We start from the raw sequence: 56,915 nt of genomic DNA, 5'->3' as shown, positions 1-56,915 counted from the left end.
TGCGCCCCGGCCGGAGTAGCCGGATAGCCAAAAACGTTTGGGAATCCCAGCGCCTGGGTGAGGGTGCCCAGGCCATAGATAAGGTTCTGTGCCTGAGTGGCCGAGGTGCTCAGCATCAGGGCACTAGCAACAAGAAGCAGGAGCCGGCGCCACGCCGGCAGCTGAAGTAAGTTTGTGTTCATAGGGAAAGGTGGGAATTAGAATTACAGGATGAAATCGTTTAGGTACGCTGTTCCCATGTCGCAAATGCCCTGTAGACTACGGGCTGGCGGACATTGGTAAATATAGGTTCCAATGTTGGTTTATTTCTGGAGTACCAGCGGCCTTACTGCACCACCAGGCGCCGGGCTACCAGGCCCACGGCCGTGTGCGCCACCACCGCATAAATGCCCGGCGCAAGCCCCATCAGGGGCAGCTCCAACGTTTCGGCGGCGCCGGCGGCCAAGGTGCGGGTCAGCACCGTGCGTCCCAGGTTGTCGACCACCGCCACCGGGGTAGCCAGCGTGCCGCGCAGGGCCCGGGGCAACAGCAGCGTAGCCACGCCGTGGGCGGGGTTGGGGTACACGGTGGCCAGCTGCGCCAGGGCGGCCGGGGCCGTGGCCAGCAGGCCCTGGCCGCTCAGGTTGAGCACGTAGGGATTGTCGGCCTGGCTGTTGTTGGCAATGCGGAGCGAGCCCGTGTTGGCGCCCGTGGCCGAAGGCGTGAAAGTGACGGCAAAAGTGGCCGTGCCGCCCGGCACCACACTCACAGGTGCCACGCCACTCAGCGTAAACGGCCCGCTGAACGTGAAGGTCCCCAGCGTCAGAAAATCGGTGGCGCTGGTGTTGCTGATGCTGAACGTGACCGGCGCCGACGTAGCGCCCTGGCCCGTCGGGGCAAAGCCGGAGAATGCGCCCCCGTTAGGAATTACGGTGCTGCCCTGCCGCACCACCGGCAGCGGGTTGGCCGCAGTAGTGCTGAAGGTGAGAGTGCCCGAGCCGGACGTATTGCCGGTGCTACAGTTGCTCACGATGCTGACTGTGTAGCTCGTGCCCGGCAGCAGGCCACTCAAGCTGGCTGTGGTGGCCGTGCCCGCCAGGGTCTGGGTAGTCGTGGCCGGCACCGTGGTCAGCGTGTAGCTGCTGGCCGTGTTGGTACCCGTGAAGCGGACGGTAGCCGCGGTGCTGCTCACGTTGCTCACCACCAGGCCGGCGGGGGCGCCGCAGGCCGGGGGCACCGAGCCTACCGTGAAAACCGCCGGCGCCGAGGGCGTACCCTGCGTGTTCGGACTGTCGGGGTTGGTGACGGTGACGGGGAAGGTGCCGATTACGGCTAAGTCGGCCGCGGTCAGCGTGGCCGTTAGCTGCGAGGCCGAGGTATAGGTCGTGGTGCGCACATTGCCGTTGTACTGCACCTGGGAGCCGGGCACAAAGCCCGCACCGTTCACGGTCAGTGTCAGGCCATTGGTGCCCACCTGGGCGTAGTTGGGGGCCAGGCTGCTGATGGTTGGCGTGGGGGCAATCGCAATATCCAGGACATTGAAAGGGAAGGCGTACAGGGCCGGCACCAAGTTCCGCTTGTTGGTGGCATCGCCGGGGTTGCTGGTCAGGTTCAGGTCATAGAGGTTGCTGCTCGAATAACCATAACTCGGGCGAGTTGGGTCGGTGCCGGGCGGGGTGAGCTCCAGCAGGAGGCCCACGTTCGTGGTGCCATTATAGAAAATGTCGGGGTTGATAGATGCATCGGGCAAAATGCCGTAGCCTTCCAGTTTTACCTGCCCCAGCGTATTGAGGGTGCCCGAGTTCGGTGGAATTTGCGCCGAGAAAATACCGAAGGGCGCGCTCGGGTCGGGCCGCACATCAATGTCGTAGAGCGTGGTGCTGGTGCTGCCCGGGTAGGCGTTAGAATAGGCAATGCCGCCCACGCGCGGGTTCACAGCCGCGTTGGGGTCCGATGCGCCATACGCCAGCGGCCCATCGGGGGCCACCACCAGGCCGGTGCTGGGGCTGAGGCGGTAGTTCTGGTCGTTGGTGCTCACCACCCGGGCCAGGTCGGCCACGGGGTTGAAGTCGAACCCAATGCGTTCGGTGGCCCCGCCCAGGGCCAACGTAATGGGCGCCGCGCTCACGGGCGTGGCCGCACCCGTGGCCACATTCAGGGTATAAAGCTGGGCGTTGGCGGTGCTGGCGCCGGTGTCGTAGCCCAGTGCGTAAAGCTGGCCGGTGCTGGCGCGGTAGTCGATGGCCACCAGCCGCTGGCCGGCCGTGAGGCCCGACACAAGGATGACCTGGAAACGGGGCCGGCCCGAAGCCACATCGAAGCCCGCCAGCCCCTGCGAGCCGGCCGGCGCGCCGGGCGCATACAAGGGGTCGCCGGGTTGCAGCGTGCGCGTGAGGGTGCCCAACCCGTAAACCACTACCTGGGCTCGCCCTGGCACAAAAAACAGGGCGGCCAGCACTACGGTAACCAGAAGCCGGGTCCAGCCCCGGCCAGCCGCCAAGCGAGAAAGTAGGCGTGCGTACATAGTTGATTAAGGATTAAATCAAATGAAAACAGGACGGAGCCCAGACGGCTTTCCAAAGAGAATTACTAACTTAACCGAATACGGAAATACACCCAATTTAGGCTGGCACGGCGGATTAATTGGCTGTCTCCATAAGGCAGTAAACGGAAGTCAGCAGCGCTACTTTATGGCGCTGCCCAAGCATAAGTGCGCTATTCCACCACCCGCACCGCATCACCCACCCGAATAACGCCGCCCTGGGCAATGTGGGCCGTGAGGCCGCCGTGGCCGCGCATGGCGTTGTAGCCGCCGGGCCCCAGTTCTTCCTCCATGCGCGAGCAGGGGTGGCACTCGCCGGTGATGTCGAGAATGACCTCGTCGCCGATTTGAATCCGGCGGTTTTTCAGGGCCAGCAGGTTGAGTCCGCTCACCACTAGGTTGCGGCGCAGGCGGGCCGGGTCTACCGCTTCGGGCAGGCCCAGGTAGCCGGCCACGGCCGCCAGGTGCTCGTGCTGAATGAGGGTGACCTGGCGCTTGCCGCCGGCCTTTGGCCGGGCGTGGTCGCCGAGCAGGTGCGAGTCGGTTTTCAGCACCGCTTCCGGCACCGCCACCAGCGGTTCGCGCCGCACGGGGCGCTGGCCAATCCACTCCAGGCGGCCGGTTTGGGGCAGGGTGGCCAGCAGGCGGGCCACGGTCGATTTATCGTCGCCGAAGAAGGGAAATGGCATGCGCCCGGTACGGCGCGGGCGGGGGAGGGTTACAATTCGTCGGGCGTGCCAAAACCTTCCCGAATTTCGGTGTGCCGAATGAGGCCGCCCAAGCTGCCGGCCCGCGCCAGCAACCCGAAGCTGAGCCCCGCCGCCGCCAGCGCGGCCCAGGCCAGCAGGCGGGCTCTGGGCGAGGCATTTTTCAGCAGCAGCAGGCCGAATAGCGCCAGCGACGCCGCGCCCTCCAGCACCCAGAAACCCAGCTCGGCCGCCGCTGCGTGCGTCTGGATGAGGGCCCGGCTCACGCGGGGTAAATCCTGGACGATGGCCGCCGCGCCTTCGCCCGTGAGCTGCGCGGGCAGGCACAACAGGCCCGCCGCCAGCACCGCCACCAGCCCCGCCCGCGTCAGGGAAGCGTTGCGCTGCAACAGGCCAGCGCCCAGCAGCACGGCGGCAAACAGGCTGCCCACTATTGGCAAGTGGTTGACAAGGAGGTGAAGGTGAGCCTGATTCATGAAGCAAGGAATGCGTGAGCGGCCCCGCCGGCTGGCGGGGCCTGGCAAAGCTACAGCCGTGCCTGCCGCGCCGCCTCCAACGCAACCATAGGGCCCGCCGCGCGACTCTTATTAATTGAACTGCCACGGTCGCGAAATCGTTATTCTAACAGCCCCCGATAGGCAGTGCGAACCGGCGTTTGGCCGGGCGTTCTGCAATGAAAAACCGGCCCTTCCCGTTGTAACAAAAACAAGGCGCGTGGGCTGCTGCGGGCCGCTGTTTGAGCTCGCAGTGGCACATTTCTGGCATCACACTTGCCTAAGGTTTAGCTACTAGTCATTCACTTTTTCGATTGCCTGCTATGACTTTCTTCCCACGTCTTTTCAGCCGGCTGGCCGCTCCGCTGCTGGCGCTCCCCTTGGCGCTGATGGCGCCGGCCGCGCAGGCCCAAACCGCCCCGGCGCCCACCGATGTTATCCGCGAAATCACGGATGCCGTCGGCCTCAAAGCCCGCTTCGAGCTGCGCTCCACGCGGGAGGTCGACAACGCCGCCGCCGTGGTGTACGACGGCAAGCGCTACCTGCTTTACAACCCCGATTTTCTGAACGAAATCAACCGCGCCGGCCACACCGACTGGGCCGGTATCAGCATCCTGGCCCACGAAATGGGCCACCACCTCAACGGCCACACCCTGCGCGGCGGCGGCTCGCAGCCGGCCGACGAGTTGGAGGCCGACGAGTTTTCGGGCTTCGTGCTGCGCAAGCTGGGCGCCAGCCTGGCCCAGGCGCAGGCTGCCATGGCCACCGTGCCCGACGATGGCGGCTCGGCCACGCACCCCGGCCGGGCGCCGCGCCTGGTGGCCATCGGCCAGGGCTGGCAGCGCGCCAACGGCCAGATTGTGGCCAGTGCCCAGGCCAAAGCACCCTCGGCCGCGCCGGCCGTGGTAGCGGCCAGCCAGCCGCAACCAACGGCCCGGCCCAGCTACGACAGCAACGCGGTGCGCCTGTTTCCCACCGTGCAAACCGATAGCAACGACTCGCGCGAAATGGTAGCCGTCAACCAAATCAGCGGCGACGCCGTGCGCCTCGTGGCCCAACTCACGTTCCGCAACGACCCCAGCCGCCGGTATTACCTCACCAATGGCCTGAAAGTGGTGCGCGTGGACGATGAAGACAACGCCGAAGTGGTAGGCCGCGTCAGCCGCACCACCAGCGAGACTTTTCCCTATGTGCTGACGGATACCCAGCAGCGCCGCCTGTTCATCACCGCCCGCGGCGATGTGTATGACAAAGCCGGCCAGCGCGTAGCCAAAATGCACGACAACATCTAAGATATCTTGAGTCGTTATTGAAAAGCCGGCCCGCCGAACAGCGAGCCGGCATTTTTTTGTGCTCATCAGGTTTGGTTGCGACGTGCGGTTGTTCCTTCGTGGCTGGTTTCCGACCTCACCTCACTATTCTCTTTTTATTATGGCTCCGCTGCCTTTTCTGCTGGTCGATGCGTTCACCACCGAGCCGCTACGCGGCAATCCCTGCGCCGTGGTGCTCGATGCCGACGACTTCGACCCCGCCCTGCGCCAGCGCTTGGCGCGCGAGTTCAACCAGTCAGAAACGGCTTTTGTGAACCGGGCCGCGCCCGGCAGCACGGAATTTACGGTGCGCTTTTTCACCCCGGTCGAGGAAATTCCGCTGGCCGGCCACCCCACCATTGCCACCGTCACGGCGCTGCTGCACGCGGGCCGGGTGACGCTGCCGGCTTCCGGCGCGGCCCTCACGCTCACGCTGCACCTGCTGCACGGCCCCATTCGCGTGGATGTGCTGCCCGGTGCGGCCGGCGCGCCCGCCATGGTTTGGATGACGCAGCGGCCGCCCGAGTTTGGGGCCACGCACGCGCCGGAAACCGTGCTGCCGCTTTTCGGCCTCACGCCCGACGACCTGTTACCCGGCGCGCCCATTCAAACGGTGAGCACCGGCACCCCGCAGTTGATGGTCCTGCTGCGCGACCACGCTGCCCTGCGCCGTGCCCAAGTAGCCGATGCCGCCGGCCTGGGCCGCTACCGCGCCGGCAGCGACTTCTTCAGTCCGCACCTGTTTTGCTTGGGCGGTGCCACGCCGGCCGGCCACACCTTCGCCCGCCACTTCGGCACCCCGCCCGACGTGGCGGAAGACCCCGTGACCGGCTCGGCCACCGGCGGCATGGCGGCGTATCTGTGGCACCACGGCTACCTCAGCTCGCCGGAATTCGTGGCCGAGCAGGGCCACGACATGGGCCGCGCCGGCACCGTGCAGGTGCGCATCAGTGGCCCGCGCGAGGCCATCGAAATCGTGCAGATTGGCGGCACCGGCGTGGTGGTGCTGGAAGGCGGGCTGCGGGCAGATTTGTAGGCGGTAGAGGCAACTCAGTTGATGGTTGGGATGTTGAATAGATTGAAAAGCACGTCATGCTGAGCGCAGCCGAAGCATCTCTACCGCAGTTGTAAGCAAGTACATTGGATTGCGTTGCGCGGTAGAGATGCTTCGGCTGCGCTCAGCATGACGTGCCACTAAATTCAGCCTTCCACTCCCAACCCTCCGCCCGTGCCCGAATTACCCGAAGTCGAAACCTACCGCCGATTCATTGACGAGCTGGCCGTGGGCCAAACCATCGCCGCCGTGCAGGTGAACGATGCTCATGTGCTGGCCACGCCCGAAGCCGAGTTGCGCGCCGGCCTCCTGGGCCGCACCATCACGGGCACGAGCCGGCTGGGTAAAAACTGCTTTCTGGAACTCGACAATGGCAAAGTCCTGGTACTGCACTTCGGCATGACCGGCGACGTGGGTGCCTACCGCGACGAGCCCGACGCCCCGCGCTTCACCCGCGTGGCCCTGCACCTGGCCGATTCCGGCCTGCGCCTGGCCTTCATCGACCCGCGCAAGTTCGGCCGCATTCGCCTGGCCGATAGTGCCGCCGCGCATCAGAAGGCCAAGAAAATCGGCCCCGACGCGCTGGCCATCACCGCCGCCGAGCTGCACCAGAAACTAAGCCGCCGCAAAACGCTGCTCAAGCCACTGCTCCTCGACCAGGGCATCACCGCCGGCCTCGGCAACTGGATTGTGGACGAGGTGCTGTTTCAGGCCAAAATCCATCCCGAGCGGCTGGGCTCCTCGCTCAGCGAGAAGGAAACCAAAGCCCTGCACGATGCAGTGCAATTGGTGCTGAATACGGCAATCAACCAGGAAGCCAACTATCGGCATTTTCCGGCCAGTTTCCTCATCCATGCTCGTGAGTGGGATACCTCGGCTACGCCTGCCAGCGACGACGCCCACACTTTCTGCCCGCGGCACCCGAAGGTGAAAATCGACAAATACTATGTGGGCGGCCGGGCTACTTATGTGTGCCCCAAGTGCCAGCCCGCACCAGCCTCAATGCATGTTGCCGAGGCTGCCCGCGACAATAAAAATGCCTGAGCAAGCCCCAAACCCAACGATGAGTACCAGCAGCATACTCGCAAAATAGGGGGCCGCGCCCACATCCTCGGGGCCCCGGCCCAGGTGCGTGAAAGCCACAATCAGGTTGTAAAATGCCTGGCCCAGGTAAAAGGCGCCAAACAGAAAAATGGCGCCTTCGCTGACGAATTTTTCGGCCAGCCCCAGCACGACGGCCGCGGCCAATACAACCAATAGGTTGTTGCGAACGATGCTGCCGAAGGTGGCGGGCTTTTTCATGAAATTAACGTCAGCAATTAAAAATAACCGTTTTTGCTTCCTCTCATGGTTGGGCCCAGCTGCACAAGCCGAACCCGACCAGCAGCACCATTAGTATACTCAAGCCGAAAGACCTTTTCAACGCTGCGGGCTCCAGAAAAGCCGCCCCGCAAGCATTGAAAACCAGCAGCACGAAAATGCCAAATGCCATCGGCAGAGAGAAATCAAGCAGTTCGTAATTGCCGGCCGACTGCGCGCGGCAATAGGCCGTTAAACCCAAAAGCAGAAAGAAATTAATTCCGGCAATCAACCCGAGTGGCGGCTTCATACCACAAACCGCTCGGCCCGCAATTCCGCCAGCCGCGCCAGCTTTTCCGGGTCGCGATAAAAGATATTCATTGTTTCAAACGGAATGATTTTCGAGTCCTTGCTCACGATGTGCACGCAGGATTTTTTCACGGCCCGCACGTCGAAATTATGCGCGTCCATGAACTGCAGAATGATGATGCGGAACAGGTTTTCGTAGCCCAGATTGGGCGCTGAAACCTGCGGCAGGCAGCACAATAATTGGTTGATTTCGGGCACTACCGTATCCACCGTATTGGCCGTGCTGAAGAGCTTGAGCATGTGCTGGCGCAGGCGCGGGTCGCGCTCATACACAATGGTATTGCCGCCGCTCTGGAGCAGTTCGGCGGGGTCGACGTAGCGGGTGAGGGGGAAAACTTCGCCGTCGAGTTTTAGCGCATAAGCCATGGCCAGCGCGTCGGGGTTGCAGGGCACAGGCAGCAGGTCGTCGGCCGTGAAAACCGGGCTTTGGGCTATAATGCCCTGGCGCACTTCGGTGAGCGAAAACGAGTCGGTTTCGGGGTTGAAATTATCGAGCCGCCCGGCCGCCTGTGTGGGTTGAAACGTGACGCCGCGAATACATTTCTGCTTCAGCGCGTAGTCGATAATGTCGCCCATTTCGTCATCATTGAGGCCCTTTTGCAGCGTCACCACCAGTGTGGTGCTGAGGTTGTATTTATTGAGGTGTTCGACGGCCTTCTGGCGCACCTCGCGCAGGTCGCGGCCGCGCATGGTCAGCAGCACGTTTTCACGGAAGGAATCGAACTGCAGGTACACCTCGAACGCGCCCGCGTAGGTGGCCAGCCGCGCCACGAAAGCTTCGTCCTTAGCCAGGCGCACGCCGTTGGTATTCACCATCAGGTGCTTGATAGGCTTGCGTTTGCACATGTCCAGGATTTCCCAGAACTGCGGGTGCAGCGTGGGCTCGCCGCCGGATATCTGCACCACGTCGGGCTCGCCTTCGTTGGCCACCACCAGGTCCACCATGGCTTCCACTTCTTCCAGGGTGCGGTGCCGGCCGTGGGTGGGGCTGCTTTCGGCGTAGCAGGTGGGGCAGGTGAGGTTGCAACGGTCGGTTATCTCGATGACGGTGAGGCAGCTGTGCTGCTCGTGGTCGGTGCAGAGGCCGCAGTCGTAGGGGCAGCCAAAATGCGTGGCCATGTTGAAGCGGCGCGGCGTTTCGCTGGGCTTCACGTAGTTGCGGATGCTCTTGTAGTACTCGATGTCGGTGGCAATGCGCACCTTCTGCCGCCCGTGCTCAGGGCAACGCTTGAGCATGAACACATTGCCGTCCTCGAAGACGATTTTGGCTTCAATGCGGCGCAGGCACTGCGGGCACAGGCTCAAGGTAAAGTCGTAGTAGGTATAAGGCCGTTCGGGCATGGCGCAGAAGGAAAGGAAGAAAACCGATGGCGGAAGATATAAGCAAAACTTTCATTCCGCCTATCATCCTGAGTGCTGCGAAGGACTCTCTCATGTCGACACAATTGGTGCTGATGGGAGAAGGCCCGTCGCTGCGCTCATGATGACAGCCGAGATTTATTTTCCCACCTCCCGCAAGGCCTGTCTCACTTCGTATTCCGTGATTTGCTCCGGGTAGTTGGCGTAGAAAATATTGTCTTCATTCAACCGGTAGCCGCCAATCAGGGCGCGTTGCGCGGCTTCCAGATGCTGTTGGGCCAGCGCCGCTTGGCCCTGCGCCCGGTAGTTGAGGGCGAGGTAATAATTGGCCTCCGGGTGCTGCGGATAGGCTTTGAGGCATTGCTGCAGGTACATCTCAGCCTGCGCATACTGCTTCAGCCGGGCCGCCGCCAGGCCCGCATACCACAGCGTGTTGAAATGCACGGCGCCCTGTCCATCGGCGCCGCGCTGCAAGGCCATGTCGGTGGCAAACGCCTTTTCGGCCAACTTGTAATGGCCCAGTTCCAACTCGCAGGCACCCTCAAAAAACGCGTAGGTGTGGTCCATCTCGCGGCCGTTGGGCTTGAGCCGTGCCACGCGTTGGAAATCAGCAATGGCCCCGCTGTAATCCTTCGTGAAAATGCATTTCAGAAAGCCCCGGTAGGCCAGCCAGCGGTTTTCATCGAGCGCCACGGCCTTGTCTATCAGTGGCATGGATTTGGCGTAGTCACCGTATTTAATCAGGGGCATGGCCTTTTGCTGGTAGGCGTAGGCAATGTTGGGACAGGCCGCAATCAGGCTGTCGCAGTACTGCCCCCAGCGCGGGTCGAGGTAGCTGATGCGGTGCGCGCCCCGGTCCAGGTAGCGGGCCACGAGCGTGTCTTGGTAGGCTTTGCTTCTGCAGTCGCCGGCTGTGGGTAGGCGCGCCGTGGGCTGGGCATAGCCGCCGGCCGGGGCTAGCAGGCTAAGGAATAACGGCCACCACTTTTCCATTGGTCAGCTTAAAGGTTAAATAGGTGAAGTAGCTGAAGGCTTGGCCCCGGTACGTGGCCGCCCGCCAGTCTTTCAGCGTTTTCAAAAAAGCATACAGCTCGCTCACCAGCTCCGGGCGGAAGTGCGTGGGCACGTAGTTGGCATCGGTTTGCAGCACCTGCGTCATCGGTTGCCTAAACCCCGCACAATCAATCATAAACCGAAACGTGACGTAGCCGCTGCCGCTGAATTTGCGGCTTCCACGCTGCAAAAAGGCCGATGCCTCTCGAACCAGCGTAGCCGAGCTGCGCGGGTATTTCCCATCTACGTTGAAATAATATGCAGTTGGTGCCTTAACGCAAGCAGGGTTGCGGACGGTGGTGGTGTCGAGGTATTCGCCGCCGTGGAATGGGAGGTATTGGGCGTGGGCGGTGAGGCTGGCGGCAAGTAGAAGCAAGCAGAGCGGGAGCAGGTGTTTCATGCAAAAAATGCGGATGTCTGATACGGCATACACCACAGGCCCTGGTTCGGCGCAACGCTGCAGCAGGGTAAGAGGCAATTCAGACAGTCAGGTGGCTGTCTAGAAAACTTTTTTCTATTGCGGTAAGCTGGTTTACCAGTAAGTATACCGTTCCGGTCGCTTTGATTTCAAGCATGTAATAACTTGGCCGACGCAAGATGCTGCTAAAGGCGGCGAACTGCACACTCGATTCCACCCCGGCAAGTTGCCAGTTCACGCCTTGGTCATTCACCACTACCTCAAAAGTGACGGTTTGAAAAGCCGCCGGCCGCAAAGCAATAATGAGAAAAGGCTTTAGCGTAAAATAGAGACCGTATAAAAAGCAAAATCCCCCGTACGCAATGGCCCATTTATCTGCCTTTTGATAGAACTGGACACCGCTTCCGGTTACCAACGGCCCGCCTATGAGCCGCACGCCATTGCGGGCCACCGAATGCCCGAGATAATATTCTCGCAAAAACAGCTTGATTTTATCTGACTTCTTAATAATTTGTTGGGACACAGTAGCTGATTTTGTGAAAGATAATTGGGCATAAACCATGCGTAGAATTCATTAAAATGAAATACCAATTACCGAGGTAATTCAACTCGGTAATTGGTATTTCATTTTAATGAGTTTTTTTTCCTGCAGCCACATCCAAACATAATACCCCAGCCCCGCCACGCACGCCCATTGTATTGCCGTGAGCCCCAACCCCGGCAGGGCCGCCGTAGGCTTGATAAATTCCACCAGCAGCCGAAACAGCAGATAGCCGCTCAGAAACAGCTGAAACCGCCGACCATCGGCCAAGGGGCCGCGCCACCGCTCCAGCCCCCACAGCAGCAGCCCCAGCGCCCCCAGAAACAGGATTTCATACAGGTTGGTGGGGTGGCGGCGCACGCCGTCGCCGAAATTGATGGCCCAGGGTAGGGTGGTAGCCGTGCCGTAGGTGCCATCCTCCAGCCCACTGAAGAAGCAGCCAAGGCGGCCGATGGCGAGGCCCAGGATGATGGGAAACACCATGAGGTCGCCGCTGCTGGCCGTCACGCCGAGGCGCTTTTTGGTGAGTTCCACGCCGATGAGCCCGCCCAGGAAGCCGCCCACGATGGTTTTGTTGGTGAAGTAGTAAAGCCAGCCGCCGGGTGGGTGCGCCAGTAGCTCGGGGTGTTCCAACAGGCCCAGCAGGCGCGAGCCAAGCAGGGCCCCGGCGGCGGCGCCCACAAAAATCCATTGCCGGTGGGCGTCGCTAATTTGGTCGGCGTGGCCGGCACGCAGACGCTGGTAGAGGCGGTAGCCCAGGGAGTAGGCCAGCACCTCGCACAGCAGATGCACGGGCAGACGCGCGGGACCGATGGCTAGCTCGACAGGGAAATGCATGGCGCAAGATGCAACGCGACATGCATTGGCGACGTGCCGGGGTTTATTGCATTATTCGCACGAGAAAAAAAGGAGCTTTTTTTGCACTTCGGAAACAATTAATAATTGCGACGGACGTTTCAATCAATTTTTTTCAAATTTTTTTGAAGACAACATCGATAATTCAGATTTGAGAATATGTCAGGTGAAGAACTGGTTGATAGTTAAGTTGATAATTATAAATGAATGACTTCGGGATGAGAGAATAAGTTGCGGGATTTGGACGAGTGAATTGCCTATTTGGTCGATTGCTTTAGCGGCAGCGGCAATATTTCTGCCGCGGGGCGGGTTAGTACACCAGAAGCGACATGCTGCAGATGGGCGCTTCTGGTTGCCCGGATTATTCTTTTTATTCTCTAATCCCATTCCTATGTTCCGCAACGTTCTTGTGCTTGTTGGCCTGCTGAGCTTATTGACCACCGCCAATGTTCCCGCTGCTTCTGCCAGCGTTTCCCGCAATCCCAATCGTAAAATAATGCCCGGCAATCACCGCCCGATTTACCGGCGCTACGGGCACCACGGCCTGTTCCACAACGGCTTCCTGGGCATTCACAGCAAGCGCCAAACCAAGATTTCGGGTGCTAAAGTGGGCGGTAGCAGCAAGCGCCGCGGCACGCTGTAAAACCTCAAAGGCCCCGATTTAGACAATCGGGGCCTTTGGGCTTTATCTTACTTAACACGCGCGCTACACCTCGTTGTTCTTCGCCGCCGCTTTGCGGTTGAGGGCGGTGAGCGGCGAGCGGGTGAGGTCCGATTCGCTTTCAAAGCCGGTGCGGCGCACGTTGGCGGCCGGGCTTTCGCCGGTGGCAGGCAGGGCGCGGTTCATCCAGCTCAGGATGTCGGTGGTGGTGCCGGGCAGCAAGCCATGGAAGGCGGCCAGGAACTTGGCCGGCAGCGAGAGAATGATTTCGCCGTCGCCGCGGCGGCAGGCGTTCCAGATTTGGCGGGCGGCCTGCTCGGCGCTGAGCGTGAAGCCGGGCAGCGAATCGGCGATGCTGAACCAGGCAAATTCCTTTTCGTGCTGGCCCTTCACCATGGCGTGGTCGGCGCTGCCGGTGCGCAGCAGGCCGGGGCACACCGTCGTCACGGACACGCCGTGCTGCCGCAACTCGGCTCGGAAGCCTTCGGAAAGGCCCACCAGCGCGAATTTGCTGGCGCTGTAGGGCGCCATGTGCGGCAGGGCCACTTTGCCGCCCAGTGAGGAGATGTTGACAATGCGGCCCACGCCCCGGCGGCGCATGCTGGGCAACACGGCCTGCATGGCGTGCAGCGGCGCCCAGAAATGCACGGCCATCGAGTCTTCAAAGTCGCGCACGTCCATGTTGTCGAGCGGGCCGGCCGTGATGATGCCGGCGTTGTTGATGAGCACATCGACCGGGCCGAGGCGGGTTTCGACTTCGGCCACCATGGTGCGCACTTCCACTTCGTTGGTGATGTCGCGGGCCAGAGTGAGGACGTCGGCTTCGGCAGCCCCGGCCATGAGCAAATCCTGGCGGGCGCGGGCCAGCTCGGCTTCGTCGCGGGCGCAGATGGCCACACGGGCGCCTTCGGCCACGGCCTGGCGGGCCAGCACCAGGCCCAGCCCGCGCGAGCCGCCGGTGATGAGCACCACGCGCCGGCTGAGGTCGTAGGAGCCGCGGCGGTTGCCCCAGAGAGTGGCGCCCAGGGCCGCCACGCCGAGCCCGGCGGCCAGCAGCCAGTTCTTCGAAGAAGTACGCTTGTTCTGTTTCATGGCGGTTGTATGCCAAACCGGGCCGAAAGGTTGCACAGACGCGGAACCGGAGCCCGATTTTCGGGCAGCTCTGGCACGAAACATGGTTGGCGAGGTGTTAAAGGCTGAAAGAGCGGGCTTTTTCGCCGATATTTACTCCGCCTTAGCGCCCCTTTTTCTGTGCCCGTGTTTCCACCCAAGTTTCCCATGAAAGTTATTTTGCTCTCGTCGCTGCTGGCCGTGGCCGCTGCGCCGGCCGTGCTGGCCCAGGCGCCGGCCCACTCCGTGGTGAAAGCCAAAACCAAAACCGCCGGCCAGCCCAGCCTTAAAACCAAAACGCGCACCCCCGCCCGCCCGGCCGAGGACGAAGCCCCCGCGCCCGTGGCCGACGCGGCCGTGGTCGACGCCAAAACCAATGCCCTCACGGCCAACATGCAGAAAAACCTGGGCCTCAACCCCCAGCAAACCGAAAAAGTCAGGGCCATCAACCGCCGCAGCATCGACGCCGTGGAATCGGCGCACCTGCGCTACAAGGCCGACCCGCGCAAGCTGGCCGGCGTGGTCGAAACGGTGAGCAGTTCCCGCCTCGCGGCTATCAAAGATGTGCTGACCCCGGCCCAGTTCGACAAATACCAGCGCAAGCGCGAGGAGAAAATGGGCGTGCCCAGCGTGCAGGGCGTGCAGGGCACCCCGCCCCCCGGCCTGGGCGGTGGCGGCGCCGGCGACCAGTAAGAGTACTGTGATGGAACGTCTGTCATCCTGAGCGCAGCGAAGGACCTTATCACGTTAGCGCCGATGGAAATACTACCATTGTTCTGACGTGATAAGGTCCTTCGCTGCGCTCAGGATGACAGGCATCTAAATAAGTCAACTTCCGCAAACAAAAAGCGCCGGCCGCCAAGCCCGGCGCTTTTTCATGCCCCACGCTTCCGGTTTCGGCCACCAAAGCGCCCGCAGGCGTATGCTAAGGCATGAATCAACCTTCTGCTCCCAGCCGTTTGGTGGCTTTATTATCCCGCGCCGGCCTCGATTGGTTTTTGCTGGCGCTTATTGGCGTGGTGGCGCTGGCCTACTTCCAGCCCGGCCTGGGCAGCAAGGCCAGCCCGGTGCCGTGGCACACCATTACCACGGTGGGCGTGGCACTGGTTTTCTTTTTCTATGGCCTGAAACTGAGCGTGGAAAAGATGCGCGCCGGCATGCGCAACTGGCGGCTGCACGTGCTGGTGCAGGTGGCCACGTTTGTGCTGTTTCCGGTGCTGGCGCTGCTGGTGCGCCCGTTTTTTAGCAGCGAAAGCGGGGTTTTGCTGTGGCAAAGCATCTTCTTTCTGTGCGCGCTGCCCAGCACCGTTTCCACGTCGGTGGTGATGGTGAGCATTGCGGGCGGCAACCTGCCGGCCGCCATTTTCAACGCTAGCCTTTCCAGCTTGCTGGGCATCTTGCTCACGCCGTTGCTCACAAGCTTGTTTTTGCATACCGGCACAGGGGGCGGGCAGCTGTGGGGACTGGCCATGCAGCTGCTGTGGCAGGTGGTGCTGCCGGTGGGGGCGGGGGTGCTGCTGCATTCCCGTTTCAATGCGTTTGTGGAGCAGCGCAAAGCCGGCCTGCGCGTGTTCGACCAGGTAACCATCCTGCTCATCGTTTTCACCGCTTTCTGCGATTCCTTCGCCGAAGGCATCTTCAGCCGCTTTGGCCTGGCCGATATTGTGAAGCTCAGCGCGGGCATGGTGGCGCTTTATATAGCGGCGTTCGGCATTATCTGGGGCCTGAGCCGGGCCTTGCACTTCCCGCGCGCCGACCAGATTGTGGCCGTATTCTGCGGGTCGAAGAAGTCATTGGTGCACGGCAGCGTGATGGCCAGTCTGCTCTTTCCCGCCAGCGCGGCTACCGGACTTATTCTCTTGCCACTGATGCTGTATCATGCCCTGCAAATCATTCTGGCCAGCAGCATGGCGCAGTACATGGGGCGGCAAACGGCAGCAAAGGAGGCAGCTGTTGCGGCCTGAAGCGGGTTGTCGACTGCAAAAAAGAACGTCCTGCTGAGCGCCGCCGAAGCATCTCTACTGCGCAAGTAATTATTTGCTATTGCGGTAGAGATGCTTCGGCGACGCTCAGCAGGACGCTTCCTCTGTTGAGAATAACCGAAACCTACGCCCCCAGCTTCTCCTTGAAAAAGGCCAGCGTCAGCGCCCAGGCTTCGGCGGCGGCTTGCGGATGGTAGCTCGGCCGCTCGTCGCAGTTGAAGCCGTGGTCGGCGTAGGAGATGACGGTGTTGATGTAGGGCTTGCCAACTGCTTCCACGGCGTCCGTAACTTCGGCAATGTGCTCTTTTTTGATGTGTGCATCGAGGCCGCCCCAGAAGAAGAGGTGCGGCGCGTGCAGGTCGGCAGCGCGGTCTTTGAGCAGATGGGTGCCGCCACCGTAGTAGGAGATGCCGGCCGCCAGCGGCAGCACCGCGTTGGCCAGAAACGACACGCGCCCGCCCAGGCAAAAGCCGATGCTGCCGATTTTATCGGCCATCACCAGCGGCTGGCTGGTGAGCCAGGCGTGGGCGGCCTGCAGGTCGGCGGTCAGGCCCTCCACCGTGATGGCCTGAAAGTGCGGCGCGGCCACGGTGTTGAAATCCGAATAGGCGATTTCCAGCCCCGGCGCGGCCGTGCGGTGGAACAGCTCGGGGGCGACGACGGCGTAGCCGGCGGCGGCCAGGCGGTCGGCCACGTTGCGGATGTGCTGGTTCACGCCAAAGGCTTCCTGCAACAGCAGGATGCCCGGCACCGGGCCCGTGTTGCTGGGGAAAGCCGAGTAGGCGTGCATCTCGGTGCCATCGGCCACGGGGATGATGACGTTGTTCTGGTCGCTCATTATAAAAAGGGAGTGGATAAAAGGTCGGGTGCGTAACAGCCAAAGCGGCAAATGTTCATCCTGCGCGCGGCCGGGCATGCCGCCGGCCGGCCTCGAACCGGATAACCCCGTAAGTGGTTTGTGCAGCCTGTATCCTCTCCATCCTATGACTACCTCCCCCAAACTTCGCCTCAACGTGCTCGACCAGTCGCCCATCCGGCCGGGCGCCACGCCGCGCCAGGCCCTGCTCGAAACCGTAGAGCTGGCCAAACTGGCCGACCGCCTCGGCTACACCCGCTTCTGGGTGAGCGAGCACCACAACACCAACACCCTGGCCGGCTCGACGCCCGAAGTGCTGCTGGCCCACCTCGGCAACCATACGCAGCACCTGCGGCTGGGCTCGGGGGGCATCATGCTGCCGCACTACAGCGCCCTGAAAGTGGCCGAAAACTTCCGCATGCTCGAAAGCCTGTTTCCGGGCCGCATCGACCTGGGCATGGGCCGCGCGCCCGGCGCCGACCGCCTCACGGCCTACGCCCTCAATCCCAATAACCAGTTCAACGAGAAGGACTTCGTAGAGCAGCTCATGGACCTGCAGGCCTACCTGCGTGACGAGAAAGTGCCCGATACCATCCACGAACGGGTGATGGCCATTCCGCAGTCGGCCACCGCGCCGGAACTCTGGATTCTGAGCTCCAGCGGCCAAAGCGGGTTGTTTGCGGCGCACCTGGGCATGGCGTTTTCCTTCGCCCAGTTCATCAACGGCACGGGCGGCCCGCAGGCCGTGCGCACCTACCGCGAACGGTTCCGCCCCTCGGCGGAGCTGGCCGAGCCGCTGGCCAACGTGGCCGTCTTCACCCTCTGCGCCGACACCGAGGAGAAAGCCCAGGAGTTGCGCAAGGCCTTGGACATGCAGCTTATTCGCTTCAACCGGGGCGAATTCCGCTCGTTTCCGTCGGTGGAGGAAGTACGCCGCTACCAGTTCACCGCCGAAGACCAGGCCCACCTGCTGCACAACCGCGCCCGGGTGGTGAGCGGCACGCCCGCGCAGGTGCATGCCCAGTTCACCCAGCTGGCCGCCGACTACGGTGTGGATGAGATAACCGCCGTCACCATCACCGCTGATTTTGAGGACCGCCGCCGCTCCTACGAGTTGCTGGCCGAGGCGTTCGAACTCACGCCCACCGTCGCCAAGAAAGAGGTTGAACTCGTTTAGTGGCCGCTTCTGAAGCTCCTAATACGGCCAGTAGCCAAGACGTTCAAGCAAGATTCATCGAAAAAGAGCCAGCTGTATAGCTGGCTCTTTTTGCTGATAGGCAACAGGTTATAGAGGTAGCGGCTTGGAATCGGGCAAGTCAAAGAAAATTCTCGACATTCTTATTTGGAACAATTCTAAATAGCGACCACCTTTGTGTCATATTTTGAATCTGTCTAAATAAGCTATGCGCTCAGCACCCTTACTTCTTCTGTTGATTGGCTCTCTGCTGCCAGTGGTTTCCCAGGCTCAAACCGGTGCCCCGCACCACCCACACGAAAAGCGGCACGGCCGGATGGGAGAGGTGACGGGCCGCATTGAGCTGGCTGATGGGCAGGCGGCCGAGCAGGTTTCGGTGCGAGTGAAGGGCACCGACCTGGGCGTGAGCTCCAGCCCCGACGGCAGCTACCGGCTGCTGGCGCCCGCCGGCTGGCAGGTGCTCACCATCAGCTGCCTGGGCTGCACGCCGCAGGAAGTGACCGTGGAAGTGAAGCCCGGCCAAAGCGTGGCGGCCCAGCCCGTGCGCCTGGCTGCCGGCGAGCAGCAGCTGCGCGAAGTGACCGTGACCGGCGCCAAAAGCCTGAACCAGCGCGTGGTGAGCGCCGGCAAAATGCCCATCGCGCCCCTCGACAACCCGCAGAGCACCGTTACCATTGAGCGCGCCGTGCTGGAACAGCAGCAGGCCCTGCGCCTGAGCGACGTGCTGGCCAACGTGAGCGGGGTGTATGTGATGGGCACCACCGGCGGCACCCAGGAGGAAATTGCCAGCCGCGGCTTCGCCTTTTCCAGCAACAATACCTTTAAAAACGGCGTGCGTTTCAACAACGGCATCATGCCCGAAGTAAGCTCCCTGGAGCGCATGGAGGTGCTGAAAGGCAGCGCGGCCATCCTGTATGGCAACGTGGCGGCCGGCGGCATTCTGAACCTCGTCACCAAGAAGCCGCAGTTTGAGCGCGGCGGCTCGGTGGGGCTGCGCGTGGGCAGCTACGGTTTCGTGAAGCCGCAGTTCGACGTGTACGGCGCCGTGGGGCAGAGCCAGACCGTGGCCTTCCGCCTGAACGGCACCTACGAGCGCGGCGACAGCTACCGCGACGGCGTGAAAAGCGACCGCGTGTATGTGAACCCCTCGCTGCTGTTCAAGCTCACGCCCAAAACCGACCTGATTATTGAGGGCGACTATCTGCGCGATAACCGCACGCCGGACTACGGCATTGGGGCGGTGAACTACCAGATTTTTGACTCGCGCAGCCGTTTCCTCAATACTTCTGACGCCACCAACGCCACCACCCAAACCAGCGCCACCGCCACCCTCACCTCGCGCCTGAACGACACCTGGCAGGTGCGGGCCGTGGGTTCGTTCCAGCGCTACGACAACGAGCTGAAAAGCGCCGCCCGCCCCACGGCCAACGTCATCAAGCCCGGCCGCAACTACGGCAACTGGCTGCGCAACCTGCAGCGCACTCAAACCGCCGAGAACTACTTCCTGGCCCAAATCGACCTGACGGGCACACTCCGCACCGGCCGCATCGGCCACACGGTGCTGGTGGGCGCCGACGCCGACCAGTACAACACCAACGCCGTATCGTTCATCAACCAAGCTTACGACTCGGTCAACATCCTGAACCCAAGCCGCGTGTTGGGCCAGCCCAAAGGTGCCGTGAGCGGCTACGACGCCTTGCGCTACAACACCCGCACGCTGGGCAACACCCGCCGCGCCGGCTTCTACGCCCAAGACCTCATCAGCATCTTCGACCACGTGAAGGTGCTGGCCGGCGTGCGCTGGAGCTACCAGGAAACCCCCACCGACGTGTACACCTACCCGGCCCTGACGCTGCCCGCCACCAACGCCGCCACCGTAGTGGAAAACCGCCGATACGACAACGCCTTCTCGCCGCGTCTGGGCCTGGTGTACCAGCCCCTCAAAACCACTTCGCTGTTTGCGTCCTACTCCAACTCCTTCACGCCCAATACCGGCTTCGACGAGCAGGGCGCGGCGCTGGCCCCTTCGCTCATCGACCAGTACGAGGTGGGCATCAAGAACGAGCTGTTCAAGGGCGCGCTATCGGCCAACGTGACCGGCTACCGCATCATCAACAGCAACCAGGCCCAGTCCATTCTGCCCACCGACCCGCGCTTTCTGACCAGCAAAGTGGCCGCCCCGCAGGAACTGGCCGGCGAAGTCACGAGTCAGGGCGTGGAGGTGGACGTGCAGAGCCGCCCCATCAACGGTATCTCGCTCATTGCCGGCTACAGCTATAACACTACCACTTACACCAAGAGCAACATTTACGAAGACGGCAGCCGCCTGCGCTACAACCCCGCCCACACGGCCAACGCCAGCCTGTTCTACAGCTTCGCCAACGTATTTGCCAACAACGCCACCCTGCGCGGCCTCAGCGCCGGCTTCACGGCCTACTACGTGGGCGACCGGGTAGGCGGCCGCAACACCCGCCTGCTCGACCCCACCACCGGCCGCCCCTGGGCCACGGGCGCCGACGCCTTCCAGCTGATTGCGGTGCCCAACTACTTCCTCTTCGATGCCTCGCTGGGCTATTCGTACGACCGGTTTTCGCTGCGCTTCAAAATGGCCAACCTGCTCAACGAACTGAGCTACAACCTGCACGACGACAACAGCATCAACCCCATCGCGCCCCGCACGTTCTCGGCCACCTTGGGCTACAAGCTATAATAAAATAGTAGGGGCGGGGCCTGCTCCCGCCCCTGTGCTGGGCAACGAATTACGTGCCGTGAAACCTCTTTCTCCCTCATTCAACCCACTTTCTGCAAGCCGATGACTCCGCTTAAATCTGCCTTCCGAACCATCCATTTGTGGCTGGGGCTTGCCTCGGGCCTGGTCATCGTTTGGGTGTGCCTCACCGGCTGCGTGCTGGCGTTTGAAAAGGAATTGGAGCAGTCCTGGCATTCCGAGCGCTACTTCGTGGCCCCGGCTGGCACGCCGCGCCTCGCGCTGGCGCAAGTGGCCGAGGCCGTGCGCGCCCACAAGCCCAAAGCCAAAATCAGCGGCCTGAAAGTATACGCCGACCCCACCCGCACCGTGGAAGTGAGCCTCGCCGGGGCCCCCGAAGGTGGTAAAGGCGGTGAAGGCCGCCGCGCGGGTGCTGAGCCAGAAGGCGGTGCGAAGCGCGTGCCCGGCGAAGGCCCCGGCAAGGACGGAAAAGGCGGCAAAGGCCGCGGCGAAGGCGGTGGCCCCCGCGTGTTTGTGAACCCCTACACCGCCGCCATCACCGGTGAGCTGAACCCGCGCGACAACTTTTTCAAGACTGTGGAGCAGCTACACCGCGGGCTGGTGGCCGGCAAAATTGGCAAGTTGGTAACGGGGATTAGCGCGTCCATGTTCCTGTTTATCCTGGCCACGGGCATCGTGCTGTGGTGGCCGGCGGCCCGCAAGGCCTTCAGCGCCCGCCTGAAGGTGAAGTGGGGCAGCGGCTGGAAGCGCCTCAACCACGACTTCCACATCGTGCTGGGCTTCTACGCGTCGGTTTTCCTGTTCGTCATTGCCCTCACCGGTGTGGGCATGTCGTTCGATTGGGTGGGGGAGGGCATCAACCGGCTCACCCACTCGCCCACCAAGCGCCCCGAAGCGCCAGAGTCGGCGGCGCCCGCCGGCGCCGCGCCCTTCGCCGCCGATGCCGTGCTGGCCCTGGCCCGCCAGCAGGCCCCCGACGCCGAATCTTACGCCCTCCAGCTACCCAAAGACGCCAAAGGCAGCATCCGGGTGGCCGTGCTGCGTCCCGGCGCCATCACCGACAACGCCACCGATGAAGTGTACCTCGACCAATATTCCGGCCAGGTCATCAGTGGGCAAACATATGCCCAGCGGCCGGTGGGGCAGCGCATTCGCGGCTTGTTCAAGCCTGTGCATACCGGCGCCATATTTGGCTGGCCCACCAAAGTGCTGGCCCTGCTGATGACGCTGCTTGGCGCCACTTTCCCCGTTACGGGAACCATTATGTGGCTCAATCGGTGGCGCAAGCAGCAGCGTAAGCGGAGGCCGCTGGAGGCGGTGGCCAGCTAAGGAAATAGCCGCAGCAACATCAAGCGGGGTTGCGCCAATTATTCTTACAAATTGACGCAACCCCGCTTGATGTTGCTGCGTAGGAGCAAAAAGCGAGAAAAGATTTATTCTGTATTTTGTGCAATTTGAAAAATAAATTGATTTATTTGCCGAATAAGTGAATTTGCTTATTAATTAGTTGATAAATGGTGATAAAGATACTGCGAATGCTGTTTTATAGCTGTGTTTTGCTCTTGTTTATTCCCATTTTGGGTTGCGTATTCCCAGATTAGTTCAATTAAGCGCAACTGCTAGTTGGTCAAAAAACTGGGCGTTAAGTGCTTGGTTGCGTTCGGGATTTTTGGCAAAAATGTTGTTTTAGCGGGAGAGTATCAATTTTAGCTCTCCTTATATGCGGTTATTTTACTTATCCATTCAAGTTGCCCTTCTGGGTATTTTCTTCATTGGTGCCACTGCCTTTTCGGGCGTAGCACAGCCGTGGCAGTATGCCTCCACGGTGTATTCTGCATCGAATGCGTCCAATGAGCCGTTGGCGGTGGATGGGTCGCTGGCCACGGCGGCCCGGATTGAGGCGCCGGCCCTGCTCGGCGCGGCGCGTTTGCGGATAGCCTTCCCATCGACGGTACGCAGCGGTGGCCGGGCCGGCTTGGTCATCCAGATGGGCTCGAACGTGGACCTGGGCGTGTTAAATGGCACCAGCATCCGCACCTACATGAACGGCAGCTCGGGCTACGAGCAGAACATATCGGTGGCCTCGCTGCTCGACCTGAACGTAACCGGCAGCAACAAAGTAGCGGTCGAGTTTCCGGTAACCAGCGACTTCAATCAAATAGAAGTACGCACCGCGGGCCTTATCAATGCCAGTGTTAGCGTCGATATTTTCGCGGCTTACGGCACCATTACGCCGCTGCCGGTCGAGCTGGTGACCTTCCAGGGCAAAGCCTCCACTGCGGGCGTTTCCCTGACCTGGAACACGGCCTCGGAGCGCAACAACGACCATTTCGTGGTGGAGCGGACCAACGGCGCATCGGATGTATTTTACGCCATTGGCCAGGTGAAAGGCGCTGGCAGCAGCAATCAATCGCACCAGTATCGGTTTGTTGATGCCGCACCGAAACCCATGAGCTATTATCGTCTGCGCCAGGTTGATGCCGACGGCAAAGAAACCTTCAGCCCCATTGTGGTGGTGAAAAGCGACATCAAAACCACCGAACTAGCGGCCTACCCCAGCCCGGCGGCCGAAATGCTGACGGTGGCCGGCGCGGCCGGCACTTCCTTCGGCGTGTTCAACCAGTTTGGCCAGAAAGTGCAGGAGGCGAAAGTAACCCTGGAGCTGGGCCAACAGCTGGACGTGCGCAGCCTGCCCAATGGCGTGTATTTCCTGCGGGACATGGCCACCGGCCAAAGCACCCGCTTTGTGAAAGCTGCCGCCACGCGCTAGCGTTTCATTCGTTCTGCTGAAGAAAAATAGGCCCTACCGCAGGGCCTGTTTTTTTATGTGAATGTCTCCCAGCCCAGCTTTAGAATGAAAGCCCCGACCACCACCAGAAAAAGCACCCGCACGAAGCCTGTGCCCTGGCGCAGCGCCATGCGCGCGCCCAGCGTCGAGCCCAGCATGTTGCAAATGGCCATGGGAATAGCCACGCGGTAGAGAACATGCCCGGTGGAGATGAAAAAGATGAGCCCGGCAATGTTGGTAGCCACGTTCACGAACTTGGCCGACGCCGACGCAGCCAGAAAATCGTACCCAAACAGCCCCACAAAGGCGAACAGCAGCAAACTGCCCGTGCCCGGCCCAAAAAATCCGTCGTAGAATCCGATGGCCAGGCCCAGCCCCACGCCCGTAATAATCTCGCGGCGGCCGTGTAGGCGTGGGGCGTGCAGGCTGCCGAAATCCTTGCGCCAGAGCGTGTACACGGCCATGGCCGTGAGCAATGCCAGTACCAGCGGCCGCACCGCTTCCTTGTGCAGGCTGCTGGCGGCCCGGGCGCCCAGCAGCGCAAACCCACCCGCCACCAGCGCCGTGATGGCCACGGTGCGCCAGCGCAGCGGCACGGCATCGGGGCCGCCCAGGTACCGGCGCAGGGCTGCGGCCGTGCCCGCCAGGCTGGCCACTTTGCCCGTCCCCAGCACCGTAGCGTAAGGCACCTCGGGCAGCAGCAGCACCATGGCCGGCAGCTGAATCAGCCCACCGCCGCCCACCTGCGCATCAATAAAACCGGCCAGCGCGGCGAAAAAGTAGAGGTAGAGCAGTTCAAGAGTCATCCGGTTAATAGCAGGCGGTGCAATAAAATTTCGCGCAAGGTTACGCAAAGTGAAAAGAGGTTTCGCAAAGTTGACGTCCTGTCAAACCTTGCGAAACCTCTTTTTACCTTGCGAAACCTTGCGCTTTAGAAGGGCGGTTCCTCGTGGCTGAAATTGCTCTTCGGGAAGGGCACCGGCGACTCGTTAATTTTGGAGCCCAGGCGAATGGTGTTGGGTGCAAACGGGCTGGGCTCGCTGTCGAAGTTGCTGGCGGGCAAGGCCATGGGCTGGTAGCCGCCGCCATCGAAGCCGCCGCCCATGCCGTCGAGGTCGGCAAACTTGGTGAACTTGCCGATGAATTTGAGCTGCACGGTTTCGAGGGAGCCGTTTCGGTGCTTGGCGATGATGACTTCGCCCACGCCCTGCGTCGAGTTGCCTTCGGCGTCCTGGTCGAGGCCGTAGTATTCGGGGCGATAGAGGAAGATAACCATGTCGGCATCCTGCTCGATGGAGCCCGATTCGCGAAGGTCACTCAGCTGGGGCTTCTTGTCGCCGCCGCGGGTTTCTACCGAGCGCGAGAGCTGCGACAGGGCCAGCACGGGCACGTTCAGCTCCTTGGCAATGCCCTTGAGGGCCCGCGAGATACTGGCGATTTCCTGCTCACGGTTGCCGCCGCGGCCGTCGGTGTTGCCGCTCATTAGCTGCAGGTAGTCGACGATAATCATCTGCACGTCCTTCTGCGAGCGCAGGCGGCGGCACTTCGTGCGCAGCTCGCGGATGCTCAGGCCGGGCGTGTCGTCGATGTAAATCGGGGCGGCCGAGAGGGCCGTGATTTTGTGGTTAAGCTGCTGCCACTCGTGGTCGGCGAGGCTGCCTTTTTTGATTTTCTCGGAATCCAGCTCCGCTTCGGCCGAAATCAGACGGTTGACGAGCTGCAGCGAGGACATTTCGAGCGAGAAAATGGCCACGGCTTTCTTAAAATCGACCGCTGCGTTGCGCATGGCCGAGACCACGAAGGCTGTGTTGTGCGTCACGGTCATGTCCTGAAGCAGGAACAGACGGTTGCCGTCAATCTCGAAGCCGTAGTAGTCATCGACTTTATCGAACTCCACCGAAATGCCGGTCTGCCGCCAATCGACAGGCGAAGCCCAGGGCTGGGCCTTCTTGCGGGCCACGCGCACCGGCACACGATTGATGTCGCCGTAGAGGCGTACGCGCCACACTTCGCTCTCGTAGCCGATGCTGGAAATGGCGGCGCGCTTCTTCGTGAGCGAGGTGCGGAAGCCCAGCGAGTCGCCCAGAAACTTGATTTGCCGGGCCAGGCGGTGGTTTTTCTGGGTGATTTCGTAGCCGTTGGAAACCGGGTCAAGGTGGCCGTCGCTGTCAATCAGGCCGGCCAGCAGGCGCAGGCGGTTCTCGGTCGAGTTGATGGCGTAAGCGCGCGGGATATGCTTGTTATCGAGCACTCCCAACTGCCGCAGCTCGTCCTGCAAGGAATATTCGGCAATGTTGCCGCCCTGTCGGCCCTTGGTGATGCCGTAGCTGTTGCAGCGGTTTTCAACCAGGCCCACGGTCACCTGCATGTTTAGCGTGGCGGCGTATTCGTGCAGGTAGTCAATGATTTCGGGGTCCTGACCGGTGATACGGCAGTTGCTGCTGGCGCCGTCGCCCAGCCACACGCCCAGGAAATACGGGTCCACGGGTAGTTCCTGCGCTTCAAATTCTACGGGCACTTTATAGCCTTTGTAGTTCGAGCGAAACTTCGGACCCTTCGCCAGGTAGTCCTTCACGGTGATGTTGAGGACGTCACCGTGGCGGTGCGGGCCTTCGTTGCGCGAGCGTTTGAGGGAGAGGATGTGGCTCTCGTTCACGCGGTAGTCGTCGCCTTTATTCTGGCGCACCCAATACATGTTTTCGCGGCCCCGGGCAATGCTCAGCACCCGGCGCGGGGTCGAGTCGTCGCCCATCAGCAGGTCGCCGGGCAGCACGTCTTCCACGTTGCGCAGGTCGCCGTCGAACATCAGCACCTTCGTGCCTTTGCCCAAACACTTACCCATGCCCGGCCGGGCCGCAATAATCACAAGGTCAGACGGTTGCCAGCCGCTCGTCACGCGGTCCAGGGCCGAGAAGCCGGTGGGCACGCCGGTGAGGCCGTCGGCCTGGTTTTTCTTTTCTTCGAGCTCCTTGATGGCCTTGCCCATCAGGCTCCGCATATCATCAAAGTTCTTGCGGATGTTCGATTCCGACACCTCAAATAAGGCCGATTCGGTATCGTCGAGCAGCTTGAACACGTCGGTGGTGTCCTCAAACGCATCGCGCTGAATTTCGCTGGAAATGCGAATCAGCTCGCGCTTGATGGCGGTTTCGGTGATGATGCGGGCGTGGTATTCCACGTTGGCGGCCGAGTTCACCTTCATGGTGAGGTTGGCCACGCCGAAGGCGCCGCCGGCGGCTTCGAGCGCGCCCATTTCGCGCAGCTCTTGCACCACCGTAATCTGGTCGATGGGCTCCGACTTGTCAAAGAGCCGGATAACGGCTTCGTAAATCAGCTTGTGCGCGGGCTTGTAGAAACTCTCGGGCTTGAGCAGGTCGATGACCGAAGTGAGGGCATCTTTTTCCAGCATCAGGGCGCCGAGCACAGCCATTTCGAGCTCCGGCGCCTGGGGCGGGAGCTTGCCGGCGGCGCTGGCATTGGCGGGGACCACCGTGCCGCCCCGGTTGCCCCAGGCCGCTTTGGCTCGGGCAGCGGATTGTTTCAGGCGGTCGTCCATTTGGTCAGGCATCGGTTGGGGAAGGGATTGGAGCGGCGAGTGAAAAGTGGGCGACCCGATGAATAAAAACCATCGGACACGCCATCTACACAAAGCTAACCCCGAAGCCGGGGAAAAGTGCCGGTGGAAAATTCGATTCTTTTGGCTATGCGCCGGGCCCGGCGGCCGGGCTTTCGTACTTTCGCGCCCCGGCTTTTTGGTTGTCAGTTGGTCGTTGTCCGTTGTCAGTTTGGGCATCTTCGACGGCAGTTGTCATGCTTTGCTGTGGCATTCCCTGACTAACAACGAGCAACGGACAACTAACCACTACCTGACTTGGCTTCCGACACCCTTTCTCCGCAATCCGCTGCGCCGCAGCGCGTCCACCTCATCGCCGTGGGCGGGAGCATCATGCACAACCTGGCCCTGGCCCTGCACCGCCAGGGCGCCCGCGTGACGGGCTCCGACGACGAAATTTTTGAGCCCGCCCTCGGCCGCCTCGCTGCCGCCGGCCTGCTGCCCGCCCAGGAAGGCTGGGACGCCGCCCGCATCACGCCCGACCTCGACGCCGTGATTGTGGGCATGCACGCCCGCCCCGACAACCCCGAGCTGGCCCGCGCCCAGGAGCTGGGCCTGAAGGTGTATTCCTTTCCCGAGTACATCTACGAGGCCAGCCGCGACAAGCAGCGCATCGTCATCGGCGGCTCGCACGGCAAAACCAGCATCACGGCCTGCATTCTGCACGTGCTGCGCTACCACGGCCGGCAGTTCGACTACGCCGTGGGCGCCCAGCTGGCCGGTTTTGATTTGATGGTGCAGCTCACCGACGCACCCATCATCATCATCGAAGGCGACGAATACCTGTCCTCGCCGGTGGACCGGCGGCCCAAGTTTCACCTCTACCAGCACCACATTGGCGTGATTTCGGGCATCAGCTGGGACCACATCAACGTGTTTCCGACCGAGGAAATCTACCGCGAGCAGTTCCGCATCTTCGCCGATATGACGCCCAAGGCCGGCGTGCTCATCTACGACCGCGACGACGAGCAGGTGCAGCTGGTGAGCATGCCCACCAACCCCGACGTGACCTACATCGGCTACGGCCCGCACGAGCACGTCATCCGCGACGGCAAAACCTTCCTCATCAACAAGAAGGACGAGGAAGTGCCCATCCAGGTGTTTGGCGAGCATAACCTGCGCAACATCTCAGCGGCGAAAGAGGTGTGTAAGCAGCTGGGCATCAAAGGCAAGGACTTCTTTAAGGCCGTGGCTTCGTTCCCCGGCGCCGCGCGGCGCTTGGAGTTGGTGAAGGAAGGCGCTACCTCGGTGGTGTACAAGGACTTCGCCCATGCGCCCAGCAAGCTCAAAGCCACCGCCACGGCCCTGAAAAAGCAGTTCCCGCAGCGGCGCCTGGTGGCCTGCCTGGAGCTGCACACCTTCAGCAGCCTCAACCCCGATTTTCTGCCGCAGTACGCGCACTGTTTCGACGCGCCCGACGTGGCCGTGGTGTACTTCAACCCCCACGTGCTGGAGCACAAGCGCCTGCCGCCGCTGGCCGCCGCCACCGTGGCCGAAGCCTTTCAGCGCCCCGACATCAAGGTGATAACCGACAGCGCCGAGCTGGCCGCTTTCCTGCGCGCGCAGCAATGGGCCAATGCCAACCTGCTGCTCATGTCGTCGGGCACGTTCGATAGGCTGGATTTGGCGGCGCTGGCTGCGGAAATCGTGGGATAAACTTTCGCCTGCCCCACCAAAAAAGCCCGCTAGTCAGCGGGCTTTTTTGGCGTTTGAGAAGGCTTGATTCGGGGCCGGTCGGTGGTGATGAGCACGGCCAGGGCGGTGAGGGCGGCGCGGAGCAGCCATTTGCCGGTGGTACTCATTTGTTGGCGAACAGTTCGTTGGTGGCTTCTACTTTCAGGTCGCAATGGCTACCGGGGTAGCTTTCGGTGCAGCTGGTGCCCACGATGCGGCCGTTTTCGAAGTTGAAGAAGCACGCCGGGCAGCCCACGCTGGTGAGGGTGTAGCGCTCGGCGGCCGGGCGGAGGTAGTAAGTATTGTCGCCGCTGCTGGTGAGGGGCAGGGCCATGGCCCGAAACGTGCCCCCGCGCAAGCCCATGCCGATGAGGTAGTAGGTGACCGGGGCGCCGTCGTTGCCGGGGGCTTTGCGTACCTGAATCTTGTCGACCACCGTGCCGTCGTTGAATTGCCGGATAAAGGCCCGGGCCAGCTCGCTGCGGGTCGTTTTGTACTCGGTGGTGGTGTCGGTGAAGTGCACGATTTGCCGGCTCTCGGGCTTGGCAATCGCCTCGCCTTTAATGCGGTTGGGGCTGCCAAACTCGTTGGTGCCGGTTTTGGCCGTTTCGCACGACATAACCAGCAGCATCACCAGCAGGCTCAACAACCCCAAACCAAGCAGACGAGGGAGGAATTTCATAGCGGGAATTTGTGATAGATAAGGTGCAATGTAAACGTCATGCTGAGCGCAGCCAAAGCATCTCTACCGCAGTAGCAAACCACTGCTTTTCGCGGTAGAAATGCTTTGGCTGCGCTCAGCATGACGGGCTTGCCGACGTTTCGCTACTTAACTGACTTAGCGGGCGGTGTAGTATTTGCGTGCCTCCGGCAGCTCGCGCTGAATGTCGGCGATGCGGGTGCCGTTGGAGGGGTGAGTGGAGAGAAATTCGGGCGGCGAAGCCTGGTTTTCGCGGGCATCCATGCGCTGCCAGAACGCAATGGCACCGTCGGGATTGTAGCCGGCCATGGCCATAAAAATCAGGCCCAGGTGGTCGGCTTCCGACTCCTGGTTGCGGCCGTATTTCAGCAAGCCCACGCTGGAACCCACGCCGAACGCTTGCAAAGCCAGCTGTTGCGTGGCCGCGCTGTTGGTGGAAAGAGCGGCCGAAAGGGCCTGCCCGCCCAGCTGCTGCACGAGGCCTTGGCTCATGCGCTCGGAGCCGTGCTTGGCCACGGCGTGGGCAATTTCGTGGGCCATGACCACGGCCAGGCCGTTTTCGTCCTGCGTGATGGGCAGGATGCCGGTGTAGACGGCCACTTTGCCGCCAGGCATGCACCAGGCATTTTCCTGCTTGTCCTGAATCACGTTGAACTCCCACTGGTAGCCGGCGAGCTGGTCAGAGGCGTTTTGCTGGCGGAAATAGGTTTCCACGGCGGTTTGGATGCGCTGGCCCACGCGGCGCACCAGGGCCACGTCCTGCGCGTTGGTGGAGAGCGGGCCTTTGGCGATGACCTCGCGGTATTGCGTGGCGGCCAGGGTGTTGATTTCGGAATCGCTCACGAGGCTGAGCTGGCGGCGCCCCGTGATGGGCACCGTGGAGCAGGCGGCCATGAAGGCTAGGCTGGCAACGAGGGTGATTTTTTTGAGCATAGCTGGATGGGAAAGAGAAGTACAGCTGCGCCTTGGATGGGCGCGATTGGTTGGCGGCTATACGGCAGCCGGGCGGGTAAATGTTTAGCGGCGGCCGGCGCGCGGGCCAGAAATGGCCCGGCCGGGTTGCCGCGAGCCGGCGGCAGGCCGTAGTTTTGACTTCCTTCCGCCCTGTCCCGAACTTCCTTCCATGAAAATAATCTGCATCGGCCGCAACTACGCCGACCACATTGCCGAGCTGCAAAACGAGGTGCCCAGCGCGCCCGTCATCTTTATGAAGCCCGAAACCGCGCTGCTGCAGCGCGGCCAGCCGTTTTTCATCCCCGAGTTTTCGCAGGACATTCACCACGAGCTGGAGTTGGTGCTACGCGTAAGTAAAAACGGCCGCCACATCGAGGAGCAGTTTGCCCACACCTACTTCGACGCCATTGGCCTGGGCATCGATTTCACGGCCCGCGACCTGCAGAGCGAACTCAAGAAAAAGGGCCTGCCCTGGGAGCTGGCCAAGGCTTTTGATGGCTCGGCCCCGATTTCGCCCACTTTCAAGCCGGTGAGCGAGTTCGCCGATTTGGCCAACATCAACTTCCACCTCGACGTGAACGGCGAAACCCGCCAGACCGGAAATTCCAGCCTGATGCTGCATCCGTTTGCCAAAATCATCAGCTTCGTGTCGAAATACATTTCGCTGAAAATGGGCGACTTGATTTTCACCGGCACCCCGGCTGGCGTGGCCGCCGTAAAGCTGGGTGACCAACTGACCGGGTATCTGGAGGGGGAGAAGCTGCTGGAACTGGCGGTGAAGTAGGGGCGGTTAGATTTTAAAATAACAGGACGGTTACGCCGCCAAAAAGAACGGTCATGCAGAGCGTAGCGAAGCATCTTTACTGCGCAACGCAATCCAATTGGTTGGATTAGTGGTGGCGGGCAAGATGCTTCGCTACGCTCTGCATGACCGTTCTTTTTGGCAGCACGAAGTTCTTTCTGAATACATACAAGTTGAAGAATAAAGCGAAGTTGATAATCGGCCTGGCGCTGGCCCTCGCGGCCGGCGCGCCCGGCCGAGTAGGAGGGCAGGAAGCCGACACCGCCGACCGCGACCGCCACACTGTGAGCGAGCTGCTACGCGCCGGCCGCCCCACCGTGACGCCGGGTTACTTTATGTTTCCCATTGCGCCGGGCAAGCCCAATTTCCTGGCCGGGAGCATGGGCGAACTGCGCCCCAACCACTTCCACGGCGGGCTCGACATCAAGACCGGCGGCGGGGTGAACCAGCCCGTGTACGCCGCCGCCGACGGCTACGTGTCGCGGCTGAAGCAGTCGTCGTTCGGCTACGGCAACGTGCTCTACATCACCCACCCCAATGGCACGACGACGGTGTACGGGCACTTGAACGAGTTCAAGGGCGCGTTTGCGACCGAGCTATTGCGGCGGCAGTACGACAAGCAGAGCTATGAGCTGGAGGCCTTTTTCGAAAAGGATAAGTACCCGGTGAAGCGCGGGGAGCTGGTGGCCCTGAGCGGCAACACCGGCGGCTCGGCCGGCCCGCACCTGCACTGGGAGGTGCGCGATGCCCAGGACCGGCAGTATAACCCGCTGCAGTGGGGTGGCTTCCCCGAAATTCAGGACCACCTGGGGCCGGTGCTGCAGGCGTTTGCGGTGGAACCGCTCGGCATTGAGGCGCGGGTGAAGAAGGTGTTTGCCAAGGCGCTGTTTGTGCCCAAGCTGCAGCCGGCGCCGGGCGTGGGCACCACCTGGGCCGATACCATCAGCGCCTTTGGTACGGTGGGCTTGCTGGTGCAAGGCTTCGATAGGTTTGATAATGCCTGGAACAAGAACGGCATTCAGCGGGTGAGCGTGACGGTGAACGGGCAGCCGTTCTACCAGCACAACATCGACGCCATTCCCTTCCCGACCGGCACCCGGCAGGTGGGCAACTTCGTCGATTTCCTGTACCAGAACACCCAGGGCCGCACCCTGCAAAAGCTGTGGGTGGACGACGGCAACGACCTCAGCATGTACACCACCGGTCCCACCAAAGGCCGCCTGAACGTGGAAGCCGGCAAGGTGTACAACGTTGATATTACGCTGGCCGACTCCTACAACAACCAGGCGCCTGTGCATCTGGTGATACGCGGGGAACAGCCCGAATACTTCAAAACCCGCTCCGCCGCCGTGAAGCGCCCGGCCCTGCGTTTCGAAGTGACGCGCAATCTGCTGAAGGCCGTGGCCGCCGACCCCAGCGCCGACTCTGTGGGCGCCAACCTGACGCTGCTGCGCGGAGCCCGCCGCCTCGAAATCCGGCCCAGCTACACGCAGAACAGCGAAAACGTGTACCTCTACGACTTGCGCGCCGGCCTGCCCGATTCTATCCGCTTTGGCGGCATCACGAAGAAGTTCGACCGGCAGGTAATGATTCCGGCCGGCAAGGAAACCAGCTACGCCACCAACGCCCTCAACCTCGTTTTTGGCCCCGAAACGCTGTTCGGCAACCTCTACCTGAGCACCAGCTTCAAGCCCGAGGCCACCGGCAGCGGCTTCTGGACGGTGGGCTCGCCGTTGCTGCCGCTCTACCACACGGCCGTGCTCACCCTCAAGCCCGCCACCCCGCCCGCCGACCCGCGCCGTACCGCCATCTACTCGGCCACGGCCAGCGGCGGCAAGGCCTACCTGGGCGGCGTGTGGGACGAGCAGGGCCGGATTACGGCCAACATCCGCCAGTTTGCCTCCTACCGCATTCTGCGCGACACCACCGCGCCGCGCGGCAGCCTCATCGGGCGCGCCGGCGGGCAGCTGTCGTTTTCGGTGGGCGACGACATGTCGGGCCTGGCCAGCTACCGCCTGCTCATCGGCGGCAAGTTCCGGATGCTGCGCTACGAGCACAAGAAAGCCCTGCTCTTCACCGTGGCCTCCGATACGCTGGGCCCGCGCTTGCACGGCCCCGCCGAACTGCACCTGACGGACCAGGCCGGCAACGAGCGGGTGATTCCGCTGAGCCTGTAGCGCGGACTTTTAGTCCGCGAACGCACCACAACAACATCTCACACTCGCGGACTAAAAGTCCGCGCTACAACCCAAACGCACCATGCTCCTCGAACCCGGCCAACCCGCCCCCGATTTCACCGCCCAGGACCAGGATGGCAACACCATCAGCCTGCACGACTTCCGCGGCCAGAAGGTGGCCCTCTATTTCTACCCCAAAGACGACACGCCCGGCTGCACCGCCCAGGCCTGCAACCTGCGCGACCATCAGGCGGAGCTCAAAGCGGGCAATATCCAGGTCATCGGCGTGAGCACCGACGGCGAGGCGGCGCACAAGAAATTTGCCCTGAAATACGACCTGCCCTTCCCGCTGCTGGTCGATACCGAAAAGCAGATTGTGCAGGCCTACGGCGTGTGGCAGGAAAAGAAAAACTACGGCAAAACCTACATGGGCACCGTCCGCACCACGTTTCTGATTGACGAAAACGGCCTTATCGAGAAGGTCATCAAGAAAGTAGACACCAAAGAGCACGCCGCGCAGCTGCTGAAGTAGCTGCGGACGGCCGGAATGACCACCACCAGCCGGCGGAGCCCATTGCAGCGCGCCGTAATGCCTGTTTCCGGGCAGCGGAGGATGCTGCGGCGCACGGGAATGGGCACCGCCGTGCGGCGAAGGTCATTGCAGTGCGCCGGAATGCTCTTCGCCAAACAGAAATGGCCCTTGCAGTTGGTTGCAGAGGCCATTTCCGTTTGGCGGTTTGTCTTGCATCGGATTGCAACGACCATTTCCATTGGGCGAAAGGCCTTGCAACGGGTTGTCGGATGCATTTCCATTCGGTGAAGCCTGTTGCAACCCGTTGCAACGCCTAATTCCTTTCGGCGGAGCCCGCTGCACGCGCGTACAACGGGCTCCGCTGCCTGGCGCTATCGGGACCGTTTGCAATAGGCCGGCGCATAAAAACGCCCTTTGGGCCATTGCCCCGTTCACTACCTTTACCCCCATTGAACCCAACTTCTTTCGAACTCATGGCCGATACCACCACCACCAAAACCGTCGAACAGCCCGAAAAATCCAACGAGGAGCTCAAGGAAATTGCCACCCAGGTGCGCCGCGACATCCTGCGCATGGTGCACGCCGTGAACTCGGGCCACCCCGGCGGTTCGCTCGGCATCACCGATTTGCTGGTCGCGCTCTACTTCAAGGTGATGAAGCACCACCCCGAGCCCTTCGACATGGACGGCAAGGACCAGGACCTGTTTTTCCTGTCCAATGGCCACACCTCGGCCACCATGTACTCGTGTCTGGCGCGCTCGGGCTACTTCCCGGTGAGCGAGCTGGCCACGTTCCGCAAGCTGAATTCGCGCCTGCAGGGCCACCCCACCACCCACGAAGGGCTGCCGGGCATCCGCGTGGCCTCGGGCTCGCTGGGCCAGGGCCTGAGCGTGGCCTGCGGCGCCGCCCAGGCCAAAAAACTCAACGGCGACAAGCAGCGCGTGTTCGTGCTCATGGGCGACGGCGAGCTGGAAGAAGGCCAGAACTGGGAGGCCGCCATGTACGCCGCCCACCACAAAATCGACAACCTCATTGCCATCGTGGACCGCAACGGCCAGCAGATTGACGGCTCGACCGACGACATCGGCGGCCTCGGCGACATTGGCGCCAAGTTCAAGGCCTTCGGCTGGCAGGTGTTTGAGGGCGACGGCAACCACTTTGACGCCTTGCTGCCCATGCTCGAAAACTGCGTGGCCGCCACCGGCAAGGCCAAGCCCATCATGTTCGTGATGGACACGAAAATGGGCTTCGGCGTCGACTTCATGATGGACGGCCACAAGTGGCACGGCGTGGCCCCGAACGACAAGCAACTGGCCGACGCACTGGACCAACTGAAACTGGGCACCGACGGCGACTACTAGTATGCGGTACCGTTCGGATGTGACGCCTCACCCCCTGACCCCCTCTCCCAAAGGAGAGGGGGCACCGGTTTTGCTCCTAACGGAAATCGTCCGGCTCCCCCCCTCCCTGAGGAGAGGGGGCCGGGGGGTGAGGCGCCACGTCTGGACATTGTTGCTTCTCCTATTGAGCTTCGCCGCCCACGCCCAGAACGCCGCGCCTGAAAAGCCCAAAGTCACGCGCATTCTCTTCCTGCTCGACGCCTCCGGTTCGATGATGGCGCCCTGGGAAGGCCAGCCGCGCTGGGCGGTGGCCAAGCGTATGCTCAGCAAAATGGTCGATTCGCTCAATGCTTACCCCAACTTGGAGCTGGGCCTGCGTGTGTATGGCCACCAGTTTCCGAACGCCGACAAGAACTGCCAGGACTCGAAGCTGGAAGTGCCGTTTGCGCCGCGCAATGCCAAGGCCATCAAGGAAAAGCTGATTACGCTGAAGGCGCAGGGCAACACACCCATCACCTACTCGCTGGAGCAGTCGGCCAACGATTTTCCGACGGATAAGGCCTCGCGCAACGTGCTGCTGCTGATAACCGACGGCCTCGAATCGTGCAACCGCGACCCCTGCGCGGCCTCCATCGCCCTGCAGCGCAAGCACGTTTTCCTTAAGCCCTTCGTCATCGGCATCGGGGCCGAGCGGGATTTCGGCAAGCAGCTTGAATGCTTGGGCCAGTACTACAACGCCGCCGAGGTGAAGACCTTCCGCACGGTGATGGACGACGTCATTGCCCAAACCCTGAGCAAAACCACCGTCAGCGTCAACCTCACCGATGCCGCCGGCAAGCCCGTGGAAACGAACGTGAACATGACCTTCGTGAACAACGTGACCGAGCAGCCCGAGTACAACTACGTGCACTACCGCGACGCCCAGGGCAAGCCCGACGTGCTCGACATCGACGCCCTGCAGAGCTACGACCTCGTGATAAACACCGTGCCGCCCGTGCGCCAGGCCAACCTGCCCATTAAGCCTGGCAAGGCCAACGTCTTCACCTTCAAAACGCCCCAGGGCACCCTCTGGCTGCAAAACCCGGCCATCACGCCCAACCCCTACGGCACCATCCGGGCGGTAGTGCGCAGCCAGGCGGGCGCTACCGTCACGGCCGGCACCTTCGGTACCCGCCAGAAGCTGCTGGCCGGCAACTACGAGGTGGAAGCCCTCACGCTGCCCCGCACCGTGCGGCGCATCACCATCAAGCAGGGCCAGGAGTACACCTTCACCTACGCCGCGCCCGGCACCCTCAACATCACGTCGGACCTGAAAGGCTACGGCAGCCTCTACCAGCTCAACGACGACGAATCCCAAACCTGGATTTATGACCTGCCGCAGGGCGGAAGCAGCAAAATCAACCTGCCCATGCAGCCGGGCGCCTACCGGCTGGTGTTCCGCACCAGCAACAGCACCGCCAGCAAGTTTACGGATGTGCGCAACTTCACCATCCGCAGCGGGCAGACGACATCGGTGGCTATTTTTGGGAAATAGTGATGCAAATGATTAAGCCGGGAGAGAGCTTAGTGTACGATGTATTGCTTCCTAAGCTGGAAGTTCTGTTCGTCTTCCTCAGCATACTGGGGGCTATTCTATTCTGGAATCATTGGGTTCGGAACGAAACGCTTTTCATTATTGGCTTAGGTGGACTAGCCGAAGTATACTTTCTTAAAGCATTTGAGCCACTGATTTCGACTGATGAAGTCAACTTTCCGGAGCAATATTTCGGCAACTTTAGCAATCAGTTCTCAGTCAGTGAGAACCAATCTTTTTTCCTAAATACCCTTGCTCCAAAGGTGATGTACATCAGTAGTGCAGTCACTTTAGTCGGCGTACTATTTAAGCTAATGTTTTGGAATGGAAGTACTACGCTACTTATTGCAGCAGTTCCCCTTCTGGTCTCTTTTATAATTGCCTTAGCACTAAATCAACGCGTCAATCGTCGGGCAACAATGATGGCAATAATCGGCGGGCTGATGCTCACCGTGTCATCCGAAGCACTGATACGACAACTTTACTCCGACGACCCGCAATTGCTCGAAGCGCTAGCCAATCAACTCCGCCATCCAAACGACCATGCCGCTCAGCAAAACTTTCGGAAGCTGATGAATGAATATCGGCATAGACACTAAACCTTTGTAACGCCAAGCCGCTAGCGGCCTCAAATCCAACTCCTCATGAAAGACTTTCCCTACACCGAATCGAAAGACACCCGCAGCGGCTTCGGCGCGGGCCTGGCCGAGCTGGGCAAAACCAACCCCAACGTGGTGGCCCTCTGCGCCGACCTCACCGGCTCGCTCAAAATGGACGCCTTCAAGAAGGAAAACCCCGACCGGTTTTTCCAGGTCGGCATCGCCGAGGCCAATATGATGGGCGTGGCCGCGGGCATGACCATTGGCGGCAAAATCCCCTTTACGGGCACCTTCGCCAACTTCAGCACCGGCCGGGTGTACGACCAGATTCGCCAGAGCATTGCCTACTCGGGCAAGAACGTGAAAATCTGCGCCTCCCACGCCGGCCTCACGCTGGGCGAAGACGGCGCCACCCACCAGATTCTGGAAGACCTGGGCATGATGAAAATGCTGCCCGGCATGACCGTCATCAACCCCTGCGACTTTAACCAGACCAAAGCCGCCACCATCGCCATTGCCGACTACGAAGGCCCCGTGTACCTGCGCTTCGGCCGCCCCGTGGTGCCCAACTTCACGCCGGCCGACCAGAAGTTTGAAATCGGCAAAGCCTGGACCCTGAACGAAGGCACCGACGTGAGCATCTTCGCCACCGGCCACCTCGTGTGGAAGGCCGTGCTGGCCGGCAAGCTCCTGGCCGAAAAAGGCATCAACGCCGAAATTATCAACATTCACACCATCAAGCCGCTGGATGCGGAGGCCATCCTCACCTCGGCCCGCAAAACCGGCTGCGTGGTGACGGCCGAAGAGCACCAGATGAACGGCGGCCTCGGCGACAGCATTGCCCAGCTGCTGGCCCGCGAGGAGCCCCTGCCCCTGGAAATGGTGGCCGTGCACGACAGCTTCGGCGAAAGCGGCACCCCCGACCAGCTGATGGAGAAATACAACCTCAACGAAGCCGCCATCGTGGCCGCCGTGGAGGCGGTGATGAAGCGCAAGAAATAAGCCGTTTCCATTCTAATAAAAAGCCTCGTAGCGGATACACTACGAGGCTTTTTTTGCGTGCTTTCAGCAATGGAATAGGTATGCCACGGTTGCGGTTTGTTTTGCTTCGGTTATTTTTGGTTTGCCCTCGGACTTTTTAAAAGCAGCCGTTGTTTGAGATGAAAAGAAGAACCCTAATTCTGGGAATTAGCTGCGCTGTCCTCTCAGTGCTTGCCCACGGCGCCACGGCGCAGACCGCACCCAAAACCACCCTCAAATATGGGAAATACGGCTGCACCTCCACCAAATACACCGGGGGCTTCTACGAATTCACGCCCCACGGCTCGTTCACGATAAATCCGGATGGCACCTATTTCTATTCTGGTTTTAAAACGCCCAGCAAGGGAAAATTTACCGTTGATAAAGCTGGCAACCTGCTATTCACCGGCGGCTATCTGGACAAGGGCAAGGCAGAGAAAATAGACCGGCCCAACAAGTTCTTTTTGGTGTTTCCCACCATCCCCGACAACCGCTGGACCTGCTCATGCGTGGACAAATAGGTGCGCAAGCGGATTGCCGGAAGGCCAATGGCAGAGGAGTTGCAAATTGAAAATGCGCAGCTAATCAAACGATTGAAGCGCTACCCATCAATATTGGAAACCCGGCCGTTCAGGTCGTAGCTGATGCGGGTATTGCCAATTTCCGTAATTTGGTCGTTGAGATTGTACCGGATGCGCAGAGGGCCCACTTCCCTGATTCGGTCGCTCAAATCGTATGAAATGGCGCTGCTGCCAATCTTTCGGATTCGGTCGTTCAGGTCGTATTCGATGCCCACGCTGCCGATGCTTCTCAATCGGCCGTTCAGGTCATAATCAATGCGTCCCTTGCCATTGATGTAGTAATCGAGCAATTGGCCCGCGTCCGAAAGGTAAATGGTGAAGTCTTCCTGCTTGATGCGGAAGCTCACCTTTCCGCTCTGCGACACACTGGTAGAAACCGGATTTTGAGCCCGGGCCGGAGCCGTCGGCGCGGTAGCTAACCCGAACAAGATGATGGCGAAGAAAGTAGAGGGCTTCATACGGGTGGAAACCGAGAAGGTGGAACAATGTGGTGCGGTGCATTTATCGGGCCAGATGGAGGCGCTGGAGGCCCATCCGGCCAGAAATGGAATAAACGTTCTGGAAGGCGGTTAAACGCGATGCCTACCTTGCGGTCCAACCGCCTGCCTGCCTGCTCACGACCAACGCCCCGGCCTCCCCGTTTGGAAGACCACGAAATCCTGCTCAAGTTTCAAGACCCGGCTTCGCGCAATCTGGCGTTCAACCAGCTCGTGCGCAAGTACCAGAGCAAGGTGTACTGGCACGTGCGCAAGATGGTGATTGACCACGACGACGCCGACGACCTCACCCAGGACGTGTTTGTGAAGGTGTGGAAGCACCTCGAAAACTTCCGGCAGGACGCGGCCCTCTTCACTTGGATATACCGCATTGCCACCAACGAGTGCCTCAACTTCCTGGGCAGCAAGCGCCGCAAGTTCCTGCTGCCCCTCACCGATGTGGGCGCCGAGCTGGCCGCTAAAATCGAAGCCGACCCCGCCGTGGCTGGCGACGAGATAGAGCTCAAGCTGCAAAAGGCCATTCTGCGCCTGCCCGACAAGCAGCGCCTCGTGTTCAACCTGCGCTACTACGACGAGATGCCCTACGAGCAAATGGCCGAAGTAACGGGCACCAGCGTGGGCGCGTTGAAAGCCAGCTACCACCACGCCGTGAAGAAAGTGGAGGAATACGTGACCCGTACCACCGACGATTAATCGGCCGAAAGACAAATTTTTATTCGCGGAGTTAAACGCCGCCCCCCGTTCTTCATCCAAGAGCCATGAAAACTTCATTTAAGCTTGACGCGCATCCCCGGCGGCCCCGCCCGCTGCTGAGCGAGCCGCCCACAGGCTATTTTGACAAACTACCGACCCAAATAATGGCGCGGCTGCCCCAGGCCGACGCCCGCCCCGCCGCGCCCGGCTGGCTGGCCTGGCTCACGCCCGCGCTGCGCACCGGCCTGGCCTCGGTGGCCGTGCTGGGCGGCTTTGCGGCCTCGTTCTACATGAGCGGCACGCCGCGCCTGACACCGGCCACGGCCTCAACCGCTTCGCTCGATGCCGTGCCCCGCACCGAGCTGGTGGGCTACCTGCTCACGAGCGGCGCCCGCGTCGAGAATTCCGACCTCGCGGTACTCACCGCGGCCCACCCCAACATTGCCAAAGGCTTTTTGCGCGTTTCCGATGAAGAGCTGACGAATGCGCTGGATGAACAACCCTCTGAAGACCTGACTTATCTGTAATCCGATTTCCCAACTATGTTTTCTATCACCTCTGTTTTTCGATTATTGAGCCTCGCGGCTTTGCTGGTGGCCGCGGCCCCGGCTGCGCACGCGCAGGGTGGCCTCGGCGGCCCGGGCCTGGGCGGCCGTAAGGCCGGCCAGCGGCTCGGCCAGCTCGAAAATGCCAAAATCGCCTTTATCACCAACCGCGTTTCGCTCACCCAGGACCAGGCCCAGAAGTTCTGGCCGCTCTACAACGAGTTTTCGGCCAAACGCCGTGAGCTCAACCGCAGCGGACGTCTGCTGCGCCGCGACGTGACCGAGGGCATGACCGACCAGCAAATCCGCGACAATTTCACCCAGGCCTTCACCATGCGCCAGCAGGAGTTGAATCTGGAAAAGGAATATTTCGACAAGTTCCAGAAGGTGATTTCGCTGCGTCAGGTGGCTCAGCTGTTTCAGGCCGAGCGCGACTTCACCAAAGAAGTCATCAAGCGCGTGGCCGGGCCGGGTGGTGCCGCCCCGGCTCTGAGTAACGATTAACTCCTTTTCTTTCTGAGCTATGCCAAAAGGCCGCTGCCCCCGCAGCGGCCTTTTACTTTTGCGGAATAATCGAAACGGACAATTGTCGGTTCTGTAACCTGCCTGTCATCCTGAGCGCAGCGAAAGACCTTCTCACGTTTGCGTTAACGGCTGCAAGCTATTCGAACGTGAGCAGGTCCTTCGCTGCGCTCAGGATGACAGCTGGCGTTCAACCGTCCACAAAATCCGTGAAATCCGCTTAAATCCGAAGAATCTGTGGTCCTGACACCCCGCCAACTATTTCTGCGCCACCAGGCCCAAACCTCCGATTTTCCGCTGCTGCTGGAAATTGAGCGGGCCGAAGGCATCTACATGTACGGCCCCGATGGCCGCCGCTACCTCGACCTGATTTCAGGCATTGGTGTAAGCAACGTGGGCCACCGCCACCCGCGTGTGCTGGCCGGCATCCAGGCCCAGCTCGACAAATACCTGCACCTGATGGTGTACGGCGAGCTGGTGCAGGCCGTGCCCGCCCAGCTGGCCGAGGCCATCCATAAAACCCTGCCTGCGCACCTCGATTCGGTGTATTTCACCAACTCCGGCACCGAGGCCATCGAGGGCGCCCTGAAGCTGGCCAAGCGCCACACCGGCCGCACCGGCCTCGTTTCCTGCCTCAACGCCTACCACGGCTCCACGCACGGCGCCCTATCCATCACGGGTTCCGAGGGCTTCAAAAACAGCTTCCGCCCGCTGCTGCCCGACGTGCGCCACATCCGCCACAACGAACTGGCCGACCTGGACTTCATCACCGAACATACCGCCGCCGTCATCATCGAAACCGTGCAGGGTGAAGCTGGTGTGCGCGTGCCCAGCCCCGAGTACCTGCCGACGCTGCGCGCCCGCTGTACCGAAGTGGGCGCCCTGCTCATCCTCGACGAAATCCAGTGCGGCTACGGGCGCACGGGCACCATGTGGGCCTTTACGCAGTTCGGCATCGAGCCTGATATCTTGGTGTGCGCCAAAGGCATGGGCGGTGGCATGCCCATCGGGGCCTTCATCGCGAGCACCGAAATCATGTCGGGTTTCAAAACCAACCCCATTTTGGGGCATTGCACCACCTTTGGCGGGCACCCGGTGAGCTGCGCGGCGGCGCTGGCCACGCTGCAAATCGTGCAAGATGAGAAGCTGGCCGAGGGCGTGGCCGCCAAAGCGGCGCGGTTTCGGGCGCAGCTGCGGCACCCGGCCATTCGGGCCGTGCGCGGCTGCGGCCTGCTGATGGCGGTGGAATTTGACTCGTTTGAAGTCCTCAAACCCATCATCGACTACGCGCTGGAGCACGAAGGCATTTTGACTGACTGGTTTCTGTTCTGCGACAATTCGTTGCGGCTGGCACCACCGCTCATCATCACCGATGCGCAGATTGACGAAGCCTGCGCGGCGCTGCTACGGGCCGTGACGTACATCACGAAAGTTAGAAGGGGTTAAATGGAGCCGGCCCGCCAAATCCTGGCAAAGCAGGATAGCGGGCCGGGCTTAGGGGCAGGCAAATAGCCGGGAGTAAGCTTATGCCATAGGCTTAAAGCGTTACCGTGGGCCGGGGCAACTCGTTGTAGTTCAGAAAGGAAGTGCTTTCCTCTTTGATTCGTTCACGCGGCAGGCCGTCTTTCACACCCTGCGAGATTTTGCGCACCAGCACACCCACAATGGCTTTGCGGAAGCCCAGCTTTTCGGCCATCATGATGCAGAATTCCATCTCGGTTTCATCCACCACACCGTCGGCCAGCATCATGTCGACAAGGTCGAAAATCTGGTCGAAACGCTCGGAATCGTTGGTGGGAAGGTCGTTGCTGGTGCCTTTGGCGCCCGACACGAGGGCTTGAACGTCGGACTGGCTCAGGCCATTTTTCTTGCCCACCGCCAGGATGAAGTTCATTTCCCGGGCGTCGATGTGCCCGTCCGCTTTGGCCAGAGCCGCCAGATTCAGAAGGTGGCCCTTGATTTTTTTTGCCTGCTCATTTTCGAAAAAACCGAACATAAAACGTGGGAATTAGGAGGTGGGAGATGATTAAAAGACTTTTTGGCCGATTGTCGAGGTAAGATACACGAAAAAACAATCGGTTTTGCATCTGATTACGCGAAATGTTGAAAAAAAGATAACTCGGCTGTTGCCGACATTCTTGGGCTTGCTGATGGGGGATTGCAAACGTTTCGCCAACTTTGCGGGGTTTGGGCGCCATTGGTGCGCCCGCTTGTTTTAAGACTCAGGAGATGAAAAGAATAGCAGTATTTACCAGCGGCGGCGATTCGCCGGGCATGAACGCCGCCATCCGGGCGGTGGTCCGCACGGCCACGTACCACGGCATTGAGGTATACGGCATCATGCGCGGCTACAGCGGTATGATTAAGGGTGAATTTGTGCGGCTCGATTCCGCGTCGGTTTCCAACACGGTGCAGAAGGGCGGCACCATCCTGAAATCGGCCCGCAGCTTGAAATTTATGACCAAGGAAGGCCGCCAGCAGGCCTTCGACCAGCTGGTGAACCACGGCATTGAAGGCCTGGTGGCCATTGGCGGCAACGGCACTTTCACGGGCGCCACCATTTTCGAGGAAGAATTCGGCATTCCGACGGTGGGCGCGCCGGGCACCATCGACAACGACCTCTACGGCACCGACTACACCATCGGCTACGACACGGCCGTGAACACGGCGCTGGAATGCATCGACAAAATCCGGGACACGGCCGACTCGCACGACCGCTGCTTTTTTGTGGAGGTGATGGGCCGCGACTCGGGCTACATCGCCATTCCGTGCGCCATCGGGGGCGGGGCCGAAATCGTGATGATTCCCGAAACCCAGATGAGCACCGACGTGGTGGTAGAAACCCTACAGGCCGGCTGGCACCGCTCCAAAACCTCGTTCATCGTCATCGTGGCCGAGGGCGACGAGGAGGGCAACGCCACCCAGGTAGCGGCCCGCGTGAAGGAAGCCATTCCGCAGCTCGATACCCGCGTGACGGTAATCGGCCACATTCAGCGCGGCGGCTCGCCCACGGCCTCCGACCGCCTGCTGGGCTCCCAAATCGGCATCGCCGCCGTAGAGGGCCTCATGAACGGCATGCGCAACGTAATGGCCGGCATCATTGATAAAAAGCTGGTGTACACCCCATTCGTAGATACCATCAACAAGAAGAAGCTCATCAACCAGAGCTTTATGCGGATGGTGGAGATTTTGAGCGTGTAGGTAGGGAAAGGTTTAACTAAAGAACGTCATGCTGAGCGCAGCCGAAGCATCTCTGCCGCAACAGTAAATAATCACTTGCGCGGTAGAGATGCTTCGGCTGCGCTCAGCATGACGTTCCTTTTCTTCCGTTACCCAACATCTACCCACTGATACGCTGCGTCCCTTCGCAGCCAGGTGAGCTGGCGCTTGGCGTAGCGGCGGGTGTTGCGCTGGAGTAGGCGCACGGCTTCGGCCCAGTCGTACTCGCCATCCAGAAACCCGAAAATTTCCTGATAGCCCACCGTTTGCAGGGCGTGGTGGTGGCGGTAGGGGAGTACCGATTTCACTTCCTCCAAGAGGCCGGCGGCCAGCATGTGTTCCACGCGCAGGTTGATGCGCTGGTAAAGCGCCTCCCGCTCGCGGGTGAGGGCCACCTTCACGTTGCGGAAAAGTGGGTTTTCGGGCGGCGGGCCATCGGTGTGGAAGCTGGAAAACGGGCGGCCGGTGGCGCGGGTGATTTCGAGGGCGCGCACCACGCGCTGGTGGTTTTGCTGGTCGATGCGGGCGTGGGCCACGGGGTCGGTTTCGGCCAGCTCGGCCACGAGGTGGGGCAGGCCGTGGGCGGCCAGCTCGGCCTGGAGCTGTTGCCGGATTTCGGGCGGCACGCTGGGCAGCTCGTCTAGCCCGTCGGTCACGGCCTGCACGTAGAGGCCCGAGCCGCCGGTGAGAATGACCAGTTGGTGCTTCCGAAACAGCCCTTGGAGCACTGCCAGCGCATCGGTAGCGAAGCGGCCGGCGCTGTAATCCTCCGCAATGCTGTGGCTGTTGACGAAGTGATGGGGCACGCCCTGCATCTCCTCGGGCGTGGGCTTGGCCGTGCCAATGCTCAGCTCGCGGAAGAACTGGCGTGAATCGGCCGACACGATTTCGGTGTGGAATTGCTGGGCCAACTGCACGCACAGGGCCGTTTTGCCCACCGCCGTGGGGCCGGCAATGGTGAGCAGCACGGGGCGCGGGTCGGCATGTGTGGGGGCTAGCTGGGCGAGAATTTGGGGCGGAAGAAGGGCGTTTTCTGTCATTGCGAGGAAGCTTCTGGTCATTGCGAGCGTAGCGAAGCAATCCGTCCTGTTCTCAGCGACTCACCTATTAATGTGACAAAATTAAAAGCAAAAGCCCCGACTCTTTGCAGAGCCGGGGCTTTCTGGTGGAAGGGGGGGCTGGTTTTGACAGGACGGATTGCTTCGCTGCGCTCGCAATGACAATCCCGCCATGACAGTTACAACGCTGGGTGTTTTTCGTCAAACGTGGTGGCGTCCTGATAGGCTTTAGCCAGGGCCAGCAGCTTGCCTTCCTCGTAGAGCTGGCCCACGAAGGTGATGGTGGTGGGCAGGCCGGCGGCAGTGAAGCCGTTGGGCAGGGCAATGGCCGGGTGGCCGGTGAAGTTGGTGGTGACGAGGCTGGCGCTGAAGGTGGGCGTAATGTAGGCGTCGAAGCCTTTCAGCTTCTCGTCCATCTGCTCGATGAGCAGGCTGCGGGCGCGCTGGGCCTGAATGTATTCCACGGCCGGCACGAAGCGCGACGAGCGGAAGGTGTTGGGCCAGGCAGAGCGGTTTTGCAGCACCATCTGGCCGTCGCGGCCCGAGCGGGTGAGGTCGTCGAACGCCGCTGCGCCCTCGGCCGTGAGGATGAACCGGAGGCTGTTGGCCGACAACGCAGGCATTTCCAGCGGCACCAGCTCCACGCCCAGCTTGCGCAGGGCCTCAAGGGCGGCCTGGTCGTTGGCCTTGGTGGGGTAGCCCTGGTCGAATGCCTTTTTAATGTAGCCCACGCGCAGCTTTTTCACGCTGCCAAAGGCGTACTCGAAACGGTTGGGGGCCAGCAGGGTGGCGGGGTCGCGGGCGTCGGGGCCGGCGGCGGTGAGGGCGGCCAGCACGATGGCGCAGTCCTCGGCCGAGCGGGCCAGGGGGCCGGCCTTGTCCATGGTCCAGCTCAGGGCCATGGCGCCGGCGCGGCTCACGCGGCCGTAGGTGGGGCGCAGGCCCGTGACGCCGCAGGCCGTGCTCGGGCTCATGATGGAACCCAGCGTTTCGGTGCCGATGGCAAACGGCAGCAGCCCCGCCGCCACCGCCGAGGCCGAGCCCGCCGACGAGCCGCTGGAGCCCTTGGTCACGTCCCAGGGCGTGCGGGTTCGCTCGCCAAACCACACGTCGCCCTGCGCCAGTTCGCCCAGCGTGAGCTTGGCGCAGAGCACGGCGCCGGCTTCCCGCAGGCGCTGCACCACGGCGGCGTCTTCGTCCAGCACCTGCTCCTTGTAGGGCACTGAACCCCAGGTGGTTTTGTAGCCCTTGGCGCTGAACAAGTCCTTGACTCCGAACGGAATGCCATGCAGCGGCCCGCGGTACTTGCCCGCTTTAATTTCTGCATCGGCCTGCCGGGCCTGCTGATAGGCCAGCTCCTCGGTGAGGGTGATGACGCAGTGCAGCTTGGGGTCGTACTTTTTGAGGCGGGTGAGGCAGAAGCGGGTGAGGTCTTCGGAGGTGATGAGGCCGGTGCGCAGCAGCTCGCCTAGCTGCCGCACCGTATAGAAGGCGAGGTCGTCGCGGTTGGCGGGCAGCTTCACTTTGCCCGCGTCGGGCAGGCGGCCGGCGCTGCCGCCACTGCCCCCCTGGGCCAGCCGCAGCCGCAGCGGGCGCGGGTCGAACACCACGGCCGGGGCCACGCGGTTGGGCATTTCCAGCTTGCGCAGGGCCTCGTAGCTGTCGCGGTAGCCGGTCAGGTTGCGGCGGGTCGAGTCAAGCTGGGCATCGGTGAAGCTCAGGCCCATGAGCTGCTGGGCGGCGCGCAGCAGGGGCACGGTGATTTCTTCGGGGGCGCTGGGGCGGGCCACCAGGGCGCCGGCCGCGAAGCAGGCCGTGCCGAGGAGCAGGGCGGGTAGGTGTTTTTTCAAAGCGAAAAGAATTGTGGAGTTGAGCGCGATGTAGCTACCTCAAAAGCATGCTGTAGGCCGCTTACTGAAAGCAGAATATCCTCACGAAGTTAGCGGGCCGGATGCTCGGATTGCTGCTTGGCCTTATTCTGGGCTACGGCGTGCCTTTGCGTTCCCTCGGCTAGCAGTTGAGACGCACTTTAACTGCAATTCCTGAATTGGAGCAATAATAAAAGCCAGTGCTTGGTTTGCTATAACGCCAAGGTTCTAGCTTTTGGCATTGAATAAGCAAGCCAAGGAGACTTGCACCGCTTGGTTTCTATAGAAGGGGTTTTCATAATTGACCCCCTTAAATTGGTAGCTGACGGCAAGGTTTGTTCCACCCCAAGAGTAGTTCGCTTGTACTTGCACCCGCTTGTAGCGGTAGCCTACGCCCACTAGGAAGCCCGCATCTAGGCGCCGGGAGGAGTATTCCTCGTAGCTCAGCGGCGTTTGATTGGGGATGATGGAGCCGGTGGTCACGGTCGTGCTATTGTTGTGCGTGAAGGCTCGCTCGTAGCGACCTCCTAATAGCAAACCCAGATAGGCCCCAGCCAAGACTTGTACGCCCTGGCCATCAGCGCGTGCGTACACCACCTTAACAGGCAGGGTCAGGTAGTTGAGACGAAAGTTGTCGTTGTTTATTCCCGTGGTTTGGTCGGTGCCACTGGTTAGGTAATATCCTTTTTGAGAATAAAGCAGGGCCGGCTGCAAGGAAACATGTCCCAAATCAAGACTGCCCAACACGCCGGCCTCAAAGCCGGCACGGGCGCTTGGGCGATAGGAATCGTTGAAATAGGACGCGTTCGACCAATTAAGACTTACTTGAGGACCGATGCGGAAAGTCGTTTGGGCCTGTATTACGCCAGCCAACAATAGCAGTCCAGCGGTTAGTGAAAAACGAATAGAGGCGTGGGGCATTCTGAATCTATTGGAGCAATAGTGGATAGTATAAGCAAAGCAATATTATTTGTCTCTAATTCGCTGCGCGTTCAGCTATATACTCTCCGAAATAACTGGCAAAATTCCCAGCCAAGCCCCAAACTGTGCCTTCTGCGAAAGGCTTTGACCTTGCGTTGGCTACTTACCTACCGGCACCACGCCGCTCCACAGCCGCCGCAATTCCCGTTCCTCGTGCTGCCAGCTGAGCTGCGGCGCGGCGCGGCGGCAGTTGGCGGCCAGGTGCTGGTAGCGGGCTGGCTCGTCGCGGAGCAGGCGGTTGAGGGCGGCGGCCAGGGTAGCGGGGGCCAGGTCGGTCACCAACTCGGCCACGTCGAACTCGTCGTTGAGGGCGCGGTATTCAGGGAAGTCGATGAGGACCTGCGGGATGCCGGCGTGCACGTAATCGAAGAACTTGTTGGCCAGTGAGTAATAGTAGCTCAGGCCAATGTTTTCGAGCAGCATAATTCCCACGGCGGCGTGGCGCGTCACCTCGCGCAGCGCCTCGGGCAGCACGAAGCCGCGAAACTCCACCTTTCCCGAGGCCAGCAGGCCAAGCCGTTCGGCCTGTGCGCGCAGAGCGGCCGAAAGGTCGCCTTCGCCGCAAATGACCAGCCGGCCCGCCACCTGCGGCATGGCTTCCAGCAGGTTTTCGAGGCCCCGGCCCACGTTCAGCGCGCCTTGGTAGAGGATGTAGCCATCAGGGGGCGCAACACTCGGAGCGGGCGGCAAAACTTCATCGGTGCGTAGGCGGCTCACGTTGCGCACCACACCGAAGGGCTGGCCGTAGCGTTGGTCAAACAGCCGCGCCAGGGCCGGGCCCACCGTGTAGGCCAGCCGGGCGCGTGGCACGATGAAGCCCTCTACCCAGCGCCAGATGCGCTGCACGGCGGGCCGGGCCACCACCTCGGGCACTTCCGTGAACAGCTCGTGGGCGTCGTACACGAAGGGCTGGCCGCCGAGCCGGGCCCGCAGCCACACGGGCAGTGCGGTGTCGAGGTCACAGGCGCACCAGGCGGCGGCGCGCTGGCCCAGCAGGTAAAAAAACAGCCGCAGGTTGTACTCCAGGTAAAACAGCTTCCCGCGTTGAAACCAACCGCGCAGGCGGTGCTGTTGGTAGGGCTGCGGGGTGAGCGGGGGCGAGGCGGGCCGCTGCCAGCCCACCAGTTGCACCCGGTAGCCGGCCGCGGCCAGGCTGCCGCAGATGCGCTGCATCCGCTGGTCGAAGCACAGGTCGGTGGTGACGGTGAAGAGCAGGCGCGGAGCGGAGGACGGCGGCAAAGGGCGATATGGGCGCGGCCAAGGCCACTCCACGTTAGTCGTTATTTTATTTTGGCCAAATTTACACCGCGGCCCGGCCCGGCACTGGCTATATTAGCACGAAATTCAACACGCAGCACGCGTTATTGTATGGCTTCATTTTCGGCTGCTTCTTCAACCCGCCCCGTGGCGCCGCCTCTGGCCGCGCTGCTCGACCAGTTGGGGCAGGTGTATTTGCTGACCGACCGCCAGGGCGCCATTGTGGAAGTCAACGAAGGCTTCCTGACCCTGACCGGCTACCCGCGCGACAAAGTAATCGGCCAGCTTTTTTACCAGATGCTGGCGCCCCAGCCCGAGCGGGAAGTGCGCAAGCGCGAGTTCCGCGAAAGCATCGAAACCCAGACCCTGGCGCCCTGCTACGAGCAAACCTTGCTCACGCGCAGCGGCCAGCTGCGCCCGCTGCGCTGGCAGGCCGGCTTCACGCACGATGCCGCCGGCAACGTAACCGGCATGTGGATGGCCGGCCACGAGCTGCCCAGCCTGAGCGCGCCCAGCCCGGCCCTGGCCGGCGACAGCACCCACCTGCAGGATTTCCTCGACAACGCCCAGGACCTGGTGCAGCACCTCAGCGCCGACAACGGCTTCCTGTTCGTGAACAAGGCCTGGAAGGAGAAGCTGGGCTATACCGACGCCGAGCTGGCCACCCGCACCCTGGCCGACGTGGTGCATCCTTATTATAAGGCCAAGCTCCTCTATCAGCTGCGCAACCTGTATGACGGTGAGCCGGTGAACAAGGTCGAAACCGTGTTTCTGACCAACCAGGGCAAGCCCGTGCACCTGATTGGGAGCATGAGCGTGGTGCGCGAGGAAGGCCAGCCGGCCAGCAGCCGCGCCATTCTGCACGACATCACCGACCGCATCAAGGCCGAGCGCCTGCAGAAGGTGTACTACAGCATCGCCAACCTGGCCATTTCGGCCAAGGACCTGCCCAGTCTCTACGGCGCCATTCACCGCGAGCTGAGTAAGATTATCGAAACCAGCAACCTGTTCATTGCTCTCTGCGACGACGCCCGCACGCAGCTGCAGTTTGCCTACCACGTCGACCAGCACCCCCAGCACCGGCCCAAAGGCGCGCTGCCGTTCGGCAACGGCGTGTCGGAATACATCATTGCCGGCGGACAGCCGCGCTACCTCACCCACACCGACTTTCAGCAGCTGGTGCGCAGCGGCACGGTGGCCGCCCACGGCCTCGTGCCCGAGGTGATGCTGGCCTCGCCGCTGAGCATCGGCGACCGCATCATCGGCGTGCTGGCCGTGCAGGACTACACCCGGGCCGACGCCTACACACCCGGCGACCTCGACGTGCTGCACTTCATCTCGAACCAGGTGGCGCTGGCCATCGAGCGCAAGCGCAACGAGGAGCAGATTGGCAAGCAAACGGCCCGCCTGAACGCCATCTTCGAAAGCGGCTCGCACGTGATGTGGACGGTGAACACCCGCGCCCAGCTCATGAACTTCAACCGCAACTACGCGGCCCTGTTCCTGCGGCGCAACGGCACCTACCCCGTACGCGGCCTCAACGTGTGGGACGCCGACCTGGCCCACATGCCCGAAGCCGAGCGCGACACCTTCGTGCACCACTACGAGGCCGCTGCCAAGGGCCAGGCCCAGCGCTTCGAGATGCGCCTGCGCGACGCCCGCGGCTACGACGTGTGGACCGACATCTACCTGAACCCGATTTACTTGGGCGACGGCTCGTTTGAGGAAATTTCGGCCATTGCCCACGACATCACCGAGCAAAAGCGCGCCCAGCTGGCCCTGGAAGCGCAGGAAGAGAAGTTCCGCTCCATCTTCGAGTCGTTTCAGGACATCTACTACCGCACCGACGGCGAAGGGCTGCTCACCATCGTCAGCCCTTCGGTGCGCGAGGTGCTGGGCTATGAGCCCGAGGAAGTGATGGGCCGGCCCGTGGCGTCGTACTTCGTGGATGCCGACGACATGGCCCGCGCCAATACCGAGGCCGAGCGCAGCGGCGGCCTGCGCAACTTCGAAACCCAGATGTGGCACAAGGACGGCTACCCCGTGAGCGTGCTGGTGAACGCCCGCATGGCCACGGCACCGGAAGGCGAGGAAGCCACCGGTGAGCCCGGCCAGTACGGCACCGAAGGCATTGCCCGTGACGTGACCGAAATCCGGCAGATGCAGGACGACCTGCGCCTGGCCAAGGACGAGGCCGAAGCCGCCCTGGAAGCCAAAACCCAGTTCCTGGCCAACATGAGCCACGAGCTGCGCACGCCCATGAACGGCATCATCGGCATGATTGACCTGCTCGACCAGACGGTGGAAACCGACGAGCAGCTCGACTACGTGGACACGCTGCGCAAAAGCTCCGACGCCCTGCTCACCATCCTGAACGACATCCTGGACTTGTCGAAAATCCAGGCCGGCAAGCTCCAGATTCACGAGGCACCCATCGAGCTGCAGGCCGTGATGGAGCGCATCCGCGCCCTGTTCATCTACCGGGCCGAGCAGAAGCACATTCGCTTCACCTATCACATCACGCCGCACACGCCGCGCTTCGTGATTACCGATGAAGTGCGCCTGCTCCAGATTCTGAGCAACCTGGTGGCCAACGCCATCAAGTTCACCAACGAGGGCACGGTGGCCATTGTGGTGAGCAGCGTGAGCACCGACGGCGAGCACCACACCCTGCGCTTTGCCGTGCAGGACTCCGGCATCGGCATTTCGACCGACAACGCCAGCCTGCTCTTCACCAACTTCACCCAGCTCGACACCACGCCCAGCAAGGCCTACGGCGGCACGGGCCTGGGGCTGAGCATCAGCCGGCAGCTGGCCGAATTGCTGGGCGGCGAAATCGGGGTGCTCTCGGACGAGGGCGAAGGCTCGGTGTTCTGGTTCACCATCAGTGCCCGCGAAGCGCCAACCGGCGAAACAACGGCGCTGGTGCCCGCGCGCGAGCCGGTATTCCAGCCGTTTGAAGCTTCGCCGCGCGTGTTGCTCGTCGATGACAACGCCATCAACCAGAAGGTGGGCCAGCGCCTGCTCACCAAGCTGGGCTGCGAGGTGGACGTGGCCGGCGGCGGCCCCGAAGCCATTGCCATGGTGACGGCCCCGGGCGCGGAGTACAACATCATTTTCATGGACATCCAGATGCCGGACATGGACGGCGTGGCGGCCACGGCCGAAATCCGGCGCCTGCTGGGCTCTCAGTGCCCGCCCGTGGTGGCCATGACGGCCTATTCCATGCAGGAAGACGCCGGCCGCTTCATGCGTCAGGGCCTCGACGACTACGTGGGCAAGCCCGTGAAAAGCCGCCACCTCTACGAAGTGCTGCACCGCTGGCTGCGCCCGCGCAATGCCCGGTCCGCCGACGCCCCCGCCGCTACCGCCACCGAAGCCGCCGCGCCCCTGCCCACGCCCGCCCCGGGCGTGGCCGGCGAGCCCACCCTCGACGAGGCCATTCTGCGCCAGCTGGTGGAATTGGGTGGCCCCGAATTTACGTCCGACCTCTACCAGGAGTTCGAGCAGGAAGCCGGCGACCTGCTCCGCGACGCCGCCCCCACCGCCGCCGAAGGCCAGTTCCGCGAACTGCTGCCCATGCTGCACCAGCTCAAAGGCACGGCCGCCACACTGGGCGGGGTGGCCCTCGCGGCCCAGGCCCGCCACCTGGAGCACCAGCTCAAAGAAGGCCGCATGGACGATGCCGCCGCGGGCTTTCGACTTTTGGAACATTACTTTGCACAGTTCGTCGCCGAATATCCTGGCGCCGTGGAGCGAGCTACCAGCACGTCGGCCGTGTAATACCGACATTCATCTCTCTGAATTCTACCACCTAAACCCATCCCAACCCCACGCTCATGTCCGTCGATACCCAATCCAAAACCATTCTGATTGCTGAGGACAGCTCGGTGATTCTTAACCTCACCCGCAAAATTCTCGAGCTCCAGAAATACAAAATTGTGCTGGCGAAGAACGGCGGCGAGGTGCTGAAGCAAATCGAATCGACCCCGGTCGATTGCGTGCTGATGGACATCAACATTCCGGTGAAAGACGGCATGCAGTGCACCCGCGAAATCCGGGCCCACGCCGACCCCAAAATCAATAAGCTGCCCATTATCGCCATCACCGGCAACGCCAACAACTACTCGATGGACCAGTTCCGCGAGGCCGGCGTGACCGATTACCTGCCCAAGCCGCTCGATTTCGACGCCCTGGTGCGCGTGGTGAAGCAGTACGTGGGCTAATTGAATTGAGAATTAAAAATTAAGAATTAAAAATGTCAATGTGCTGACTTTGCAATTGTTGCGAAGTTGGCAAGGACAATTCTTAATTTTTAATTCTTAATTTTTAATTCAACAAAGTGCAAGTAACCTTCCTCGGCACGGGCACCTCCTCGGGCGTGCCCATGATTGGGTGCACCTGCGCCGTGTGCCGCTCGCTCGACCACCGCGACCAGCGCCTGCGCGTGTCGGTGCACGTGGCCGTGGCCGGGCGCAGCTTCGTGATTGATTCGGGGCCTGATTTCCGGCAGCAGATGCTGCGCGCCCGCGTCACGCACCTCGATGCGCTGCTTTTCACGCACGAGCACAAGGACCACACGGCCGGCCTCGACGACATTCGGGCCTTCAATTTCCGGCAGCAAACCGACATGCCGGTGTATGGCGAGCCGCGCGTGCTGCGCCAGCTGCAGCAGGAATTCGCCTACATTTTCGCGGAGCATAAATACCCCGGCGTGCCCCGCGTGACGCTGCACCCCATCGAGCGCGACGACGAGCCCTTTGATGTGATGGGCGTGCCCGTGCTGCCGCTGCGCGCCATGCACCACCGCCTGCCGGTGCTGGGCTTTCGCATCGGCGGCTTCTGCTACCTGACGGATGCCAACCACATCGGCCCCGACACCCGTGCCCAGCTGCGCGACGCCGACGTGATTGTGCTCAACGCCCTGCGGCGGGAGGAGCACATCTCGCACTTCACCCTGGCCCAAGCCGTGGCGGTACTGCAAGAAGCCGCGCCCAAGCGGGCTTTCCTCACGCACATCAGCCACCAGTTGGGCCGCCACCAGGAGGTGGAGGCGGAACTGCCGGACTGGATTCGGCTGGCCTACGACGGGCTGCGGGTGGAGGTGTAGGGACAACGTCGGGCGGCCGGCTTAAGCACGTCATCTGCTGACGCGAAATGTCAACTTGATGTTCTCCTTTGTTGCCGCGTAATAATCTCCCTGAACCTGCCAGTTCACGTACGTAAGCAGGTAGCGTCGGCCGTTGGCGCGGACGCTGGTCGTGTCAATCCAGTCGGAAGTTCTTCGACCGTAGAAATTGGTCGGGATATTCAGCTGCTGCATGCTGCCCTGGGCGTCGGTAATACGAAGTGTAGGTACCGCGTAGTCGGCCACCAAGCAGTTGGCGTTTCGAGGGCAGATAGAGAAGCGAAGGTCCGTCACGGCAATGGCCAGTTCCGGCTGGGTTGGCAGGGGCAAGGAGGCCTGCTGCTGGGAATAGAGGGAAAAATCTTGGTTGAATCCAGCAGTGACAACCGCTGGATTTTCAGCGTCATCTTTCTTGCACGAAGACAGACCCAGGCCTAAAATGACGAGAAGCAGGTATTTGTTCATAGCTCGGGAAACCGGATGGAGGCCGCACGGGATGTTGCCTGGTGGTTGGTTGACCGTTACGCTGCATCACACGTTGCACGCGGGGGCTGAAGTTTTTGCCGTAATGCCTTCGGCTGGTATCCGGCCAGGATTATTGAAACACTGAGACGCTCTTTTAATGCACACCAACTACTATTTCCTACGCCAATTGGCCCCCGCCCTCACCGAGCGGCTGCGGGGCTACCGCGTGGCCGTGTGCTTCACGCAGGAAAAGGACGAGCTGGTGATTGGGCTCAGCAACGGCAGCCAGGAATTCTGGCTGAAGGCGCAGCTGGGCGCCACATTCCCGGCGCTGGCGCTGCCCGAAACCTTCCAGCGCGCCCGGGCCAATTCGGTGGATTTGTTTCCGGCTCTGCTGGGCGAGCAGGTGGAAAGCGTGGCCGCGTGGCCGCAGGACCGGGTGCTGCAAGTGAATTTTCGGAGCGGCGCCCGGCTAGTCTTCAAGCTCTACGGCCCGCGGCCGAATGCCATTTTCCGCACCGCGCCCGATGCGCCGGCCCAGCTTTTTCAGCAAAAGCTATTGGCTGATGCGGAACTGAAGCCGCAAGCCAAGGCGCTACCGCTGGCAACCGGCAAGCTCCCGCCGCCGCTGGCCGATTTGCCCCTGCGCTACCTCCGCACCCAGGGCTACGACTTGGCTCCGGCCGAAACCAAAACCCGGCTGGTAAACCAGGTGCTGGCCCAGCTCGAGAAACCCGCGCATTATTACATCATCCAATTTGAGGGCCGCACGCGGCTGAGCCTGCTGCCGCTGGGCGACATTCTGGAAACGCTGCCCGGCCATGACCCCGTTGCCGCCCTGCGCCGCTTCGTGCCCATGGCACTGGGCCGCCGCGCGCTGGAAATGGAAACCAGGCAGCTGCGGCAGTTGCTGGAGCGCCGCGCCGACGAAGCCGGCACGGCCGCCGTGCACGCCCGCAAGCGCCTGCACGCGCTGGCGCACGAAGCCGGATACCGCCACACCGCCGACCTCATCATGGCGCACCTGCACGAGATTCCGGCGCGCGCCGAGCAGATTGAGGTGCTGGATTTCTATACCAACCAGCCCAAAGTCATCAAGCTGAAGCCCAACGAAAAGCCCCAGCTCACCGCCGAAAACCTCTACCGCAAGGGCAAAAACCAGCAAATTGAAGAGCGCCAGCTCACCGAGCGCATCGCCCGGCGCGAGGCCGAAGCCCTCACGGCCCTGGAGCGGCTGGAGGAAATGGACACCCTGCCCGCGCTGGCCGAACTGCGCGGCCTGCGCGCCTGGCGCAAGCTCCACGGCCTCGACCCGGCGGTTCCGGGTGCTAAAGTGCCCGGCGAACTGCCCTTCAAGGTGTTCGAGGACCGGGGCTTTACCATTCTGGTAGGCCGGAGCGCCGAAAACAACGACCTGCTGACCCAGAAATACGCGCACAAAGAGGACCTCTGGCTGCATGCCAAAGACGTGGCCGGCTCGCACGTCGTCATCCGGCACCGCGCCGGCCAGACCATACCGGAGCCCGTAGTGGAGCATGCCGCCATGCTGGCCGGCTGGTACTCCAAGCGCCAGCACGACACGCTGTGCCCGGTCACGGTCACGCCCAAAAAATTCGTGCGCAAGCCCCGGGGCGCCCGGCCCGGCCAGGTGCTAGTAGAGCGCGAACGGGTGATACTGGTGAAGCCCGGCAACCCGTTTGACCGGGACGAGGATAAGTAGGGGAGGATATGATATATAGAACGTCATGCAGAGCGTCGCGAAGCATCTTTACCTCAGTAGTAAATCCTTTCGATTGAATTACTACCGAGGTAAAGAA

The 56,915-nt window shown here is 61.6% G+C and carries 52 protein-coding genes (1 of these 52 running past the window's edge); 28 read left to right on the top strand and 24 right to left on the bottom strand.

Translation table 11 applies throughout. The features are described 5' to 3' along the window. From Q4S41_RS21670 to Q4S41_RS21655, 4 genes are all read right to left on the bottom strand, one after another. On the bottom strand, window positions 1–182 hold the start of the coding sequence (locus Q4S41_RS21670) for a DUF4394 domain-containing protein (RefSeq protein ID WP_305033233.1). It extends 4,525 nt beyond the left edge of the window; only the first 182 of its 4,707 coding nucleotides appear in the window; its start codon is at window positions 180–182; its stop codon lies beyond the left edge, outside the window. A gap of 143 nt (window positions 183–325) precedes the next feature. After that, window positions 326–2,503: a DUF4394 domain-containing protein gene (locus tag Q4S41_RS21665; RefSeq protein WP_305033232.1), complete on the bottom strand. Its 2,178-nt coding sequence runs from the start codon at window positions 2,501–2,503 to the stop codon at window positions 326–328. Between the two features lie 191 nt (window positions 2,504–2,694). Then, on the bottom strand, window positions 2,695–3,210 hold the full coding sequence (locus tag Q4S41_RS21660; RefSeq protein WP_305033231.1) for an MOSC domain-containing protein: 516 nt from the start codon (window positions 3,208–3,210) through the stop codon (window positions 2,695–2,697). 29 nt (window positions 3,211–3,239) lie between these two features. Beyond that, complete coding sequence (locus Q4S41_RS21655) at window positions 3,240–3,704, bottom strand: hypothetical protein (RefSeq protein ID WP_305033230.1); 465 nt, start codon at window positions 3,702–3,704, stop codon at window positions 3,240–3,242. Window positions 3,705–4,045: 341 nt separating this feature from the next. Between Q4S41_RS21655 and Q4S41_RS21650 the strand changes: the two genes are divergently transcribed. The 3 genes from Q4S41_RS21650 (at window position 4,046) to mutM (ending at window position 7,130) form a co-directional block, all read left to right on the top strand. Beyond that, window positions 4,046–5,014 carry a membrane-binding protein gene (locus tag Q4S41_RS21650; RefSeq protein WP_305033229.1) on the top strand — a complete coding sequence of 323 codons (969 nt, stop codon included), beginning with the start codon at window positions 4,046–4,048 and terminating at the stop codon, window positions 5,012–5,014. Between the two features lie 139 nt (window positions 5,015–5,153). Beyond that, window positions 5,154–6,068, top strand: coding sequence for a PhzF family phenazine biosynthesis protein (locus tag Q4S41_RS21645; protein ID WP_305033228.1), 915 nt, complete (start codon window positions 5,154–5,156; stop codon window positions 6,066–6,068). A gap of 192 nt (window positions 6,069–6,260) precedes the next feature. Further along, entirely contained in the window at window positions 6,261–7,130 is an 870-nt protein-coding gene (gene mutM / locus Q4S41_RS21640; RefSeq protein WP_305033227.1) for a DNA-formamidopyrimidine glycosylase, read from the top strand. Here mutM and Q4S41_RS21635 read toward each other — a convergent pair. The 7 genes from Q4S41_RS21635 to Q4S41_RS21605 all read right to left on the bottom strand — a co-directional run bounded on the left by Q4S41_RS21635 (window position 7,086) and on the right by Q4S41_RS21605 (window position 11,962). Further along, entirely contained in the window at window positions 7,086–7,388 is a 303-nt protein-coding gene (locus tag Q4S41_RS21635; protein ID WP_305033226.1) for a hypothetical protein, read from the bottom strand. The two genes, mutM and Q4S41_RS21635, sit on opposite strands and share 45 nt — an antisense overlap. A 43-nt stretch (window positions 7,389–7,431) precedes the next feature. Continuing rightward, window positions 7,432–7,695 (bottom strand): hypothetical protein, encoded by a 264-nt coding sequence (locus tag Q4S41_RS21630; RefSeq protein ID WP_305033225.1) that lies wholly within the window; start codon window positions 7,693–7,695, stop codon window positions 7,432–7,434. Next, window positions 7,692–9,095, bottom strand: coding sequence for a radical SAM protein (locus Q4S41_RS21625; protein WP_305033224.1), 1,404 nt, complete (start codon window positions 9,093–9,095; stop codon window positions 7,692–7,694). The genes Q4S41_RS21630 and Q4S41_RS21625 overlap by 4 nt, the downstream gene beginning before the upstream one ends. Before the next feature lie 156 nt (window positions 9,096–9,251). Further along, a complete protein-coding gene (locus tag Q4S41_RS21620; RefSeq protein WP_305033223.1) occupies window positions 9,252–10,106 on the bottom strand; it encodes a tetratricopeptide repeat protein in 855 nt (284 codons plus the stop codon). Continuing rightward, window positions 10,078–10,566 (bottom strand): hypothetical protein, encoded by a 489-nt coding sequence (locus Q4S41_RS21615; protein WP_305033222.1) that lies wholly within the window; start codon window positions 10,564–10,566, stop codon window positions 10,078–10,080. Before Q4S41_RS21615 ends, Q4S41_RS21620 begins: the two co-directional genes overlap by 29 nt. A 79-nt stretch (window positions 10,567–10,645) precedes the next feature. Then, window positions 10,646–11,146: a hypothetical protein gene (locus Q4S41_RS21610; RefSeq protein ID WP_305033221.1), complete on the bottom strand. Its 501-nt coding sequence runs from the start codon at window positions 11,144–11,146 to the stop codon at window positions 10,646–10,648. A gap of 42 nt (window positions 11,147–11,188) precedes the next feature. Continuing rightward, window positions 11,189–11,962 carry a prolipoprotein diacylglyceryl transferase gene (locus tag Q4S41_RS21605; protein ID WP_305033220.1) on the bottom strand — a complete coding sequence of 258 codons (774 nt, stop codon included), beginning with the start codon at window positions 11,960–11,962 and terminating at the stop codon, window positions 11,189–11,191. A 514-nt stretch (window positions 11,963–12,476) separates the two neighbouring features. On the opposite strand from Q4S41_RS21605, the gene Q4S41_RS21600 reads away from it, so the two are divergent. Then, a complete protein-coding gene (locus tag Q4S41_RS21600) occupies window positions 12,477–12,623 on the top strand; it encodes a hypothetical protein (protein ID WP_305033219.1) in 147 nt (48 codons plus the stop codon). 63 nt (window positions 12,624–12,686) lie between these two features. On the opposite strand, the gene Q4S41_RS21595 is transcribed toward Q4S41_RS21600, so the two are convergent. Continuing rightward, a complete protein-coding gene (locus tag Q4S41_RS21595) occupies window positions 12,687–13,733 on the bottom strand; it encodes an SDR family NAD(P)-dependent oxidoreductase (protein ID WP_305033218.1) in 1,047 nt (348 codons plus the stop codon). A gap of 186 nt (window positions 13,734–13,919) precedes the next feature. Here Q4S41_RS21595 and Q4S41_RS21590 point away from each other — a divergent pair, with 186 nt between their 5' ends. Continuing rightward, window positions 13,920–14,444, top strand: coding sequence for a hypothetical protein (locus Q4S41_RS21590; protein ID WP_305033217.1), 525 nt, complete (start codon window positions 13,920–13,922; stop codon window positions 14,442–14,444). A gap of 269 nt (window positions 14,445–14,713) precedes the next feature. Beyond that, entirely contained in the window at window positions 14,714–15,715 is a 1,002-nt protein-coding gene (locus tag Q4S41_RS21585; RefSeq protein ID WP_305033216.1) for a bile acid:sodium symporter family protein, read from the top strand. Window positions 15,716–15,857: 142 nt separating this feature from the next. Here Q4S41_RS21585 and Q4S41_RS21580 read toward each other — a convergent pair whose 3' ends face one another. Then, the gene (locus Q4S41_RS21580) at window positions 15,858–16,571 is read right to left on the bottom strand and encodes a dienelactone hydrolase family protein (RefSeq protein WP_305033215.1); all 714 of its coding nucleotides are present in this window, start codon (window positions 16,569–16,571) and stop codon (window positions 15,858–15,860) included. Window positions 16,572–16,716: 145 nt separating this feature from the next. On the opposite strand from Q4S41_RS21580, the gene Q4S41_RS21575 reads away from it, so the two are divergent. The 4 genes from Q4S41_RS21575 (at window position 16,717) to Q4S41_RS21560 (ending at window position 23,282) form a co-directional block, all read left to right on the top strand. Further along, the gene (locus Q4S41_RS21575; protein ID WP_305033214.1) at window positions 16,717–17,766 is read left to right on the top strand and encodes an LLM class flavin-dependent oxidoreductase; all 1,050 of its coding nucleotides are present in this window, start codon (window positions 16,717–16,719) and stop codon (window positions 17,764–17,766) included. 253 nt (window positions 17,767–18,019) lie between these two features. Further along, window positions 18,020–20,494, top strand: coding sequence for a TonB-dependent receptor (locus Q4S41_RS21570; protein ID WP_305033213.1), 2,475 nt, complete (start codon window positions 18,020–18,022; stop codon window positions 20,492–20,494). 102 nt (window positions 20,495–20,596) lie between these two features. After that, window positions 20,597–21,841, top strand: coding sequence for a PepSY-associated TM helix domain-containing protein (locus Q4S41_RS21565; protein WP_305033212.1), 1,245 nt, complete (start codon window positions 20,597–20,599; stop codon window positions 21,839–21,841). Between the two features lie 391 nt (window positions 21,842–22,232). After that, window positions 22,233–23,282, top strand: coding sequence for a T9SS type A sorting domain-containing protein (locus tag Q4S41_RS21560; protein WP_305033211.1), 1,050 nt, complete (start codon window positions 22,233–22,235; stop codon window positions 23,280–23,282). Between the two features lie 53 nt (window positions 23,283–23,335). Here the strand turns inward: Q4S41_RS21560 and Q4S41_RS21555 are convergent, their stop codons facing one another. Next, a complete protein-coding gene (locus Q4S41_RS21555; protein ID WP_305033210.1) occupies window positions 23,336–24,106 on the bottom strand; it encodes a sulfite exporter TauE/SafE family protein in 771 nt (256 codons plus the stop codon). Window positions 24,107–24,231: 125 nt separating this feature from the next. Then, complete coding sequence (dnaB, locus tag Q4S41_RS21550; protein WP_305033209.1) at window positions 24,232–26,868, bottom strand: replicative DNA helicase; 2,637 nt, start codon at window positions 26,866–26,868, stop codon at window positions 24,232–24,234. A 303-nt stretch (window positions 26,869–27,171) separates the two neighbouring features. Between dnaB and Q4S41_RS21545 the strand changes: the two genes are divergently transcribed. Beyond that, window positions 27,172–28,569, top strand: a complete 1,398-nt coding sequence (locus Q4S41_RS21545; RefSeq protein WP_305033208.1) for a UDP-N-acetylmuramate--L-alanine ligase — start codon at window positions 27,172–27,174, stop codon at window positions 28,567–28,569. A gap of 142 nt (window positions 28,570–28,711) precedes the next feature. Here Q4S41_RS21545 and Q4S41_RS21540 read toward each other — a convergent pair whose 3' ends face one another. Both Q4S41_RS21540 and Q4S41_RS21535 read right to left on the bottom strand, forming a co-directional pair. Beyond that, window positions 28,712–29,269 carry a hypothetical protein gene (locus Q4S41_RS21540; protein ID WP_305033207.1) on the bottom strand — a complete coding sequence of 186 codons (558 nt, stop codon included), beginning with the start codon at window positions 29,267–29,269 and terminating at the stop codon, window positions 28,712–28,714. Window positions 29,270–29,425: 156 nt separating this feature from the next. After that, the gene (locus tag Q4S41_RS21535; protein ID WP_305033206.1) at window positions 29,426–30,220 is read right to left on the bottom strand and encodes a M48 family metallopeptidase; all 795 of its coding nucleotides are present in this window, start codon (window positions 30,218–30,220) and stop codon (window positions 29,426–29,428) included. A gap of 190 nt (window positions 30,221–30,410) precedes the next feature. On the opposite strand from Q4S41_RS21535, the gene Q4S41_RS21530 reads away from it, so the two are divergent. From Q4S41_RS21530 to Q4S41_RS21495, 8 genes are all read left to right on the top strand, one after another. After that, the gene (locus Q4S41_RS21530) at window positions 30,411–31,025 is read left to right on the top strand and encodes a fumarylacetoacetate hydrolase family protein (protein WP_305033205.1); all 615 of its coding nucleotides are present in this window, start codon (window positions 30,411–30,413) and stop codon (window positions 31,023–31,025) included. Window positions 31,026–31,168: 143 nt separating this feature from the next. Beyond that, a complete protein-coding gene (locus Q4S41_RS21525) occupies window positions 31,169–33,220 on the top strand; it encodes a M23 family metallopeptidase (RefSeq protein ID WP_305033204.1) in 2,052 nt (683 codons plus the stop codon). Between the two features lie 82 nt (window positions 33,221–33,302). Next, window positions 33,303–33,752, top strand: coding sequence for a thioredoxin-dependent thiol peroxidase (bcp, locus tag Q4S41_RS21520; RefSeq protein WP_305033203.1), 450 nt, complete (start codon window positions 33,303–33,305; stop codon window positions 33,750–33,752). A gap of 473 nt (window positions 33,753–34,225) precedes the next feature. Continuing rightward, window positions 34,226–35,113, top strand: a complete 888-nt coding sequence (locus tag Q4S41_RS21515) for a transketolase (RefSeq protein ID WP_305033306.1) — start codon at window positions 34,226–34,228, stop codon at window positions 35,111–35,113. Between the two features lie 148 nt (window positions 35,114–35,261). After that, a complete protein-coding gene (locus Q4S41_RS21510; protein WP_305033202.1) occupies window positions 35,262–36,626 on the top strand; it encodes a vWA domain-containing protein in 1,365 nt (454 codons plus the stop codon). Window positions 36,627–36,628: 2 nt separating this feature from the next. Continuing rightward, complete coding sequence (locus Q4S41_RS21505) at window positions 36,629–37,264, top strand: hypothetical protein (RefSeq protein WP_305033201.1); 636 nt, start codon at window positions 36,629–36,631, stop codon at window positions 37,262–37,264. Between the two features lie 45 nt (window positions 37,265–37,309). Further along, on the top strand, window positions 37,310–38,266 hold the full coding sequence (locus tag Q4S41_RS21500; protein WP_305033200.1) for a transketolase family protein: 957 nt from the start codon (window positions 37,310–37,312) through the stop codon (window positions 38,264–38,266). A 206-nt stretch (window positions 38,267–38,472) separates the two neighbouring features. Then, the gene (locus tag Q4S41_RS21495; protein WP_305033199.1) at window positions 38,473–38,805 is read left to right on the top strand and encodes a hypothetical protein; all 333 of its coding nucleotides are present in this window, start codon (window positions 38,473–38,475) and stop codon (window positions 38,803–38,805) included. Window positions 38,806–38,885: 80 nt separating this feature from the next. On the opposite strand, the gene Q4S41_RS21490 is transcribed toward Q4S41_RS21495, so the two are convergent. Further along, the gene (locus Q4S41_RS21490; protein WP_305033198.1) at window positions 38,886–39,323 is read right to left on the bottom strand and encodes a hypothetical protein; all 438 of its coding nucleotides are present in this window, start codon (window positions 39,321–39,323) and stop codon (window positions 38,886–38,888) included. 183 nt (window positions 39,324–39,506) lie between these two features. Between Q4S41_RS21490 and Q4S41_RS21485 the strand changes: the two genes are divergently transcribed. The 4 genes from Q4S41_RS21485 to Q4S41_RS21470 all read left to right on the top strand — a co-directional run bounded on the left by Q4S41_RS21485 (window position 39,507) and on the right by Q4S41_RS21470 (window position 42,568). Next, window positions 39,507–40,055, top strand: a complete 549-nt coding sequence (locus Q4S41_RS21485) for an RNA polymerase sigma factor (RefSeq protein ID WP_305033197.1) — start codon at window positions 39,507–39,509, stop codon at window positions 40,053–40,055. A 65-nt stretch (window positions 40,056–40,120) separates the two neighbouring features. Beyond that, complete coding sequence (locus tag Q4S41_RS21480) at window positions 40,121–40,582, top strand: hypothetical protein (protein WP_305033196.1); 462 nt, start codon at window positions 40,121–40,123, stop codon at window positions 40,580–40,582. Between the two features lie 15 nt (window positions 40,583–40,597). Beyond that, window positions 40,598–41,104, top strand: a complete 507-nt coding sequence (locus Q4S41_RS21475) for a hypothetical protein (protein WP_305033195.1) — start codon at window positions 40,598–40,600, stop codon at window positions 41,102–41,104. Window positions 41,105–41,365: 261 nt separating this feature from the next. Beyond that, a complete protein-coding gene (locus Q4S41_RS21470; protein ID WP_305033305.1) occupies window positions 41,366–42,568 on the top strand; it encodes an aspartate aminotransferase family protein in 1,203 nt (400 codons plus the stop codon). A 91-nt stretch (window positions 42,569–42,659) separates the two neighbouring features. Here Q4S41_RS21470 and Q4S41_RS21465 read toward each other — a convergent pair whose 3' ends face one another. After that, window positions 42,660–43,118 (bottom strand): tellurite resistance TerB family protein, encoded by a 459-nt coding sequence (locus Q4S41_RS21465; RefSeq protein ID WP_305010756.1) that lies wholly within the window; start codon window positions 43,116–43,118, stop codon window positions 42,660–42,662. A gap of 233 nt (window positions 43,119–43,351) precedes the next feature. Between Q4S41_RS21465 and pfkA the strand changes: the two genes are divergently transcribed. Next, window positions 43,352–44,323, top strand: coding sequence for a 6-phosphofructokinase (gene pfkA, locus Q4S41_RS21460; protein WP_305033194.1), 972 nt, complete (start codon window positions 43,352–43,354; stop codon window positions 44,321–44,323). A 128-nt stretch (window positions 44,324–44,451) separates the two neighbouring features. On the opposite strand, the gene miaA is transcribed toward pfkA, so the two are convergent. The 4 genes from miaA to Q4S41_RS21440 form a co-directional block, all read right to left on the bottom strand. Continuing rightward, window positions 44,452–45,381 (bottom strand): tRNA (adenosine(37)-N6)-dimethylallyltransferase MiaA, encoded by a 930-nt coding sequence (miaA, locus tag Q4S41_RS21455; RefSeq protein WP_305033193.1) that lies wholly within the window; start codon window positions 45,379–45,381, stop codon window positions 44,452–44,454. A 197-nt stretch (window positions 45,382–45,578) separates the two neighbouring features. Further along, complete coding sequence (locus tag Q4S41_RS21450; protein ID WP_305033192.1) at window positions 45,579–47,249, bottom strand: amidase; 1,671 nt, start codon at window positions 47,247–47,249, stop codon at window positions 45,579–45,581. A 246-nt stretch (window positions 47,250–47,495) separates the two neighbouring features. Continuing rightward, complete coding sequence (locus Q4S41_RS21445) at window positions 47,496–48,188, bottom strand: outer membrane beta-barrel protein (protein ID WP_305033191.1); 693 nt, start codon at window positions 48,186–48,188, stop codon at window positions 47,496–47,498. A 159-nt stretch (window positions 48,189–48,347) separates the two neighbouring features. Further along, complete coding sequence (locus tag Q4S41_RS21440; RefSeq protein WP_305033190.1) at window positions 48,348–49,487, bottom strand: glycosyltransferase; 1,140 nt, start codon at window positions 49,485–49,487, stop codon at window positions 48,348–48,350. Window positions 49,488–49,616: 129 nt separating this feature from the next. On the opposite strand from Q4S41_RS21440, the gene Q4S41_RS21435 reads away from it, so the two are divergent. The 3 genes from Q4S41_RS21435 (at window position 49,617) to Q4S41_RS21425 (ending at window position 54,615) form a co-directional block, all read left to right on the top strand. Further along, window positions 49,617–53,288, top strand: coding sequence for a PAS domain S-box protein (locus Q4S41_RS21435; protein ID WP_305033189.1), 3,672 nt, complete (start codon window positions 49,617–49,619; stop codon window positions 53,286–53,288). 56 nt (window positions 53,289–53,344) lie between these two features. After that, window positions 53,345–53,731 carry a response regulator gene (locus Q4S41_RS21430; RefSeq protein ID WP_305033188.1) on the top strand — a complete coding sequence of 129 codons (387 nt, stop codon included), beginning with the start codon at window positions 53,345–53,347 and terminating at the stop codon, window positions 53,729–53,731. A 116-nt stretch (window positions 53,732–53,847) separates the two neighbouring features. After that, window positions 53,848–54,615, top strand: a complete 768-nt coding sequence (locus Q4S41_RS21425; protein WP_305033187.1) for an MBL fold metallo-hydrolase — start codon at window positions 53,848–53,850, stop codon at window positions 54,613–54,615. A gap of 30 nt (window positions 54,616–54,645) precedes the next feature. Here Q4S41_RS21425 and Q4S41_RS21420 read toward each other — a convergent pair whose 3' ends face one another. Then, a complete protein-coding gene (locus tag Q4S41_RS21420) occupies window positions 54,646–55,098 on the bottom strand; it encodes a hypothetical protein (protein WP_305033186.1) in 453 nt (150 codons plus the stop codon). Between the two features lie 157 nt (window positions 55,099–55,255). Here Q4S41_RS21420 and Q4S41_RS21415 point away from each other — a divergent pair, with 157 nt between their 5' ends. Then, window positions 55,256–56,818 (top strand): NFACT RNA binding domain-containing protein, encoded by a 1,563-nt coding sequence (locus Q4S41_RS21415; RefSeq protein ID WP_305033185.1) that lies wholly within the window; start codon window positions 55,256–55,258, stop codon window positions 56,816–56,818. Window positions 56,819–56,915 lie beyond the last annotated feature (97 nt).

It is taken from the genome of Hymenobacter convexus (assembly GCF_030580955.1).
Classification (GTDB): Bacteria; Bacteroidota; Bacteroidia; order Cytophagales; family Hymenobacteraceae; genus Hymenobacter.
Note: the sequence above shows the minus strand (reverse complement) of the source record. Positions and strands in the feature narration are given on the sequence as shown.

Excerpts from the sequence above, each read along its gene's own strand:
- dnaB (WP_305033209.1), bottom strand. The coding sequence starts at position 26,868 with ATGCCTGACCAAATGGACGACCGCCTGAAACAATCCGCTGCCCGAGCC.
- Q4S41_RS21575 (WP_305033214.1), top strand. The coding sequence starts at position 16,717 with ATGACTACCTCCCCCAAACTTCGCCTCAACGTGCTCGACCAGTCGCCC.
- Q4S41_RS21580 (WP_305033215.1), bottom strand. The coding sequence starts at position 16,571 with ATGAGCGACCAGAACAACGTCATCATCCCCGTGGCCGATGGCACCGAG.
- Q4S41_RS21610 (WP_305033221.1), bottom strand. The coding sequence starts at position 11,146 with ATGGTTTATGCCCAATTATCTTTCACAAAATCAGCTACTGTGTCCCAA.
- Q4S41_RS21600 (WP_305033219.1), top strand. The coding sequence starts at position 12,477 with ATGCCCGGCAATCACCGCCCGATTTACCGGCGCTACGGGCACCACGGC.
- Q4S41_RS21420 (WP_305033186.1), bottom strand. The coding sequence starts at position 55,098 with ATGAACAAATACCTGCTTCTCGTCATTTTAGGCCTGGGTCTGTCTTCG.
- Q4S41_RS21660 (WP_305033231.1), bottom strand. The coding sequence starts at position 3,210 with ATGCCATTTCCCTTCTTCGGCGACGATAAATCGACCGTGGCCCGCCTG.
- Q4S41_RS21565 (WP_305033212.1), top strand. The coding sequence starts at position 20,597 with ATGACTCCGCTTAAATCTGCCTTCCGAACCATCCATTTGTGGCTGGGG.
- Q4S41_RS21605 (WP_305033220.1), bottom strand. The coding sequence starts at position 11,962 with ATGCATTTCCCTGTCGAGCTAGCCATCGGTCCCGCGCGTCTGCCCGTG.
- Q4S41_RS21650 (WP_305033229.1), top strand. The coding sequence starts at position 4,046 with ATGACTTTCTTCCCACGTCTTTTCAGCCGGCTGGCCGCTCCGCTGCTG.
- Q4S41_RS21540 (WP_305033207.1), bottom strand. The coding sequence starts at position 29,269 with ATGAAATTCCTCCCTCGTCTGCTTGGTTTGGGGTTGTTGAGCCTGCTG.
- Q4S41_RS21530 (WP_305033205.1), top strand. The coding sequence starts at position 30,411 with ATGAAAATAATCTGCATCGGCCGCAACTACGCCGACCACATTGCCGAG.
- Q4S41_RS21560 (WP_305033211.1), top strand. The coding sequence starts at position 22,233 with ATGCGGTTATTTTACTTATCCATTCAAGTTGCCCTTCTGGGTATTTTC.
- Q4S41_RS21465 (WP_305010756.1), bottom strand. The coding sequence starts at position 43,118 with ATGTTCGGTTTTTTCGAAAATGAGCAGGCAAAAAAAATCAAGGGCCAC.
- pfkA (WP_305033194.1), top strand. The coding sequence starts at position 43,352 with ATGAAAAGAATAGCAGTATTTACCAGCGGCGGCGATTCGCCGGGCATG.
- Q4S41_RS21555 (WP_305033210.1), bottom strand. The coding sequence starts at position 24,106 with ATGACTCTTGAACTGCTCTACCTCTACTTTTTCGCCGCGCTGGCCGGT.
- Q4S41_RS21630 (WP_305033225.1), bottom strand. The coding sequence starts at position 7,695 with ATGAAGCCGCCACTCGGGTTGATTGCCGGAATTAATTTCTTTCTGCTT.
- Q4S41_RS21475 (WP_305033195.1), top strand. The coding sequence starts at position 40,598 with ATGTTTTCTATCACCTCTGTTTTTCGATTATTGAGCCTCGCGGCTTTG.
- Q4S41_RS21665 (WP_305033232.1), bottom strand. The coding sequence starts at position 2,503 with ATGTACGCACGCCTACTTTCTCGCTTGGCGGCTGGCCGGGGCTGGACC.
- miaA (WP_305033193.1), bottom strand. The coding sequence starts at position 45,381 with ATGACAGAAAACGCCCTTCTTCCGCCCCAAATTCTCGCCCAGCTAGCC.
- Q4S41_RS21490 (WP_305033198.1), bottom strand. The coding sequence starts at position 39,323 with ATGAAGCCCTCTACTTTCTTCGCCATCATCTTGTTCGGGTTAGCTACC.
- Q4S41_RS21645 (WP_305033228.1), top strand. The coding sequence starts at position 5,154 with ATGGCTCCGCTGCCTTTTCTGCTGGTCGATGCGTTCACCACCGAGCCG.
- Q4S41_RS21415 (WP_305033185.1), top strand. The coding sequence starts at position 55,256 with ATGCACACCAACTACTATTTCCTACGCCAATTGGCCCCCGCCCTCACC.
- Q4S41_RS21430 (WP_305033188.1), top strand. The coding sequence starts at position 53,345 with ATGTCCGTCGATACCCAATCCAAAACCATTCTGATTGCTGAGGACAGC.
- Q4S41_RS21525 (WP_305033204.1), top strand. The coding sequence starts at position 31,169 with ATGACCGTTCTTTTTGGCAGCACGAAGTTCTTTCTGAATACATACAAG.
- Q4S41_RS21620 (WP_305033223.1), bottom strand. The coding sequence starts at position 10,106 with ATGGAAAAGTGGTGGCCGTTATTCCTTAGCCTGCTAGCCCCGGCCGGC.
- Q4S41_RS21635 (WP_305033226.1), bottom strand. The coding sequence starts at position 7,388 with ATGAAAAAGCCCGCCACCTTCGGCAGCATCGTTCGCAACAACCTATTG.
- Q4S41_RS21445 (WP_305033191.1), bottom strand. The coding sequence starts at position 48,188 with ATGCCCCACGCCTCTATTCGTTTTTCACTAACCGCTGGACTGCTATTG.
- Q4S41_RS21625 (WP_305033224.1), bottom strand. The coding sequence starts at position 9,095 with ATGCCCGAACGGCCTTATACCTACTACGACTTTACCTTGAGCCTGTGC.
- Q4S41_RS21435 (WP_305033189.1), top strand. The coding sequence starts at position 49,617 with ATGGCTTCATTTTCGGCTGCTTCTTCAACCCGCCCCGTGGCGCCGCCT.
- Q4S41_RS21505 (WP_305033201.1), top strand. The coding sequence starts at position 36,629 with ATGCAAATGATTAAGCCGGGAGAGAGCTTAGTGTACGATGTATTGCTT.
- Q4S41_RS21480 (WP_305033196.1), top strand. The coding sequence starts at position 40,121 with ATGAAAACTTCATTTAAGCTTGACGCGCATCCCCGGCGGCCCCGCCCG.
- Q4S41_RS21595 (WP_305033218.1), bottom strand. The coding sequence starts at position 13,733 with ATGAAACAGAACAAGCGTACTTCTTCGAAGAACTGGCTGCTGGCCGCC.
- Q4S41_RS21590 (WP_305033217.1), top strand. The coding sequence starts at position 13,920 with ATGAAAGTTATTTTGCTCTCGTCGCTGCTGGCCGTGGCCGCTGCGCCG.
- Q4S41_RS21655 (WP_305033230.1), bottom strand. The coding sequence starts at position 3,704 with ATGAATCAGGCTCACCTTCACCTCCTTGTCAACCACTTGCCAATAGTG.
- Q4S41_RS21535 (WP_305033206.1), bottom strand. The coding sequence starts at position 30,220 with ATGCTCAAAAAAATCACCCTCGTTGCCAGCCTAGCCTTCATGGCCGCC.
- Q4S41_RS21615 (WP_305033222.1), bottom strand. The coding sequence starts at position 10,566 with ATGAAACACCTGCTCCCGCTCTGCTTGCTTCTACTTGCCGCCAGCCTC.
- Q4S41_RS21500 (WP_305033200.1), top strand. The coding sequence starts at position 37,310 with ATGAAAGACTTTCCCTACACCGAATCGAAAGACACCCGCAGCGGCTTC.
- Q4S41_RS21515 (WP_305033306.1), top strand. The coding sequence starts at position 34,226 with ATGGCCGATACCACCACCACCAAAACCGTCGAACAGCCCGAAAAATCC.
- bcp (WP_305033203.1), top strand. The coding sequence starts at position 33,303 with ATGCTCCTCGAACCCGGCCAACCCGCCCCCGATTTCACCGCCCAGGAC.